A 56,514-nucleotide genomic window follows, 5' to 3' on the forward strand; every position below is an offset into this window, starting at 1 on the left:
GCGATACCGGTATCAACCGCGCGCTCGCGCGGGATGGGACCGAGCCAGCGGCAGAATTCCCGCCGGGGCACCACTGGTCCACACACCGGCGCGCAATCTACCGCCGCTCGAGCAGCGAGATAATCCGATGCACTACAGCCCGAGGGTCTGATCTGCCATGCTCTGAACATGGAGTGGGACCTGCGAACACTGCTGAACCGGCCGATCACGTCTCACGGTGCGCCGCTGGGACAAGAACGTGTGGCGGCGAGAACCACCGCGTACATCTACGGCAACATTCTTGTCCTCGCCGCACTCGTCCCGGTGACGAAATCTCAGGAATCGCTGGGCGCCGCGATTGTGGTCGGCACGGCATTGTCGACGTACATCGCCCACACATTTGCCGAGAGCGTCGGCGAGAGCATTCGCAACGACCGCCGTCTCACCACCGCGGAGAGAATCGACTCGCTGCGCGATTCTGTCCCGATCCTCACCTCCGCGGTTGTTCCTGTCGCCATTCTCGCGACGGCGTGGTTCAACTTCCTGGAACCACGGACGGCGCAGTTGATCGCGGAAATCGTCTTGATCCTGCGCATCGGATCCACCAGTTACGTGATCAGCCGTCTTCACGGCGAGAAGGTCAGCACGAACACACATCTGGCAGCCTTCGGCCTCGCTGCCGTCGCCACCCTCATAGTCGGCTTGAAGATAGTGCTCACTCATTGACGAGCCACAACTGCAAATTGCCTGGCCTGAAGGGGTACTGCCGTTACCCGGCTGAGCAGTCACTCCCACCGAACCAGTGGCCGCCGCTACCGTGGACGACATGAGCATCCCGAGCCTGAAACTGAACAACGGCGTCGACATCCCCGCGCTGGGCTTCGGCGTCTACCAGACCCCGCCGGACGAAACTCTCGCCGCAGTCGAGTCCGCGCTTTCGGTGGGTTATCGCCATATCGATACGGCTGCGGCCTACGGCAACGAGAAGGGCGTCGGCGAGGCGATCCGGCGATCCGGTCTCGATCGCGGTGAGATCTTCGTCGAAACGAAAGTCTGGATCACCGACTACGGATACGACGAGACCTTGCACGCCTTCGACAAGAGCGCAGGCAAACTCGGAGTCGAGCAACTTGACCTCCTCATCCTTCACCAGGCGTTGCCGAGCGAGTTCGAGCGCACCATCGACGCATACAAGGCCCTGGAAACACTTCTCGCAGACGGCAAGGTTCGTGCCATCGGAGTCAGTAACTTCATGCCGGATCACCTCACCCGACTATTGGACGCAACGTCCGTAGTGCCGGCGGTCAACCAGATCGAGGTCCATCCATACTTCAGGCAGTCGACCTTGCTCGAGGCCGACGCCGATCACGGCATTCTGTCTCAGGCATGGTCACCGATCGGCGGAATCACGTTCTATCGCGACGGCTCTCACGGCTCAACCCTCGAGGACGCCACCATCAGCGCTATCGCTTCCTCTCACGGCAAGTCTCCCGCACAGGTGATGCTCCGCTGGCACCTCCAGCAGGGCCGCCAGGTGATCCCCAAATCGGTGACTCCCTCGCGCATCGCGGAGAACTTCGACGTGTTCGACTTCGAACTCGCCGCCGAAGAACTCTCCGCAATCGACGCACTCGACACCGGAGTTCGCGGTGGTCCCGAACCCGAGGTCATCACTCGCGAGAAGTTCGGAATCGAGATCCCCGAAGCGTGAAAAACCCAGCAGCTCGGGTGGTCTAGCTGGCGCTCCACCCTCCGTCGATGGTGTACGACGCCCCCGTCACCATCGACGCCTCGGTCGATGCCAACCAGCCCACCAGCGATGCCACCTCCGCAGGCTCGACCATCCGTTTGATTGCGCTCTCGGTGAGCATCACCTTTTCGACAACCTCAGATTCACTGATTCCGTGAACCTTTGCCTGGTCGGAGATCTGGGATCGCACTAGTGGCGTCAGGACGTAGCCCGGATTGACGCAGTTGCTGGTGACACCGTGTGGGGCGCCTTCGAGCGCAACAACTTTCGACAGTCCTTCGAGTCCGTGCTTAGCCGTGACGTATGCACTCTTGAATGCCGAAGCGCGGAGCCCGTGGACCGAGGAAATGTTCACGATGCGACCGAAACTGTTGCGGTACATGTACGGCAGGGCGGCCCGAGCGAGGAGGAATGGCGCTTCGACCATGAGGCGCTGAATCTTCCGGAAGTCCTCGACGTCGAAATCCTCGATAGGACTGACCCGTTGAATGCCGGCGTTGTTGACGAGTATGTCCGTTTCGAGTGACAGATCCACGAGTTGGTCGGTGTCGAGGAGATCGACGGCCCACGCCGTGCCGTCGATCTCGTCGGCCAGCGACTTCGCGGCGACGTCGTCGAGATCGGCGACGGTCACGTGCGCGCCGCGGGCGGCGAGGAGTCGAGCACACGCTTCGCCGATCCCGCTGGCACCACCGGTGACCAGAGCAGACTTTCCGGTTAGCGTCATACAGACACACCGGCCCGCTCGTCGGCGAGAACACGGGCGTCAGCGGCGTCGACGGACTCGAGCGAGATTCCCTTGGTCTCCCGCGCGAAAACGACTGCAACGATGGTGACCAGGGATGCCAGCAGGAGATAGATCGCGATGGGGACCGAGGAGTCGAACTTGCTCAGCAATCCGGTCGCGATGATCGGAGCCAGTGAACCCGCCACGATCGACGTGACCTGATAACCCAGGGAGACACCGGAGTAGCGCATCCGAGTCGGGAACATCTCGGCCATGATCGCGGGTTGGCCGGCGTACATGAACGCGTGGAACACGAGCCCGATGATGATTGCCGACAAGATGACTGCATTGTGCCCGCTGTTCATCATCGGGAAGGCGAAGAATCCCCACGTTCCGGCGGTGACGGCGCCGATCATGTACACCGGGCGTCGACCGATCGTGTCGGACAGTTTGCCTACCAACGGAATCACTGCGAAGTGCACGGCATGCGCCATCAGCATCCACCAGAGGATGTGCGCCGTGTCCGCATGAACGACGACCTTGAGGTAAGTGATCGAGAAGGTCACCACGAGGTAGTACATGACGTTTTCGGCGAAACGCAGGCCCATCGCGGTCAACACTCCGCGCGGGTAACGCTTGACGACCTCGAAAACGCTGTACGAGGTTGCCTTGACCAGTTCTGCTTCCTTCTGCGCCGCAATGAAAATGGGAGCATCGGTGACCTTGGTCCGAACGTAGTACCCGACCAGAACGATCACCGCGGAGAGCCAGAAGGCAACGCGCCAGCCCCAACTCATGAAGGATTCGTCCGAGAGCGTCGACGTCAGGATCAACAGCACGACCGTCGCCACCAGGTTGCCCATCGGCACGCCGGCCTGAGGCCACGACGACCAGAATCCGCGCGATCGATTCGGGCTGTGCTCGGCGACCAGGAGTACCGCCCCACCCCATTCGCCGCCGACCGCGAATCCTTGGATGAAGCGCAGCGTGACCAGCATTGCCGGCGCCCAGTAGCCGATCTGACCGTAGGTAGGCAGGCAGCCCATCAAGAACGTTGCGGCGCCGACCAACAGCAAACTGAACTGCAGCAACTGCTTTCGGCCGAATTTGTCTCCGAAGTATCCGAAGACGATTCCGCCGAGTGGCCGCGCGGCGAATCCGACGGCGTAGGTGATGAAAGCCGCGATGATCGCATCCAGCTCGTTGCCGCCGCCGGGGAAGAAGACCTTGCTGAAGACCAGCGTGGCCGCCGTGCCGTACAGAAAGAACTCGTACCACTCGACCACGGTGCCCGCCATCGAGGCGCCGACCACCTTCTTCAGCCCCGATGGTGGGGCTTGGCTCTCGGGCTTCGGCATGTTGTCGACGCTCATCGTGGACTCCCTCGTCTTCAGTTCGCGATTCGCCTGCTCTTCACGATCAGGAATGTGACCGCTCGCACACTTTTTGTGACTCGATGAGTATCAGTGCAGATTGATGGCACGACAATGACAAATCTCGCACCATATAGGTGCAAAAATGCAGATATGACTCTCGGACTGAGCCCGGACGACCTACTGGTGCTTCTCGCGGTCGGTCGCACCGGTCGCTTCAACACCGCCGCCGACGACCTCGGCCTCAATCACACCACCATCTCGCGCCGCATTTCCTCGCTCGAGAAGTGTCTCGGCGGCCGTGTCCTGGTTCGCTCGTCCGGCGGCTGGGAGCTGACCGACCTCGGCAGACAAGCCCTCAGCGCGGCCGAGCGCATCGAGGCCGCGGTGAACGAACTGGCGCTCGACTCCACCGGTCAGCAGCAACTCGACGGCGTCGTGCGAGTCTCGGCGACCGACGGATTCAGCGCATACATCGCGGCGCCCGCCGGCGCCGCGGTTCGCAGACGCCATCCCCGCGTCAGCGTCGAGATTGTTGTCGCAACCAGAAAGGCGTCGCAGATACGCTCGGGCCTCGACATCGAGGTTGTGGTCGGCAAGCCTCACGTTCACCGCGCCGAAGCAGTCCATCTGGCCGACTACGCGCTGGGTTTGTACGCCTCCCGAGAGTATCTACGGCAGAATGCTGTTCCCGAAAATGCCGAAGATCTGGCCGAACACTCGCTCGTGTATTTCATCGACTCGATGCTGCAGGTCGACGAACTCGATCTGGCTCGCAAACTCACGGTTTCCATGCGCGAGGCCGTCACGTCCACCAACGTGTTCGTCCACATCGAGGCAACGCGCGCGGGTGCCGGCATCGGCCTTCTCCCCTGTTTCATGGCCGAGCAGCACGACGATTTGATTCGCGTTCTACCGGCTCACATCGAGGTGAGACTTTCCTATTGGTTGGTGGCCCGTTCGGAATCCTTGCGACGCCCGGAGGTCGCAGCGGTGGTGACAGCTCTTCGAGAGACGGTGGATCGCAAGCGATCTCAACTCCTCGGTTCTCCCGGGACGAACGAAGCGCTCAGTCCAGAGTCGAACGATGCTGGACGATGACCTTGCGCGCCAATTCGGCGATCTTGACGTTCATGTTTTGTGAGGTTCGCACCAGAATGTCGAAGGCCTCGTCGTCGGACACACGATGCAGTGCCATCAGCAGACCGACGGCCTGACCGATTTCGCGGCTGCTTGCCAGACCACGTCGCAGCGAGTCGGCGTCCTCGCCTCGCGTCAGCGCAGTGACGGCCACGGATGCAAATGACGCCAACATGATCGCGTGGTCGGCAACGGTTTCGGTGAAAGCCCCCGGAGTGTCCGAGAAGAGGTTGAGGGCACCGAACTTCTGACGATCTACCATCAGCCGGAACCCCATCGACCCTCGAATGGGTGTCTCTGCCACGACTTTCCGAGCGAACTCGGGCCACTGATTCGGGGTGCGAAGGTCCGACTCGAGTTGCGGAGCCTCCGTATCGAGGGCGTCGATGCACGGCCCCTCACCGGTGGCACGCTCGAGATCGTCTGCATAATCGGCGATCTCGTCGCTCGCCGCTACGGTGACGTTGGTGTTTCCACGTCGCAGCATCAGACTTGCGTGGTCGCAACCGGGAATCAACTCGACAGCCGCCGAACAGATCGCGGAGTACACCTCGGCGCTGTCTGCCGCGGAGTAGAGGATCTCCGCCAACGCCGCGAACACTGCCTTGGGTTCTGTCAGTGCTTGGTCGCGCTCAGCCATCTCCATACACCTCGGGGTCTACCGTTCATCGAATTCTTCATCGAACGGTACAAACCTTACTTACTCGACCTGATGGGGTCGCCGCCGCTCGCCGATTCCCGCCCGTCCGTCCCCTGGAAAGCCTCCGTAGCTGCGCGGTGATGCAGCGCCGTGACCGTGGTGATCTGCTTGGACACCAGGTCGTTGAGTTCGCGATACTGCTCCTCGGTCTCCCCGGCCGGAATGTCTCGCAGGACCTCCCACATCGCACTCTTGCCGCACAGCGCGGTCCGCATGATCTCGAGCGTTGCCAACTTTACGAGGCGATTACGCCAGATGGCGTCGACATGGACGAGACGTCTGATCCGATTGACCGTCGCGTCGATCTTGGAGTACCGCGGCAGGGATATGCCCTGGGTGTCCTCGATAAGTTGCAGCAGCTGCTCGATCTCGTACTCGAGCTCGCCCGGCAACGAATCCAGCTCACCGTCGGCCCAGGCGCCGTACGAGTCCGAGAGTGACCGCGAGAGTTGCAGCCCCACCATCGCCCCGCACAGGTGAGTGACCAGATAGCCGGTAGCTATGTGTTCCTCAGCAGATCGCGACCGATTACCGAACATTGAGATCCTCCTGGGTGACGCTCGACCGGTCTGTGCTGACACGGGTGGTGATTCGCCATCCGCCTACCCGCGACAGACCGAGAACAAACGACAGGCGACTCAGACCCGATCCGGCACCACGACGACGGGCTCGAGGATCTCGGCCCGCGACTCCGGCGCTGCGGCGCGCAATGCGTCCGCCGACTCGTCGTCCGGCTGGGTCTGAGACTCGATTTCCGCTTCGACACGCGCTCGGTACGTGTCGACTTCGCGTTCGACGGTGGCGGCATCCCAACCGAGAATCGGGGCAACCAATCCGGCGACCTGCTGTGCGCAGTTGACACCACGATGCGGATATTCGATTGCGATACGCGTACGGCGGGCGAGGATGTCGTCGAGGTGCAGTGCCCCTTCGGCCGCGGCGGCGTACACAGCTTCGACCTGAAGGTAATCGGGCGCGTCCGTGATGGGCTGCAACAACTCCGGTGTCTGCCGGCCGAGTTCGAGGACCTCGGTGATGAGCGAACCGTAGCGGTCGAGCAGGTGCTTGACGCGATACGGATGCAAGCCGTACTGCTCGCCCAGTTGCACGGTCTGGTTGATCAACGCGAAGTATCCGTCGGCGCCGACGAGCGGTACCTTCTCCGTGATCGACGACGCAACCCGCGCCGGAATGTCTTCTGCTGCGACGTCGACGGCGTCTTCCGCCATGACCCGATACGTCGTGTACTTTCCGCCGGCGATGGCGACCAGACCTGGAGCCACACGGGCAACGGCGTGCTCGCGCGAGAGCTTCGACGTCTCGTCGCTTTCACCGGCAAGCAGCGGGCGCAGGCCGGCGTACACACCGTCGATGTCGGCGTGCGTCAACGGCGTGACCAGGACGGAGTTCACGTGGCCGAGGATGTAGTCGATATCTGCTTTGGTTGCCGCCGGATGTGCGAGATCCAGGTTCCAGTCGGTATCAGTGGTGCCGATAATCCAGTGACTGCCCCACGGAATGACGAACAGCACCGACTTCTCGGTACGCAGGATGATGGCGGCTTCACTGACGATGCGATCGCGCGGGACGACGATGTGTACGCCCTTCGACGCTCGCACCCGGAACCGTCCGCGCTGACGTGAGAGCGCTTGGATCTCGTCCGTCCAGACACCGGTCGCATTGATGACGACGTGACCCTTGACCTCGGCGGTACGGCCGTCTTCGCAGTCCCGAACACGAACTCCCGAGACCCGATCCGCTTCCCGCAGAAAGCCGACGACCTGCGTCGACGTTCGGACGACCGCGCCGTAGTGTGCAGCGGTCCGTGCGACGGTCATGGTGTGCCGAGCGTCGTCGACGACGGTGTCGTAGTACTGGATGCCACCGGTCAGCGAACTGCGCTTGAGGCTCGGCGACATGCGTAGTGCGCCCGCCCGCGTCAAGTGCTTCTGGGAGGGGACCGACTTTGCGCCGCCCATTCGGTCGTAGAGGAAGATTCCCGCCGCCATGTACGGGCGCTCCCACACTCGGTGAGCCAGAGGGAACAGGAACTTCAGCGGCTTGACCAGGTGCGGAGCGAGCGTGGTCAGCGAGAGTTCGCGCTCACGCAATGCTTCACGAACGAGGCCGAATTCGAGTTGCTCTAGATAGCGGAGACCGCCGTGGAACATCTTCGACGAGCGACTGGACGTGCCGGATGCGTAGTCACGGGCCTCGACCAACGCAACCTTGAGTCCGCGGGTGGCCGCATCGAGCGCAGCCCCGACACCGACAACACCGCCACCGACAACGACGACGTCGAATTGCTCGGTCTGAAGCTGTTCCCAAGCAGCTTCACGCTGCTGCGGGCCGAGAAACTGCGCACCTTGCTGCTTACTCAACCCGGTCTCCTGTAAGTCGACGACGAATCCGTTTACAGGCTAGTAGCTTGATCCACATACTGCGACAGCGCACGGATAACTGCGAACGCGCCCGAACATAGGAGCACAGTGAATCAATACATCGCCGCCATCGACCAAGGCACGACGTCGAGCCGCTGCATGATCTTCGATCACGACGGCGCCGTGGTGAGCGTTGCGCAGAAAGAACACGAGCAGATTTTCCCGCGTGCCGGTTGGGTCGAGCACGACCCGGTTGCGCTGTGGATCAACACCCGGGAGGTGGTGGCCGGCGCTCTCGCGAAGGTCGACCTCACGCGGGCCGACATCGCGGCCGTCGGAATCACGAATCAGCGTGAGACGACCGTCGTTTGGGAGCGTTCGACGGGCAAGCCGATCTACAACGCGATCGTGTGGCAGGACACGCGCACGGATCAACTGTGTGTCGAACTGGGCGGCGACGAGGGTCCGGACAAGTACCGAGACAAGACCGGACTGCCGCTCTCGACCTACTTCGCCGGGCCGAAGATCCGGTGGATTCTCGACAACGTGGACGGCGCGAGAGCCAAAGCGGAGGCCGGAGAATTGTGCTTCGGCACCGTCGACACGTGGATCGTATGGAACCTGACCGACGGTGTTCACGTGACAGATGTCACCAATGCGTCACGCACGATGCTGATGGATCTCGAGACCCTTCAGTGGGACGAATCGATCTGCGCGGACTTCGGAATCCCGATGTCGATGCTCCCGGAAATCCGGAGTTCGTCCGAGGTCTACGGCACCGGCCGTCCTCGCGGCAATCTCGCCGGTGTGCCGGTCGCCGGAATCCTCGGTGACCAGCAGGCAGCCACATTCGGCCAGGCCTGCCTCTCCGAGGGTGAAGCCAAGAACACCTACGGCACCGGCAATTTCATGCTTCTCAACACCGGAACGAAGCCGGTGCACAGCAAGCACGGACTGCTGACGACCGTCTGCTACAAACTCGGCGAAGCCCCTGCCGTCTACGCACTCGAAGGTTCCGTCGCGGTGACCGGCTCCTTGGTCCAGTGGCTTCGGGACAATCTCGGAATCATTCAGAACGCCAAGGACATCGAGCCGCTCGCCGCGAGTGTCGACGACAACGGCGGCGCCTACTTCGTACCCGCGTTCTCAGGACTGTTCGCACCCCGGTGGCGACCGGATGCACGCGGCGTGATCGTCGGCCTGACGCGGTTCGTCAACAAGGGACACCTGGCTCGCGCGGCGCTCGAGGCGACGGCATACCAAACCCGTGAGGTCATCGACGCCATGCGTGCGGATTCGGGAGTCGAACTGTCCGCGCTGAAGGTCGACGGCGGCATGGTGGTCAACGAAACCCTGATGCAGTTCCAGTCGGACATCCTCGGAGTTCCCGTCATCCGTCCGGTGGTCAACGAAACGACAGCACTCGGCGCTGCGTATGCAGCGGGCCTCGCCATCGGTTACTGGGCCGACACCGAAGACATCCGCAACAACTGGGCCGTCGGCCAAACCTGGGAACCGGCGATGGACGAGTCCGAAAGGTCACGGCTGTACGCGGAGTGGAACAAGGCCGTCGAGCGGACGTACAACTGGTCCGAGTAATCACCCCGATCCTTCCATACCGGAAGAGCTGATCATGGTCGCCTATTGATACTCCTGAGGTATCAATAGGCGACCAAGTTGGTATTGGACGTGACCTACACCACTCTGCGAATCTCATTCAGGCGCGCCACGTTTCGGCGCCGCGAATGTTGCAGAGAAAGGTCGCCACGCATGAGTTCACCCACTCGCAGTTCCGAGGAGATCAACGCCAAGGCACGAAGAGCCGGTATCGCTTCATTCATCGGAACCACCATCGAGTGGTACGACTTCTATATCTACGGCACCGCGGCTGCCCTGGTATTCGGCGAGATCTTCTTCTCCGACACACTGCCGAACGGAGTCGGCACGCTCCTCGCCTTCATCACCCTGTGGGCAGGCTTCCTCGCCAGGCCGATCGGCGGGATCATCTTCGGCCATCTCGGCGACCGGATCGGGCGCAAGAACACTCTGGTCATCACCTTGATGATGATGGGCGTCGCCACTGTCGGGATCGGACTCCTCCCCACCTACGCGCAGGTCGGCATGTGGGCCCCGATCGGTCTGGTCACCCTTCGCGTGATCCAAGGAATTGCGGTCGGTGGTGAGTGGGGTGGCGCGGTACTCATCGCCAGCGAGAACGCACCGAAGGGTAAGAGCATCCTCTACTCCGCGTTCGCTCAGCAGGGCTCGCCCGCGGGAAATCTGTTGGCGACCATCGCATTCTTCCTGCTGTCCTCGATGCCGACGCCGTCATTCCTTCTCTACGGCTGGCGAATCCCTTTTCTCGTTTCGGCAGGACTGGTCATCCTCGGCATGATCATTCGCCTGAAACTCGAAGAGTCCGACGAGATGAAGGCCGTTCTCGCCCGCAAGAAGGTCGTCAAACTTCCGCTCGCCGAAGTATTGCGCAAGCATTGGGTGCTGGTTCTCCTCGGCGCCGGCGCACTCCCCCTCGCACAGGTTACCTATTTCAAGAACACCTTCGCATTGTCCTGGGCTACAAAAGAACTCGGATACGACCGCGGCACATTCCTCGCCGCTATCGCGATCGCACTTGTCGTGCAGTTCATCGTCCAACCGTTCGGGGCCGTTCTGGTTTCCAAGATAGACATGCGGAAGGCCATGTGCCTGATGGTGATACCGGAGTTCGTTCTCATGCCCGCGATGTTCTTTGCCATCAGAACCGGGAACTTCACCATCGCAGTCGTTGCGATGTGTCTCGCCACGATCCCGCACTCGATGTTCTACGGCGCCATCGCCGGCGTTCTCGCTCGCGCCTTCCCTGCGAACATCCGTTACACGGGTCTGTCGACGGCGTATCAACTGTGTTCCCTTGTCGTCGGCGGCGGAACTCCGGTACTGGCGCAGTGGATGCTCAACACGTCAGGCAACATCGTCGGGGTCGCGATCGTGTCCGGACTGTACGCACTTGTCTCGCTGATCTGCACCCTTCTCCTACTCCGACGTACCGGCTACAACGCAAGCGAACTCTCGACGGCCGAGCAAGCGGATTACGACGAGCTCGAACTCGAGAACGCTCTTGCCGATACTGCAAACTCGCCGAAGTCCGAAGCGGGTGAAATTCCTACCGGTCGGGCAACCGTCTAAGCCAGGGACGGCAGCGCCTGCTCGGACAATTTCAACACTTCGAGAAGCGCAGGTCTGTCGTCTCCATCTCGCCAGGCGATACGCAGTTGAAGGGGAGGAGGTGGATCCATGACGGGAACAAAGACAACATCAGGGTTCACGATGCTTTGGGCCACCGACGAAATAGTCAACGAGCATCCGATTTCCGCGGACACCAGCGCGATCAACGACATCGAATCCGGTGCCGTCTGCACGATTCGAGCCAGGAATCCTGCGTTCTTCGACGCAGAGAGCAGAGACTCCCGCAGAATCGAACCCGGCTCCGCCGGAAGCGTCACCCAATTCTCGGACTCCAATTCGATCAACCGAACCGATTCCCTCGACGCCATCGGATGGTCTTTCGACATGGCAACCAGAAAGTTCTCCTCGGCGATCAATCTCGACGTGATCCCGAGCGGCGGGACGGTCCACCGGACCATCCCGATGTCGAGGCGTCGATCGAGCAACATCAACAACGCCTCGTTCGCGAAAGCGGAACTGTCGAGTACAAATTCGATACCGGGATTCGTCTTTCTCACCAATTTCGCCCACCGCCCGACGAGCAGGTGCGACGAGGTTCCCGCGAAGCCCAGGCGAACGCGACCTGTCGTTCCCTGGCCTGCCGCGGATACCGCGATCTCGGCCATCCGGCACGCGTCCAGAATTTCGCGCGCCGGAAGCAGCAGTGCTTCACCGGCAGCAGTCAACCGCACAGTTCGAGTACTTCGATCGAACAACGGCGAACCGAGCTGTTTCTCGAATTGCCTGATCGTTCGACTCAGCGGCGGTTGCGCAATCCGAAGGCGCTGAGCCGCACGGCCGAAATGTAGCTCCTCAGCCACCGCGAGAAATGCGTTGATCTGATGAATTTCCACCCGACATTGTTGCGCCACACTGGCCGACCATGTCAAGTTTCCGAAACCGACCAAGTGCGCGAGAACGTAAGAAGAGGTACACACGTGGACAAGACGCTCTCGATGAAAGAGGCCATCGGTCGATACGTCGGCGACGGAATGACTGTTGCGTTGGAGGGCTTTTCGCATCTCATTCCATTTGCCGCGGCACACGAGATCATCCGGCAGGGCAGGAAGGACCTCACGCTGTGCCGGATGACGCCGGACATCGTTTCCGATCAACTCGTCGCCGCCGGCTGCGTCCGAAAGCTGGTCGCTTCGTTCTTCGCCAGCGGCTCCGCAGGTTCTCTGTACGAGTTACGCAGACGCATCGAGAACCAGGACCCGCTCCCCCTCGAAGTCGAGGAATACAGCCATTACGGCATGGTGTGCCGGTATCAGGCGGGAGCCGCCAGGCTTCCCTTCTTCCCGCTACGGTCGTACGCCGGTAGTGATCTACCCGCACTCAACCCACAACTGAGACTCGTCGAGGACCCGTACGGCGGCGGGAGCGTCTACGTTGTGCCGCCATTGAATCCGGATGTCACGATCATCGGCGCACAGCGAGCGGACACGTCCGGGAACGCGCAGATCTGGGGCATCGCCGGGGTGCAGCAAGAGGCCGTGTACGCCGCGAAGAAGGCAATCGTCGTTGTCGAAGAACTGGTCGACGACGAGGTCATCAGGTCAGACCCGAGCCGAACTCTGATTCCCTCGCATGCAGTCGACGCGGTTGTCGTCTGCCCGCGCGGCGCACACCCGTCGTACGCGCAGGGATACTACGACCGCGATTGCGGCTTCTACCGACGCTGGACCGAAATCTCCAAAGACCCTTCACAGCTGAGAAATTGGCTCGACGAATGGGTGTACGCACTCGACAGTCACGGCGAGTATCTCGCCAAACTCGGAGCCGACTACTGGTCGGATCTCGAGGTCGGACCAAAACTCTCCACACCAGTCGACTACGGGAGCAGACTATGACCACCACGATCGACACCGGTAACACCACCTCCACCGAAACGATCGTCGCCGTCGCGGCACGCGAATTGGCGGGTAAGCGCCGGGTCTTCGCCGGAGTTGGGCTACCCACGCTCGCAGTCGATCTCGCGCGGCACACGTCGAATCCGGACGTCGAGCTGATCTACGAATCCGGAGTGTGCGGTGCACATCCGTCGGCAATGGCCGAGGGTATCGCGGACTCCGTGGTTGTCTCCGGTGCCGAATCCGTGCTCAGCATGGCCGCGCTCTTCGGTTACGTCCTGCAAGGTGGCAACGTCGACGTCGGATTTCTCGGGGCCGCTCAAATCGATCGAACGGGCAGTCTGAACACAAGTTTCATCGGTGACTGGAAGAACCCGACGGTCAGACTGCCCGGAGCGGGCGGGGCCGTCGAGATCATCGCGAACGCCGCCGAGATCTTCGTCGTGATGCGTCGCCACGACCTCAGTTCCTTTCCGGCCGAGCTCGACTTCTGCACCTCACCCAGCCCCGCCCGCGCCCACGCCAGCGGTAAGGGCATCATGCCGGCAGGTGCAGGAGTGACCAAGGTATTCACCAACCTCGGCGTCCTGACACACCAGGGCCCCGGCGGCGAATTGGAGTTGACCAGCGTCCACGAGGGAATCTCGGTCGATCAGGTCAGGGAATCGACAGGATGGGACCTCGCCGTCGCCGATCACGTCACCGTCACCACCCCACCATCGAGCACGGAGATCGATCTGCTCCGCAACACTATCGACAAGGTCAGGCTGTACCTGCGGTAACACTCTTCCGGAGCCTGCCGACGGCATCGACCAGCACGCCTTCGGGATACGTCGCGAAACACAATCGAGCGCTTCGACCGAGGTCAGCTTCGACCGCGAAGGCCGAACCTGGGACAAATGCCACGCCATGCTCGAGCGCGGCACCCAGGAGTTCGGTGGTGTCGACGTCGTCGACGAAATCCATCCAACAGAACATCCCGCCGCGGACCTCGGAAAAGCGTGCACGCCCACTCAATTCCGTCTCGGCGGCCGTGACCAGCGCCTTCGCTCTGGCGCCGTAACCTTCCCGGAGCTTGTCGAGGTGCGTTTCGAACCATTCGACGTCGGAGAAGAGGTCTGCGGCGATCTGCTGGGTGAGCGAAGACCCGCACAGGTCAGCGCCTTGCTTGATCAGTTCGACCGCCTCGCAGACCTTTCGGTCGCCGTGCAGCCAGCCGACGCGCAGCGCCGGTGCCAACACTTTGGAAGCACTGGACAGCCGAATCACCCTGTCCGACAACGCCGCCAGCGGTGCGGGCGGTTTCTCGCCGAAGTACAGTTCGCCGTACGGGTCGTCCTCGAGAACCCAGAACCCGTATCGGTCCGCCAGTGCCGCCAAGTGCGCTCGCCGCTGCGCCGAAAGCACCGCGCCCCGCGGGTTGTGGAAATTGCTCACGGTGTGCACGACTTTGGGCCGAAGACCGGCGGCGAGTTTCGCCTCGAGCGCGTCGGTGTCCATTCCGTCCTCGTCCAACTGGACAGGAACGAGACGAGCCTGCGCCGTCCGAAAGACCTGCAGCGCACCGGTATATGCCGGTTCCTCCACGACCACAACGTCACCGGCGTCGAGGAGGACCTGCGCGAGCAGGCTCAAACCTTGCTGAGAACCGTGTGTGATCACAACTTCGGACACGTCGAGTGCCCGCCCGATCTTGGAGGATTCGCGCTCGGCGATCACCTCACGGAGGCGCCGCAGGCCTGACGTCTCGCCGTATTGAACGGACGAGGGGTCACCGAGTGCGTCGTGGGCTGCCTTCGAGATTCGTTCCCGCGGAATGAAATCAGGATCGGGTAGTCCGCCGGCCAAGCTGATGACGTCGGGTCGGGCAGTCAAGGTGAGCAGATCGCGAATTGCAGAACTACGGAGTCCGTCCATACGAGCGGACAGCGCGGCGTGTGTCATGTGAAGCTCCCAGGCACGCAGAATGAAGGTCAGAGGAAAACACCCTGAGCCGTCCTGGGTCAACGGGGCGGGAGAGCGCCGAGATACCGACCCTTGATTCGGTCGGTATCTCGACTATCTCACCAATACTTCAGTATGTGAAACAGACTTCTCACATTGTAAGAAGACTCTGGTCCGTTCTCAGTCCAGGTCGTCGTGACGCATGAGCTGACGAGCTGCCTCGGTGATCGATCCGGTCAACGACGGGTACACCGAGAACGTCTGAGCCAGGTCGTTGACCGTCAGGTTGTTCTGCACGGCGATCGCAATCGGCAGGATGAGTTCCGAAGCGGTGGGCGCGACCACAACACCGCCGATGACCACGCCGGTAGCCGGGCGGCAGAAGATTTTCACGAAGCCGCGGCGCAAACCGGACATCTTGGCGCGCGGGTTGGTGTTGAGCGGCAACATGACGGTGCGAGCAGGCACCTCTCCGTTGTCGATCGCGGCCTGCGAAACACCCACCGTTGCAATTTCGGGGCGCGTGAAGACGGCCGATGCGACCGTCTTCAACTTGATCGGGCTGACGCCTTCACCGAGTGCGTGGTACATCGCGATACGTCCCTGCATCGCAGCCACCGACGCGAGCGGGAGCAGTCCGGTGCAGTCACCGGCAGCGTAGATACCGGAAACCGTGGTGCGCGAGACCCGGTCGACACGCAGGTATCCACCCTTGTCCAACTCGATGCCGACCCGCTCCAGGCCGAGACCGTTGGTGTTGGGGACGGAACCGACGGTCATCAAAGCGTGACTTCCTTCGACCGTGCGGCCGTCGGAGAGCTTGACGATGATGCCCTTCTCGGTGCGCTCGACGGCGTCTGCGCGGGCGTGCTTGACGAGGGTGACACCGCGCTCGGCGAGGGCGTCCTCGAGCACGAGCGCCGCATCGGCATCCTCGCCGGGCAGAACACGGTCACGACTGGACACGAGTGTGACCTTGACGCCCATCTCGGTGTAGGCGGAGACGAACTCGGCACCGGTGACACCGGAACCGACCACGACCAGGTGCTCGGGCAGCTCGTCCAAGTCGTAGAGCTGACGCCACGTCATGATTCGCTCACCGTCGGGCTCGGCTCCCGGGATGATGCGGGGGCTGGCGCCGGTGGCGATCAACACGACGTCTGCGTCGATGGTCTTCTGCTCGCCGCTTCCGAGCGTCGCGCGAACCTGGTGTGCTGCCATACCGAGGAGCGGATCGGTCAGTTCGGCGGTGCCGGAGAGAACCTCGACGCCGACCGTCTGCAACCGTGCGCGAATGTCCGAGGACTGGGACAACGCGAGACTCTTGACTCGGGAGTGGATCTTCGGCAGTGACACCGAAGCCTGCTCCGGATCCAGAGTGATGCCGAGGTCGGATGCACGACGCATGTCGGTGCGGATTCCGGTGGACGCGATGAACGTCTTCGACGGGACACAGTCGAACAGCACACACGCGCCGCCGACGCCGTCCGAATCGACCAGGGTGACCGTGGCCCCGTGCTGCGCGGCTACCAGTGCCGCCTCGTAGCCGGCGGGTCCGCCACCGATGATCACGATCCGGGTCATGTGTCCTCCAAGTCCTCGCGTGGCCGGCAGGGGTCTCCCGTCGACCAGTGTCACGCTATTCGAGCACCACGTGTCGCGCAGTGCTTGTACCAGATTACTTGCGTCCGGCGGTCCGCTTCGCCACACCCTCGGACCACGGTTTAGGCTTGCGCCCGTGTCGATTTATGCCGCCTACGGTTCCAACATGCATCCCGAGCAGATGTTGTTGCGCTGCCCACACTCGCCCATGTCCGGGACAGGGTGGCTGCGAGGCTGGCGCCTGACCTTCAGCGGCGAGGACCTCGGCTGGGAGGGGGCTCTCGCCACCGTGGTCGAAGACCCCGATTCCAGTGTTTTCGTGGTCCTCTACGACGTCCCGGAAGAGGACGAAGTGAGTCTGGACCGCTGGGAAGGTGCCGAACTCGGTCTGCACCGCAAGATCCGCGTGCGGGTCGACACCGCAGGCGATGCGGTGCTCGCTTGGCTCTACGTCATGGATGCGTACGAAGGCGGACTGCCGTCGGCCCGCTACATCGGCGTGATGGCCGACGCCGCCGAGATTGCCGGAGCGCCGGCCGAGTACGTGCGAGAGTTGCGGACGAGAAACAGCCGCAACGTGGGTCCCGGTAACGGTGTTACCGATTAGATAGCTGTCCTGCTCAAAGCAGCAGGAAATACGCGAGCACTGCAAGTGCTGCGAGTACCACCACAATCGTCAGGCCGATGAGCACACGCTTGGAACCGCGTGACTCCGATTCGCCTGCGACAACTGCAGTTTCCGGCTCGACTGTTGCCACCCCGGTTGCAGTTTCAGCCGCCACCTTCTCACGTCCGAGAGTGTCGAACACCTCCGTCACGTCGTGTGAAGGCGGCAAACCGATCGGAACGATCGTGTGCGACGTCGAGGTGAAACCGGCAGCCAGAATTGCGGCTCCCAGCGCGGCCGACTGCTCCGGTCCGGGCCCGAGTTCACATCTGACACCGAGCTTTTCGGCGATTCCGGCCGCTATGGACATCATGGCTGCTTTGTCTGTCGCCGGTTCTCCGTCACCGGTGACGACTACGGCGTCCAGGTTCTCCGGCATCCAACCGAACGCACCCAGTGCCGTCGCGAGGCGTGAACTCGGTGAACTCCCGTCGCCGGCGAAGCCGAATGCGCGGCCGGCGGCGACGCCCGAACGCACCAGCGTGACCGCTGCCCCGGTGTCGTCGACGTGATAGATGCCGATGAGCGTGCCGGCGAGTGCCGCGATTTCCGACTCGAACCACGCCGAGACCGCCTCGGCGTCCGAGACGAGAGTGACCCGCTCGAGGCCTGCATAGACCAGTGAATCCTGCATGAGGGCCGCTGTGGACGAGTCCCAGCGCGACGGGTAGGTCGCGACGATGTCGGGCGCTCCCCCACTTCGACCACCACGATCGGGCAGCGGCTCGCATTCCTGCAACAGGCAGCGAATCGACGTCGCCACCAAATCCTCGGCGCGGTAACGGGTATCGGCCGTTCCGGAGACGCCACTCGGGTCCCCCACACGGCCGACAAAACCTGACCATGATTCCGAGAATTCACGGCCGGCACCCAATTGCTCGGTACCGCCGAGCACGGTCGTTCCGTCCTTGCGTTGATTGAGAATCGTGTCCCTGACCAACACCACCGGATCGGCCGAACCCGGATCGTTGGACGCAACTACAGCCGTCGACACCAATGTGCCGATTCGCACTCCCACACCTATGGACATGCCCGTACCTTCACTCGAACGACACGAAAAACGGTACCCCCGACGGGAACCGGAACTATCCCAGAACCAGGCTCGTCAGAACCTTCACACCGACGCCGAGTGCACGCTCGTCGAGATCGAAAGTGGGTTGGTGGATGTCGAGCTGATCGCCTTCACCCGACCACACGCCGAGCCGCGCCATGGCACCCGGCACGGTTTCGAGGTACCACGAAAAGTCTTCGCCACCACCGGATTGCGGGGTGTCCGCCAAAGCATCTTGTCCGACGGTCGCGATGGCGTCCTCGAACATCCGAGTGGACACCTCGTCGTTGACCACCGGTGGCACTCCGCGACGATAGTTGAGTTGGTAGCGAACTCCGGTGGGCGCGAGCAGTCCGTGGACGATTTCTTCCACGAGCGGTTCGAGCAACTCCCACGTGTCGTGATCGCCGGTACGTACCGTGCCCGTCATCATGCCGGTCTGCGGAATCGCGTTGGGCGCCTGACCTGCACTGACCGCACCCCACACCATCACGGTGCCGGTACGCGGATCGATACGACGGCTGAGCATTCCCGGCAGCCCGGTCACGACTGTGCCGAGTGCGTAGATGAGGTCCGTGGTCAGGTGCGGCCTCGACGTGTGCCCACCCGGAGAGTCGAGAACGACCTCGATCGTGTCTGCAGCAGAGGTGATCGCGCCCAGACGCATTCCGACCTGGCCTGCCTCGAGTCGCGGATCGCAGTGCAGAGCAAAGATTCTGGACACGCCGTCGAGCGCGCCGGCAGCGATGACGTCGAGTGCACCACCAGGCATGACTTCCTCGGCGGGCTGGAAGATCAGCCGAACCCCGACGGGAAGTTCGGGCAGGGTGGCCAGAGCCAATCCGGCGCCGAGCAGGATGGTGGTGTGGGCGTCGTGCCCGCATGCATGAGACACACCGGGGACCGTGGACGAGTACGTCGCCCCGGTCGCCTCCTGCATCGGCAAAGCGTCCATGTCGGCGCGAAGTGCGATTCGCGGCCCCTCAGGTCCGATGTCGCACGTGAGCCCGGTGCCACCGGGAAGGATCTTCGGCGACAGCCCAGCGGCGGTGAGGCGGGTCGCGACGAATTCGGTTGTCGCGTATTCGCGGCGAGCCAACTCCGGGTTGGCATGGATGTGTCGACGCCACGCGACTAGGTCGTCGGTGTGCGCGTGAATCCACGTGTCGATTGCCGCGTTCACCGGCGATCTACCCCTTCCAACAGACGGGCGCGTTGTTCTGGATCGGACGCTACCCGGAGAGCAGTGCGGGCCAACGCAATTGCACCGTCGACTACCGCTCGATCTGCGGAGGCGGTGATACACGCGGCCGCGAACTCCGGCTGATGTGTCACTGCCCCCGATGAATCCAAGCCTATGACCGGGTGAATTCCCGGAATCACATTGGTCACATTACCCATATCCGTACTACCCAGTGGACGGGAGCGCTCCCATTCCGCTGCCAGTGGCACCCGCCCGAGGTCGACGATCTGTTCACGGTACGCCGCCGCCAGCCACGGATCGGGGGTCAACTCGGTGTAAGTGGGCGATACCGTGCGGATTTCGTGGGTGCATCCGGTGCCGAGTGCGCCCGAGGCGAAGCAGGCGTCGGCACGCTCGGACAGATTGGCCAACGACGCGGCCGTCTCGGCACGCAGGTAGTACAGCAGTTCGGACCGAGCCGGAACGATGTTGGGAGCCGTGCCGCCATCACTGACGATTCCGTGAATCTGTTGCCCTGGCTGGAGGTGCTGGCGCAACAGTCCGACCGCCACCTGCGCGAGCGTCGCTGCATCAGCGGCATTGCGACCGAATTCCGGCGCAGCAGAGGCGTGCGCTTCGCGACCGTGATAGCTGACGGCGATGTCCGCCAGGGCCAGCGAGGTGGCACCGATGATGTCGATCGGTCCTGGATGAACCATCATGGCCGCGCCGACGCCGTCGAATGCACCACGCTCGAGCATCAGAACTTTGCCGCCACCGGTTTCCTCCGCGGGAGTACCGATCACTCGGACTGTGATCCCCAGTTCGTCGGCCACGGTAGCCAACGCGATGCCGGCCCCGACCGCGGCGGCGGCAATGATGTTGTGCCCACAGGCATGACCGATCTCGGGCAGCGCGTCGTACTCGGCGCAGATCGCGATGACCAACTCTCCGCTGCCGTAGGTGGCATCGAATGCCGTCGGCAGATCGACGATCCCGTGAGTGACCGCGAAACCGTGCTGCGCCAGCAGGTCCGACACTTTGGCAGCGCTGCGGAACTCCTCGAAGGCAAGTTCCGGATCGCTGTGAATCGAATGCGACAGCGCAATCAGATCGGCCTCTACGGACCTGACTGCGCTGTCGACATTCTGGTTCACGCGATCATTGTCTCACCCGAAGGAGAAGTTGCTCTTGTCAGTCACCTGAGCGAGGTCCGCAAGCGCATCGCGGTGGATGCCTGCCTTGATTCCCGCCAAGTTCTTGCCGTGAGTCGACGTCAGTGCCGATGCCTTGGCCACTGCTGCGGCGAGTACTCCGTCGCCGTCGACCGTTTCCTGCACGATGCCGGCAGCAAGCGCGTCGGCGCCGCCGAATCGACGCCCCGTCGTCATCGCGTCGACTGCCGTCTGCTTGGGCAGACGACTGTTCAACAGTGCTGACATGCCGACAGTGAACGGCATGTTCAGTCCGACCTCGGGGAGGCAGTAGAAGCCGCGGTCCGCGCGCATGATCTGGAAATCGTGTGAGGACGCGAGCATGGCGCCGGCGCCGAACGCGTGCCCCTGCACGGCCGCGACTGTGGCCATCGGGAAGGTCAACAAACGGCTGTAGATGGTGTGGACCTTGTCCAGGTAGCCGGGCAGACCGTCGAGATTGCCGAAGATCCACGTCGTGTCCAGGCCGTTCGTGTAGAACTTGCCCGTCGCGGTGGTCACCAGGGCTGCGGGCCCCTCGTGCGCTTCGACCTCGTCCAACTTGCTGTGAACAGCGTCGATCCACTCAGGGCCGAAGCGGTTCTCGTTGTCCGTTTCGCCCTCGTTGCCGAGGTACAGGATGAATACGTCGCCGTCGCGTTCGAGATAAGGCATGGATGGGAGAGTAACGCCCGCCAACTCACCCGGCGAACCGACCCGACTCCTCAGTAGGGTTGCTCACATGGGAACGATCGCCGAGGCCGCCGCCGCTGCTCTGTCCGCCATGACTGGCTCTTCGTCACCGTCAGTCGCCATCGTGCTCGGGTCGGGGTGGACCGATGCCGCAGACGTGTTCGGCGACGCCGGTGCGGACGTGACAGCCGAAGTCTCGATGGCGGATCTTCCTGGCTTCGCCCCACCGTCCGCGCTCGGTCACGCGGGCACCATTCGTTCGGTGCGCGTCGGAAACACCGAAGTCCTGCTGCTGCTCGGGCGCGCGCACGCATACGAGGGCCACGATCTCGGTACCGTCGTCCACCCGGTCCGGACAGCCATTGCTGCCGGCGCCGACACGGTCATCCTCACCAATGCGGCCGGCGGTATTCGCGAAAACTACACAGTCGGTCAACCGGTGCTGATCAGTGACCACCTGAACCTGACGGCCCGCTCTCCCCTCGTCGGCGCAGAGTTCGTCGACCTGGTCGACGCCTACTCGCCGGAACTGCGCGCGCTGGCTCGCTCGATCGACCCGGACCTTGCCGAGGGTGTTTACGCCGGGCTTCCCGGTCCGCACTACGAGACTCCGGCCGAAATTCGAATGCTTCGTACACTCGGCGCCGATCTGGTCGGCATGTCGACGGTTCACGAGACCATCGCGGCCCGCGCGCTCGGCGCCCGCGTTCTCGGCATCTCCATGGTCACCAATCTGGCCGCCGGAATCACGGGCGCCCCGCTCGACCATCAGGAAGTGCTGGCGGCAGGCAAAGCCTCGGCGGCCCGGATGGGAGTGCTGCTGCGTCAACTGGTCGAGCAGCTGTGACACCACTGAACGTCACCGAGTGGATCGACGCCGATCCGGACCCAGTTACCCGCGCAGAATTAGCAGCCCTTTCCGAACATGAACTGACCGAACGCTTTTCCGCACCACTGACGTTCGGCACTGCTGGGCTTCGCGGGCCGGTGCGCGGCGGGCCCAACGGCATGAACCTCGCGGTCGTCATCCGGACCACGGCCGGTCTGGCGGCCTGGCTGACAGCTCGCTGCCAGGGCGGGTCCCGCGTTGTGGTCGGCCGCGACGCCCGGCTCGGTTCAGAGGCATTTGCTCTCGCCGCCGCCGAGGTCATGGCAGCGGCCGGGTTCGAGGTGACCCTGCTCCCCCGCCCACTGCCGACACCGCTGGTGGCGTTCGCGGTGCGCAGGCTCGGGGCAGCGGCAGGTATCCAGATCACCGCCTCCCACAATCCTGCCGCCGACAACGGTTACAAGGTGTATCTCTCGGGCGGAGCGCAACTCGTCTCCCCCGCCGATCGTGAAATCGAGAGCGAGATCGCCCGCATCGGTGGTGCCGCCGACGTCGCCCGGGCATCGGTGATTCCGGCCGACGATTCTCTGGTCGAGGAGTACATCGCCCGCATCGCGACCCTCCCGCACGGCGACGCCCGCTCGATCCGGATTGCGCTCACGGCAATGCACGGCGTCGGCGGCGAGACTGCGACCGCGGCTCTGCGAGCAGCAGGGTTCGACGATCTGCACGTCGTGGCGGAGCAGTTCGATCCCGACCCCACGTTTCCGACCGTCGAGTTCCCCAATCCCGAAGAGCCTGGCGCCGCAGACCGCCTGCTCGCCCTTGCCCGAAGTGTCGACGCGGATCTGGCGATCGCACTCGACCCGGATGCCGACCGCTGCGCCGTCGGAGTTCGCGACGGTGATCAGTGGCGCATGTTGCGCGGCGACGAAACCGGGGTGCTCCTGGCCGACCACGTACTGCACACGGCGCCCGAAGATTCGTTGGTGGCGACGACGATCGTCTCCTCGACTCTGCTCTCGAAGTTGGCGAAAGCTCGCGGAGCCAGGTTTGCGCAGACACTCACCGGATTCAAGTGGCTCACGCGCGCCGGCGACGGACTCGTCTACGCCTACGAGGAAGCGATCGGGCACTGCGTCGATCCGGATGTGGTGCGGGACAAGGACGGAATCTCAGCTGCCGTTCTTGTGGCCGACCTGGCTGCCACCCTCGCGGGCAGCAACAGAACCCTGTTGGACGTTCTAGGCGACTATGCCGTCGAATTCGGACTGCATCGCGGGGACCAAGTATCCCGCCGCGTCGAGGATTTGAGCGACATCGCCGAAATGATGAAACGACTACGCGCCGATCCTCCTGGCCAACTCGCGGGTGAGCCGGTCACGACCGAGGACTTGTCCCTGGTTCGCGGCGGTATGCGCACCGACGCAGTTATATTCGACGGGCCGTCGATCCGCGTGGTTGTCCGGCCGTCCGGAACCGAGCCCAAGCTCAAGTGTTATCTCGAAGTTGTCGTCCCGGTGGCGAACCGCGACGACCTCGCGAACGCACTGGAGCAGGCGAAGGCCCGGCTGGCCGAACTCCGAACCTTCGCCCTTTCGCTCTAGCGGGGTCCGAACTGCCGATCGCCGGCGTCACCGAGACCGGGGACGATGAAAGCGTTCTCGTCGAGTCCGTCATCGATGCTCGCGATGACCAGACGAACCGGGTGGCCGGACGCTGCCAGCGCGTCGACGCCGGCCGGAGCGGCCACGACGCACACTGCCGTGACATCCGTCGCGCCACGCGCAACCAGCAAGTCGATGGTGTGCACCATCGAGCCACCGGTGGCGAGCATCGGATCGAGCACGAACACCGGGATCCCGGACAGATCCGCCGGCAGGGATTCGAGGTACGGAACCGGCTGATGAGTCTCTTCGTCTCGGGCCATTCCGACAAAGCCGACGCCGGCCGACGGAATCAGCGCACTCGCCTGTTCGACCATGCCCAGACCGGCCCGCAGCACTGGTACCAACAACGGCGGCTTCGCGAGCCGGATGCCCGTCGTCGCTGCTACCGGGGTGTCGACCGGAAACTCCTCGACCTCCGCGTCACGCATGGCCTCGTAGACCAGCATGTGCGTGAGCCTGCGAAGTGCGGAACGAAAAGTTGCGTTCTCACTGCGTGCATCACGCATTGTCGTCAAGAGGGCCGCCGCGAGCGGATGGTCGACTACGTGCGTTTGCATGACCATCAGAATAGTTCCTCGGGAACCGGAGCACCCCGCGCGGCGTCCAAGAAGGAGTAAGCGCAACGGGGGGAAGACAAGTTGACAAATCTGGATCTGGACACTGAAAGCATCGCGGAGTTCGCCACGCGGTTGGGCACTGTTGCCGACAACGTCGCGCAAGCTCGACAGGACGCGGCGGGTGACGATCACTTGGCTCTGTCCGCTGTGCTGGGGCTGATCGGCGGCGACTTCGTCGATGTCGCGAGCCGAGCACAGCAAGCGCACATCGACGACATCGATCGACTGTCCGCTGTGATCTCCAGCGTCCAGTCAGTCACCCGCGACGCTCACGCCGTCTATCTCGACTCCGAGGAATCGGTACGAACGACTCTCGCTGAAGCCGCACGCTCATGATCGACGTCGACGCACTCGCACGACCGATCATCGATCTGGTCGACATTGTCGGGACTGGCGTCCCCAGCGCAAGTGGACCCGACGTCGGCATCCGAATCGCTACGGACGCCCTCGAGATCGCATACCAATTGGGAAGCGCTGCTCTGAGCGAACTGGCGTCCTCTCAGAGCTCGTCCACGGCACTCACCGCTGCGGTGACCAAAACCGAGCAGACGCAGACGTCGACGCGAAACCTCGCCGATCGTGGGACCGACATCGCCGGCGTCGTGGACGAAGCAACAACGTCCGTGTACGCGGGAATGACCGAACTCGGTGAGATTCTCCAGTCGTTTCTGACACTCGCGATCAAGGCCGGGCCGACGCTCATGACACCGACGGGCCAATTGATGTTGTTGTCGGCCGCGTTGGAGCACCTCGGACGCGCGGTATCGGTTATCGAGCGGGTACGCGGTGAGCTGGCGGGGTCGACCGAAAAGATGTCCGCACTCGTCCCGTCCGTCCCGATACCCGATCCCGCACCTGGAGTCTCCGAGTCGGCGGGCGGTTCCGGTTCCGTCGGTGGTTCTGGTTCCGTCGGTGGAGTAGAGGTCGAACTTCCCGACGGCTCGATTGCCACCGCACCGAACGCCGAGGCCGCTGCTGCCGTACGCAACGCGCTTACTCAACAGGGTGTCCCGTACGCCTGGGGAGGCACGACACCCGGAGTCGGTCTGGACTGCAGTGGTCTGACGCAATGGGCGTACGGCCAGGCCGGAGTCGATATTCCGAGGTTGGCTCAGGAACAGGGAATCGGGAACCAGGTCGATCAGAACAATCTGATGCCGGGCGACCTCGCGGTCTGGGACGGCCACGTCGCGATGGTGATCGGCAGCGGCCAGATGATCGAAGCCGGCGACCCAGTCGAAATCAGCGCCACCCGAACCACGAACAGCGGCATGGGCTTTCACGGTTTCTACCGTCCGACAGAATGACAGGAAACATGAACGAGAACATGCGGGAATCACCGCCGATCATCACAGCCGTCGCCGTCAACCGCGCCGAAACCATCGCGGTCCGCGCCACGGAACACGCCATTCCCGTGGACCTGCGGATCAGCCAGGAGGAACTGCGGTACGGCGGGGAACGGTTGGCGCAACAGATACTCACGCTGTGCTCGAAAGCAGCAATCGAGGCCGGCGCCCGCCATCGTGTGGAGCTCGAAGAGACCGGAGTCCCGGCAGCGATCCTCGATCGGCTCGGTCTCGCGACCCGAGACGAACTGGCCGATGTCGACGCCGCCGAGGGCCAGAACCTTCCGTCGAGCTGGATGCGTTCGATATGAGCGAGATTGATCGAATCATGGAGCTGGCGAAACACCGGACCGGACTCTTGCAGGACGCCGTCGACGGGGTCGGCGCTCTGCGGGCGGTCGTCTCGAGCGAGGGTGGGATAGTCACGGCGACTGTCGACGGGCTGGGCGCTCTGGTCGACCTACGGATTACCGACGCAATCACCACGATGAATTCTCGCACTGTGGCCGCATTGACTGTCGCAACAATTCACCAGGCAGTTCGACAGTCCAACGACGAACGAGAGCGACTGGTCAGTGAGCTCCGAGTGGCACTGAAACAAACGTGACGAACCCCCGCTATGCCTTTCGCTCTGCGGTGGATAGGCTTCCGCCCATGGCTGGAGACATCGTCCCTATCGAAATCGGACTCACCGACGGAGACCTCGTCACTTTGTGGGCACCCCGCTGGCGCGAGGGCGACGACGAGTGGGAAGCGTTCCTCGGCCATGAGGAAGACCTGTACGGGTTCTCCTCCGTCGCAGAACTCGCGGCCTTCATCCGAACGGACTCCGACAACGACCTGGTCGAGCATCCGGCGTGGGCCGTCGTCTCCGGACTGTCGGCAGCCGAGCTCGAACCGGAGGAGAACTTCACGTTCGACTTCGTCGGCGTGCCGGAGCTGGCCGCAGGTGACCCTGAGGCACTGGCGGTCTCGGAACTCGAAGACACCTTGAACATGGCTCGCAACATCGGCGAGGTGTGCGAACTGGACGCGGTCATCCGCTTCTTCAGCGGCCATCCGGTTCTCGGCGCGCTTGCGACCGGCGCCGGCACCTTCGAAGGTCGCGAAGGCCTGGAGCTGTGGGACCAGGTCGGCGCTGCGATCGTCAAGGACTGGGACGCCGTTCTCGACGCCATCGACAAGGTGGTCACCTCCCCGAAGGTCGATGCAGCTGCCGTCGCGGTCGCCGAAGCTGAACTGCTCGCTGCCGCCGAGAACACCGTCGACGCCGACGATGTCGCTGAGGAGGGCGAGGACGAGGAATTCGACGAAGACGACCTCGACGAGGAGGAAGACGAAGTCGAGACCTTCTGGGGCGAGGTCGGTGTCGACCCGATCCGCATCATCACCTCAGCCGAGACGTTCTACACTCTGCGCTGCTACATGGGCGATCAGGCGATCTTCCTCGGCAAGGACGGACTGATCACCGTTTTCCGTAGCGAGCGCGCACTCGCTCGCTACCTCGCCGACAACCACGAACACGATCTCTCGCAGGTCAGCACGTACGGCGAAATTCAGAATGCTGCCGTCGACGGTTCACTCGAAATCGAGGTCACGGACGAGAACGTCTACGTTCTGCCCGGCATCGCCGACGACCTCGCCCAGGGCCCGGACGTCGTCGACGCCGAGCAACTGGAACTTGCCGTCGAATTGTTCACCGATGCAGCGGATTTCGCCGACGACGACTCCACCGAGGAGGCTCTGTCCGCGTCGAACGAGCTGGGTTGGTACGTCTCGTACCTCCTCAACCCCGATCCGTCGCGGATGGCTCCGAGTGCGCCGTTCACCAAGGAATCCGAGGCCTGGCGCGAACTCGAGCGTGAGTTCGAGGCCCGGCTGCGATCTGAGTAGTCGGGTGCACGTCAGCTAGCCGATGAGCACGGCGTAACCCGGCTTGATGACGTCGTCGATCAACGCGAGGCGCTCGTCGAACGGGATGAAGGCCGACTTCATCGCGTTGATGGTGAAGCGTTCCAGATCGGTCCAGCCGTAACCGAAGGTCTCGACCAACGCGGCCATTTCCCGGCTCATGCTGGTGTCGCTCATCAGCCGGTTGTCAGTGTTGACGGTCACGCGGAAGCGCAAGTCCGCCAACAGTCCGAACGGATGGTCCGCCAGGGCGGCTACCGCTCCGGTCTGCACGTTCGAACTCGGGCACAGTTCCAGGGGAATGCGCATGTCACGGACGTAGTTCGCGAGTCGACCCAGTTCTGCCCCACCTTGGCCACCTACGTCGATGTCGTCCACGATCCGCACGCCGTGGCCCAACCGATCCGCTCCACAGAAGGCGATGGCTTCGTGGATCGACGGCAACCCGAACGCCTCACCCGCGTGAATCGTGAAGTGGGCGTTCGCATCACGCATGTATTCGAAAGCGTCGAGGTGCCGGCTCGGCGGGTTACCGGCCTCGGCACCGGCGATGTCGAAACCGACGACGCCGCGGTCCCGGAATCGCACAGCGAGTTCGGCAATCTCTCGTGACCGGGCGGCATGCCTCATCGCCGTGAGAAGACACCCGATTCGGATCTCCCGTCCCGCGACCCTGGCAGCGGATTCGCCGGCCCGGAAACCTTCGAGAACGTGCTCGACGACCTCGTCCAAACTCAGGCCTTGTTCCAGGTGCTGCTCGGGCGCAAAACGGATTTCGGCATAGACGACGTTGTCGTCGGCCAGATCCTCGGCGCACTCGCGCGCGACCCGCGCGAGCCCTTCGGGAGTCTGCATCACGGCGACTGTGTGCGCGAATGTTTCAAGGTAGAGCTCGAGCGATCCGCTGTCAGCGGCAGTTCGGAACCATTGCGCCAGTTCGGATGCCGTAGTCGCCGGCAGCTCGTCGTAGCCACACTGCTCGGCCAGTTCGAGGACAGTCTCGGGTCGGAGTCCTCCGTCGAGATGATCGTGGAGAAGAACTTTGGGTGCGCTGCGGATCGTGGTCAACTCCGGTGCGTTCATTCGCCAACGCTAACGCGAATCACCCACAATTCGCTCGATGAGCAACGGTCGCGAAACGGTGTCGGAATCGGCCCCGATCGACCAGCCTCCGCCGAGGCTCCGCCGCGCAGCATCAAATCTCTCGGGAGTGTCGGTGTGCAGTGTCATCAGCTTCTGTCCGGCGCGGACCACGTCGCCGGGCTTCGCGTGCATCTCGATGCCGGCACCGGCCTGAACGGCTTCGCCCTGTCGTTCGCGTCCGGCTCCGAGCTTCCAGGCCGCGATGCCCACCGCCATGGCGTCGAGTCGGGTCAGTACGCCGTCTCGGTCCGCGGTGACGACGTCGCTGTGCCGGGCCACCGGCAGCGTCGCGTGTGGGTCCCCACCTTGTGCGGCGATCATCGCGCGCCACCGGTCCATGGCCGTGCCGTCGGCCAGTTTGTCTGCGGGGTCGATACCGTCGATCCCAGCCGCGGACAGCATCTCCCGAGCCAGGACCAGGGTCAGCTCGACGACGTCGGACGGCCCGCCGCCTGCCAGCACCTCGACGGATTCACGCACCTCGAGAGCGTTGCCAGCCGTCAATCCCAGCGGGGTGTCCATCCCGGTGATGAGAGCACTTGTACGCACGCCGGCGTCGTTGCCCAACTCGACCATCGTGCGTGCCAACTCTCGCGCGTCGCCGAGGTCCTTCATGAACGCTCCGGAACCGACTTTGACGTCGAGCACCAGGGCGCCGGTTCCCTCGGCAATCTTCTTGCTCATGATCGAACTTGCGATCAGCGGAATGGATTCCACCGTTCCGGTCACGTCGCGCAGCGCGTAGAGCTTCTTGTCGGCGGGGGCCAGGTTCGCTCCGGCAGCGCAGATCACCGCGCCGATTTTCGGGTCCGCGAGAATGTCGACCATCTCCGTCGCCGTGAGCTCGGCTCGCCAACCTGGAATGGCCTCGAGCTTGTCGAGAGTTCCGCCGGTGTGGCCGAGTCCGCGTCCCGACAACTGCGGGACTGCAAGACCACATGCCGCGACGAGGGGCGCGAGCGGAAGGGTGATCTTGTCCCCAACACCACCGGTCGAATGCTTGTCGACAGTGGGCAGCGGCAAGTCCGAAAAGTCCATCCTCCCGCCGGATTCGATCATTGCCTCGGTCCATCGGCCGGTCTCTGCTCGTGACATTCCTCGGAAATAGATCGCCATCGCGAGCGCCGACATCTGCTCGTCGCCGACGACCCCCTCAGTGAACGCCTGAACTATCCAGTCGATCTCGGTTCCCGACAACTCGCGGCCGTCACGCTTGGCGCCGATGATGGAAACTGCGTCAAACATGGCGGAGCCCCTCTGCTTGTTCCGGCCCGAAAGCATCAGGCAACAGCTCGCTCAGCGGCTTGAACCCACTGCTCGTGTCGACAAGCATCTCACCCCCGCCGTGCTCGAGAAGAAGCTGTCTGCACCTGCCGCATGGCATCAGAATCGAGCCCTTCGCGTCGCAGCACGTGAAGGCAACCAGCCGCCCGCCCCCGGTGGCGGCTAAGTTACCGACGAGTCCACATTCGGCACACAGGCTCAAACCGTATGAGACATTTTCCACATTGCATCCTGAGACGATCCGACCATCGTCTACCAGGGCAGCTGCACCCACTGCATAGCCCGAGTACGGTGCATAAGCCTGCCGCATGACCACTTGCGCGTTGTGCCGCAACAACTTCCAGTCGATGTCACCCATGGTTCGTTATCCAATCACGCCGACTGAATGGATGCAGAAACCACGCCGAAACCGGCTAGGTGAGATTGGAAAGGCAAACCTTACAAAGAGTTTGGTACGCGTACGAATCCCGCATCTGATTAGTTCCCGGTTTCACATAGGTTTAGAGTCTGAGTCAAGTCGGTTCAGGATCCCGTCGAGCCCGGGCTGAGGTACATCGAAGCTCTCTGCAGGCTCGACGCGTCCACCAATGACGTTGGAGGCACAGCACTCGATGAGTACTACGACTGAAGCCGCTCCTCAGAAGGAGCGCACGAGGTCGCTTTACCGGGGCGACCCCGGAATGTGGTCCTGGGTTCTACACCGGATCACAGGCGTCGCTACTTTCTTCTTCCTATTCGTACACGTTCTCGATACGGCACTCGTTCGGGTCAATCCCGATACGTACGACGCCGTAATCGACACGTACAAGAACCCCCTCGTCGGCCTCATGGAGATCGGCCTCGTCGGCGTAGTCCTCTACCACGCCCTCAACGGCGTGCGCGTGATGTTGGTGGACTTCTGGTCGAAGGGCCCGAAGTACCAGCGCGTCATGCTCTGGACCATTCTGACGATCTGGTTCCTGGTGATGATCCCAGGCGCCGGACGCATCCTCATCAACATGTTTGCGGAGCACTGACATGGCGACTACTCACGGACCCGAAGCCAAGAGCCTGGGCACCTCATACGACCGTCCCGCAAGCCTGGACAACCCGCGGTCCCCGCGCGCGAAGGCTCGGAACAACTTCGAGTTGTACGCATGGCTGTTCATGCGCTTCTCCGGCGTCGCCCTGATCGTTCTGGTCCTGGGCCACATGTTCATCATGCTGATGCTCGACGGTGGCGTTCACCGTCTGAACTTCGCATTCGTCGCAGGTCGCTGGTCCAGCCCGTTCTGGCAGTTCTGGGATCTGACGATGTTGTGGCTGGCACAGCTGCACGGCGGTAACGGCCTGCGCACGGTCATCGCGGACTACTCCCGCAAGGACTCCACGCGCTTCTGGCTGACCACGATCCTCGTTCTCTCGATGATCCTGATCATGGGCCTGGGCACGTACGTCATCTTCACCTTCGACCCCAATATCTCGGCGAGCTAGGGGAGCACAGACTTCATGCAGGAACATCGTTATGACGTGGTCATCGTCGGCGCCGGCGGCGCAGGCATGCGTGCGGCAATCGAAGCTGGCCCCCGTGCCCGCACGGCCGTACTGACCAAGCTCTACCCCACCCGCAGCCACACCGGCGCGGCCCAGGGCGGCATGTGTGCCGCACTGGCGAACGTGGAGGAAGACAACTGGGAGTGGCACACCTTCGACACCGTCAAGGGCGGCGACTACCTCGCCGACCAGGACGCCGTCGAGATCATGGCCAAAGAGGCCATCGACGCGGTGCTCGACCTCGAGAAGATGGGTCTGCCGTTCAACCGCACGCCCGAAGGCAAGATCGACCAGCGTCGATTCGGTGGCCACACACGTGACCACGGCAAGGCACCCGTCCGCCGTGCGTGTTACGCAGCCGACCGCACCGGTCACATGATTCTGCAGACGCTGTACCAGAACTGCGTCAAGCACGACGTCGAGTTCTTCAACGAGTTCTACGCGCTCGACATCGCCATCACCGAGACCGAGGACGGCCCGGTTGCCACCGGTGTCATCTGCTACGAGCTCTCGACCGGCGAGCTGCACATCTTCCACGCCAAGTCGATCATCTTCGCGACCGGCGGCTCGGGACGTATGTACAAGACGACGTCCAACGCGCACACCCTCACCGGTGACGGCATGGGCATCATCTTCCGCAAGGGCCTGCCCCTCGAGGACATGGAGTTCCACCAGTTCCACCCGACAGGACTCGCCGGTCTCGGCATCCTGATCTCGGAAGCCGTCCGTGGTGAAGGTGGCATTCTCCGTAATGCCGACGGCGAGCGCTTCATGGAGCGCTACGCCCCCACCATCAAGGACCTCGCTCCGCGTGACATCGTGGCCCGTTCGATGGTCCTCGAGGTTCTGGAAGGCCGCGGCGCCGGCCCGAACAAGGACTACGTCTACATCGACGTGACGCACATCCCCGAGGAAGTTCTCGACGAGAAGCTCCCCGACATCATGGAGTTCTCGCGCACCTACCTCGGCGTGGACCCCGTCAAGGAGCCCGTGCCCGTCTACCCGACGTGCCACTACGTCATGGGCGGTATCCCCACCAAGATCAACGGTGAGGTTCTGCGCAACAACGACGAGGTCGTCAAGGGCCTGTACGCCGCCGGCGAATGTGCCTGCGTTTCCGTGCACGGTGCAAACCGCCTCGGCACCAACTCGCTCCTCGACATCAACGTGTTCGGCCGCCGCGCCGGCATCGCTGCCGCCGAGTACGCGAACTCCACCGAGTTCGTCGACCTGCCGGAAACCCCGGCTGCGATGGTCGAAGACTGGGTCGGCGTCATCCTGTCCGATCACGGCCACGAGCGCGTTGCGGACATCCGCACCGAGCTGCAGCAGTCGATGGACAACAACGCCTCCGTCTTCCGCACCGAAGAGCGCCTCACCCAGGCACTCAAGGATGTGCGTGCTCTCAAGGAGCGCTACAACCACATCACGGTCCAGGACAAGGGCAAGCGCTACAACAGCGACCTGCTCGAGGCCATCGAGCTGGGCTTCCTCCTCGAAATGGCAGAGGTCACCGTCGTCGGCGCCCTCAACCGCAAGGAATCGCGCGGCGGCCACGCTCGTGAGGACTTCCCGGATCGCAACGACGCCGAGTACATGAAGCACACGATGGCGTACAAGGAGGGTGACGGCCTGCTCTCCGACATCCGTCTGGACTACAAGCCGGTGATCCAGACCCGCTACGAGCCGATGGAGCGTAAGTACTGATGTCTGCGCCTGCTGTAGATGCACCCAAACTCCCCGCTGTTCCCGAGGGGGCCGTCATGGTCACTCTCAAGATCGCGCGGATGAATCCCGAATCGGGCGAAGGCCAGCACTGGGACAGTTTCCAGGTCCCGGCACTGCCCACCGACCGTCTGCTCAACCTGCTGCTGTACGTGAAGGGTTACCTCGACGGCACCCTCACGTTCCGTCGCAGCTGCGCACACGGTGTCTGTGGATCGGACGCCATGCGGATCAACGGTGTGAACCGTCTGGCCTGCAAGCTGCTGATGAAGGACATGCTGCCCAAGGACGGCAAGCCGGTCACCATCACGGTCGAGCCCATCAAGGGCCTGCCCGTCGAGAAGGACCTGGTTGTCGACATGGAACCCTTCTTCGACGCATTCCGCGCCGTGAAGCCGTTCCTCATCACCAGTGGCAACGAGCCCACTCGTGAGCGCATCCAGAGCCAGCACGACCGTGCTCGTTTCGACGACACGACGAAGTGCATCCTCTGCGCATGCTGCACCACGTCGTGCCCCGTGTACTGGAGCGACGGCAGCTACTTCGGTCCCGCTGCCATCGTCAACGCACACCGGTTCATCTTCGACAGCCGTGACGAGGCCGCTTCCGAGCGTCTCGACATCCTGAACGACAAGGACGGCGTGTGGCGTTGCCGCACCACGTTCAACTGCACCGACGCATGCCCCCGCGGCATCCAGGTGACAAAGGCTATTCAGGAAGTCAAGCGAGCTCTGCTCTTCGCTCGATAGTCAGGCCTTCGGCCCTGTGCGCGGTTAGGGAGTCTCCGGACTCCTTAACCGCGCACAGCTATGTCGGGGGCATGTTGAGCGGTGTCACGACTTGAACCGGTGACGTCGTAAAGCCGAAGTGAGCGCCCATGGCGCCGTGTTCTTTCATGACCACCTGACAAGCAGTGCGAACATCCGCCCGCAGATCGTGGTGGAGCACCGCTGATATTCGCCTCTCCCCCAGCAACTTTCGATTGTCACCGTCGAGATCGTGAGCGATGAAGACACTGCACTCCCGGTTCAGTTCTTCGAACGCGTCGACCGTGGCCAGGTTGCCACCACCGATCGAATACACGGCACGGATCTGCGGATCGGATTCGAGTGCCGCTCGCACCAGTTTCCTACTCGTCTGATCCAGACCGTCACTGTTCGGAATGTCGATCAACCGTCGATGCGGAGCCGCGACGCGCATAGCGGAGCGAAATCCCATCTCCCGTTCTTCCTCCCCACGGAAGAATCCGCTACTTATGCTGACCAGCACGTTGCCGTCCCGATCCCCCAGCCACTGATCTATCAAGTACGCGGCGGTGGCTCCGGCGGCTCGGTTGTCGATGCCGATGTAGGCGGCTCGCCTGCTACCGGGAACATCGGTCACCAACGTGACGACCGGAATCTTTGCCGCCACCAACCGATCGATCGCCGCCACGACTTCCGGAGTGTCGGGAGCCTTGACGATGACTCCGTGGGATCCGCGTCGGCGAATCTTGTCGAGCGTCGACGTCATCGCTTCGACCGAACCGGTTTCACGAAAGTGGAACCGAGAACGAACAACAGCAGGCGCAAGGGTCGGCAGTTCGGCCTCGAGCGCGTCACGGACTGCGTCGGAAAACCTTGCGGGAGTTTGCAACACGACGTCGACGATGAACGTGCGCCCGACCAGTTTCAGTTGCGAGCGTTGACGTTCCAGGTCCGTGATCGCCTGGCGAACCTCCGATCGTGTGCCCTCCCGAACTCCAGGACGGTCGTTGAGCACCCGGTCGACGGTGGCCTCACTCAGGCCCGACTGCTGAGCGATCTCCCGTACTTTGAATCGATGCGCCACAACTACCTCACGATGATGGATATTTGATGGTTTTTCGCTGTTGCTCGAGGTCTTCGTCACAGACAGACTAAACCCATGACTTCTCCGCCGGGCGTAACCAGGCCCGCACTCCTAGCCGACACCGTCGTACTGGTCAGTGGCGGCTCGCAAGGCGTCGGCGCCGGCGTCGTTCGCGCCGCAGTCCGTGAGGGCGCTCAGGTGGCTTTCACCGGCCGACGCCCGGACGTCGGAAAGGCTCTCGAGGCAGAACTTCCGGGAACCCACTTCATCGAAGCCGATGTGGCGCAGACCGATTCCGCGCTCGCCAGCGTGGCCGAGACGATCTCACACTTCGGCCGCGTGGATGCCCTCGTCAATTCTGCCGGACTCACCTCGCGCGGCACGCTGCTCGACACCACCGAGGAACTCTTCGACCAGCACATCGCGGTGAACCTCCGCGGTCCGTTCTTCACGATGCAGGCAGCCGTCAAGGACATGCGCGAGCGTGCGGTCCCCGGGTCCATCGTCAACATCATCTCCACGTCCGAACTCGGCGGGCAACCGTATCTCGCGCCGTACGTGGCAGCGAAGGCCGGGCTGGCGGGGCTGACCCGCAACGCCGCCCATGCGCATCGCTGGGATCGTATCCGGATCAACGGTCTCGACATCGGGTGGACACAGACCGAGGGAGAAGACCTCACGCAGAGAGCTTTTCACGACGCTGGTGACGATTGGCAGGAACGTGCGGGCAGCACCCTCCCCATGGGCAAGCTCGGACAGGTCGACGAAATCGCCGACTTCGTCGTCTTCCTGCTCTCCGATCGCAGCGGAGTCGTGACAGGTTCGATCATCGACTGGGACCAGAACGTCTTCGGAGGGCTGGACTGATGGGCGCTCGTATCGGAGTCATCGGCCTCGGACGAATCGGCAGCTACCACGCCCGAAACCTGCTGACGACGGACGGCGTCGACGCACTGGTTGTCACCGACGTCGACGCACGTCGAACCTCGGACGTGGCAAGCGAACTCGACGTGGAGTCCGCTGCCGATCCCGACGCGCTTCTAGCGTCAGGCATCGACGGTGTTCTGATCGCCGCGTCGTCGAGTTCGCACGCCGACCTGATCGAAGCCGCTGTCCGACGAGACATCCCGACGTTCTGCGAAAAGCCGGTAGCCGACTCCATCGAATCCTCGGTTCGTGTACTCGCGACTGCCGAGCAGACGTCGGTACCAGTCCAGATCGGATTTCAGCGCCGATTCGACCCGTCATTTGTGGCGGCGTACGACGCAGTTCGATCTGGAGAACTCGGTTGGATCCACACTCTCCGATCGACCACCCTCGACCCCGCTCCCCCGCCGATCTCGTACATCGAACACTCCGGCGGCATCTTCCGCGACTGCTCGATCCACGATTTCGACATCGTCAGGTGGGTCAGCGGCCGCGAAGTCACCACGGTTTTTGCCACCGGCTCGAATCAGGGTGATCGCGGGATCGCCGATGCCGGTGACGTCGACACCGCCGCAACGGTTCTCACTTTCGAAGGCGGAACCATCGCGGTCGTGTCAAATACCCGCTACAACGGCCGCGGCTACGACTCCCGACTCGAGGTACTCGGCTCGGCGGACTCCGTCGTTGCCGGGCTGGACGACCGCTTGCCACTCCGCTCGCTCGACCCCGGAACATCGTTCCCCTCGCAGGAGCCGTACACGTTCTTCATGGACCGCTTCACGTCCGCCTACCGTGCGGAACTCGAAGCATTCCTCGGCGTTGTCGCCGGGCGTCGGGAATCACCGTGTACGCCCACAGATGCGGTCGAGTCGGCCTGGATCTCCGAAGCTGCAACGCACTCTCTGCGCGAGGGTCGGCCCGTCACGATCACCGAAGTCAAAGATCTGTTCCTTCACGACAAGAATGAGGCACACACATGAGCACTCCTCGCATCGCCGGCGCACCGATCTCCTGGGGCGTGTGCGAAGTCCCGGGCTGGGGCTACCAACTCGACCCTGCGCAAGTCCTCCGGGAAATGCGCGAAGTCGGTCTGGCGGCAACGGAAATCGGACCGGAGGGCTTTCTGCCGACAGCACCTGCCGAGATGGCCAAGGTGCTCGCGGATCACGACCTGAGCGCAGTCGGCGGGTTTGCACCAGTACTGCTGCACGATGACGATCATGATCCGGTGCCCGGCATCTCCCCCATCCTCGACGGTTTTGTCGCCTCAGGTGCCGAGGTTTTGGTTCTGGCCGCCGCGACGGGTTCCGACGGCTACGATTCACGCCCAGAACTGGACGAGCAGAGTTGGAAAACCCTGCTACACAATCTCGATCGCCTCACCGACGCCGCGGCCGAGCGTGGAATCAGGGCAGTTGTCCACCCTCACGTCGGAACGATGATCGAGCAGCGCGACGAGGTCCTGCGAGTGCTCGACGGCTCGGCCATCCCACTGTGCCTGGACACCGGCCACCTGTTGATCGGCGGCACCGATCCGGTCGACCTGGCGCGTCAAGCTCCCGAGCGCATCACCCACGTGCATCTCAAGGACGTCGACGATGCCCTCGCATCACGCGTTCGCAGTGGTGAGCTCACCTACACCGACGGCGTGAAGGCGGGAATGTACCGTCCGCTCGGTGGCGGCGACGTCGACATCGCCGGTGTCACAGCCATATTGCAGCGCCACGGTTTCGACGGATGGTACGTGCTCGAGCAGGACACCATTCTGACCGAGGCTCCGTCCGACGAGGGACCGGTGCGTGATGTGCGAGCGAGCGTCGAGTATCTGCGGTCGGTTCTGTGACACCTACCCCGCTGCGGATAGGCATTCTGGGAGCCTCACGCATCGCCGAGAACGCGATGATCAAACCTGCAACGGCCACCGGGCACCGTCTGGTGGCCGTTGCCGCACGCAGCCCCGAGCGGGCCAGAGCCTATGCGGCCCAGCATGGGGTCGAACGGGTGGTCGGTTCGTACGCCGAGCTGATCTCGGATCCGGAGGTGGACGTCGTCTACAACGCGCTGCCCAACAGCCTGCACGGACCGTGGAATCTCGCCGCCGTTCAGGCCGGCAAGCACGTGCTGACGGAGAAACCGTTTTCGAGCAACGCGGTGGAAGCGCGTGCTGTAGCCGAAGCAGCACGCGTGAGCGGAGTGACGCTTCTCGAGGGGTTCCACTACCTCTTTCATCCGGTGAACCGGCGCCTGCTGGATGTGGTTCGGAGCGGCACAGTCGGCGCGGTCACTCGGGTGGAAACCGTACTGCGGATGCCCAAACCATCCGAGAACGACCCGCGGTGGGAGCTCGCCTTGGCAGGCGGGTCACTGATGGACCTGGGCTGCTACGGGTTACATGCTTCCCGGATGCTGAGTGACGTCTGTGGTGGTGCGCCGGTGGTGACCGAGACCCGCCACGAGGAATACGCTCCGGGGGTCGATTCGTGGTTCGACATCGAACTCGAGTATCCCGGCGGAGCGCGGGCATCCGTTGTGACAACGATGTTGGACGAGCAGTACCACTTCACCTTCCGGGTCTTCGGAACCAACGGAGACGTCCTGGTGCACAACTTCCTCCAGCCGGACGTCGACGACCGTGTCTCCGTCACTGTCGATGGGCGCACGAGTATCGAGCATCTGGGCACGAAGTCGTCGTACACCTGGCAACTCGAAGCGTTCGCCGATCATCTGTCCGGGGTCTCGGCGCTGCCGATCGGACCGGGCGACGCGATAGCCAACATGACGATGATCGACGAGGCGTACATGCATTCCGGCCTCGGGGTTCGGCAGACGACCATCCTCTGACGAAACGACTACAGCCTCGGTTCGATTCGAACCGAGGCTGTAGTCGCGAGGTTTTGATCTAACGGCGAAGCTCGTGGGTCAGTGTCTCGAGCTCGTCACCGCCCGCCATCTCCTTGGTCAGTTCTTCGAGTGAGATGTCGTCGTACTTGGCGTCGAGCTTCTGCCTGCCTCGGTTGAGGAGCACGAAGTGATCGCCGACCATGTACGCGTGGTGCGGATTGTGCGTGATGAAGATGACGCCGAATCCCTGTTCCTTGGCAGCGGTGATGTAGCGCAACACCATTCCCGACTGCTTGACGCCGAGCGCTGCTGTCGGCTCGTCGAGAATCAGCACGCGGGCACCGAAGAAGATGGCGCGGGCGATGGCAACACACTGACGCTGACCGCCGGAGAGACTACCAATCGGTGCGTCGACGTCAGGCAGTTCGATGCCCATCTTCGACAGTTCCGAAAGAGTCGTCGCGCGCATGGCGTTGGCGTCGAGCGACTTGATCAGACCACCCTTGCGCAGTTCCTGCCCGAGGAAGAAGTTGCGCCACACCGGCATCAACGCAACAACGGCGAGGTCCTGATAGACCGTCGCGATGCCTTTGCCAAGCGCTTCTTTAGGCGAGTGGAACGTTGTCGGTTCGCCGTCGACGAGTAGTTCACCTTCGCTCTGCTGGTGCAGACCGGCGATGATCTTGATCAGCGTGGACTTGCCTGCGCCGTTGTCACCGAGCACACCGGTCACTTCACCCGCACCGACGCGCAGGTTGATTCCCTTGAGCGCGATGATGTTTCCGTATTGCTTACCGACGTCCTTGAGCTCGATCAGTGGCACGTTGCCGCCCGAGTTCGAGAGAGCGGGAACTTCAGCTGTGGTACTCATGTGTCACCTTTTCGCAGCGTAGTTGCGGAATGCGTTGTTGGCGATGACCGCGAACAGCAGCATGGCGCCGAGGAAGAACTTGAACCAGTCCGGGTTCCAGCCTGCGTAGACGATGCCCTGGTTGGTCATACCGAAGATGAATGCGCCGATCGCAGCGCCGATCGCGGTTCCGTAACCACCGGTGAGCAAACAACCGCCGATGACTGCGGCGATGATGTACAGGAACTCGTTACCGACACCCTGACCGGACTGAACGGTATTGAACGAGAACAGCAGATGCATGCCCACGAACCAGGCAGCAAAGCCGACGGTCATGAACAAACCGATCTTGACTGCGGTCACCGGCACACCGATCGCGCGGGCACTGTCCTGATTGCCGCCGACCGCGAAGATCCAGTTGCCGATCTTGGTCTTGAACAAAACAAATGTTGCAATCGCGGTGAACAGCAGCCACCACACGACCGTGATCTTGACGGACACCCCGAAGACCGAGAACGACGACGCGAATACCTTTTTCGCAGAATCGAATCCGGCCATGTCGGAGACGCTGGGTGTGGCAACCTGACCACTCACGAGCTTGGTGACGGCCAGGTTGATTCCGGTCAACATCAGGAACGAGCTCAGGGTGATGAGGAAGCTGGGAATCTTCGTCTTCATGACGAGGTAGCCGTTGAAGAATCCGACTGCGAGCGAGACGACCAGCGCCAGAATCGCACCCACCCACAGATTGAGGTGCAGGTTGTAGGCGATCATCGACGCGGCGAGCGAGGACGTGGTGACTGCGACGCCGGCGGATAGGTCGAACTCGCCGCCGATCATGAGCAGGGCGACCGCGCAAGCCATGATGCCGATCGTGGAGCTGGAGTAGAGCACTGTCGCAAGCGCTTCCGGCGTACGGAACGGTGCCGCGACGATACAGAAGAAGATGAAGATGGCGATGGCGCCGACAAGTGAACCCATCTCCGGGCGGAGCAGTAGGCGCTGAATGCGCTTTTGCTCCTTCACCCGTTCATCGGTCACGACTTTGTGGGCGGCAAGGTCGAGATCTGCCTGAGTGGACATGATTTCCCTTCCGTGCTGGACAGGCGCACGGAGGGCGGACTCTCAGCCCTCCGTGCGCCCGGATCAGCGAGTTCCGTTCTTGGCGTACTCGGCGACCGAGTCGATGTTGGTGTTGTCGATGAACGCGGGTCCGGTCAGGGTCGGCAAGCCGCCACCGATCACGTTGCCGTTGTTGAGGTAAAGCCACAGCGAATCGATGGCGAGGTAGCCCTGCAGGAAGGGTTGCTGGTCCACTGCCCACTGCACGTCACCGGATTTGATGGCGTCGACGAGCGCCGCGTTGGTGTCGAAAGTGACGACCTTCGCCTTGCTGCCCGCATTGCCGACCGACGTCACGGACGTCAAGGCAAACGGAGCACCGAGTGCGAGAACTCGATCGATTGCCGGGTCCTGTTGAAGTTTCGCGGTGATGGTCGATTCCACCGACGGCATGTCCTTGCCGTTGACGTTGAGAATCTCCGTCGTTCCCTTGAACGACTTCTTCACTCCGGCACAACGTGATTCGAGGCTCACGTTGCCCTGCTCCTGAATGACGCACAACACCTTGGTGGCACCTTCGGTGTTGAGTCGCTCGCCGGCAGCTTCACCGGCAATCGACTCGTCCTGACCGAAGTACTCCTTGACGCCCATGTCCTTCCAGGTCTCGAGGCCCGAGTTGAGGGCGACCACCGGAATGCCCGCGGCGGTGGCACTTTGGACCGCGGCAACCATGGCGTCGGGCTTCGCGAGGGTCACGGCAATCCCGTCGACCTTGCTGTCGATCGCACTCTGAACCAAGTTGGCCTGATTCGGCGCCTCGGGATCGGCGGAGTACCGAAGCTCGATGTTGTCCTTGGCCGCTGCGGTTTCGGCTCCCTTGCGCACCAGATCCCAGAACGTGTCACCGGGAACTTCGTGAGTGATCATCGCAATGGTGGCGCGGGGCGTGTCCGCCGTACCCGCGCCCATTCCGGATCCGGAAGAATCCGGCTTTCCGCCGGTGCTTGAACAGGCGGCCAGACCCAAGACCACGACTGAGGCTCCGGCCAGTACGGCAACGCTCTTGCGTCCCGTGAGAAACGACATGTGAACTCCCTCTCGACATCAACCAACGGCCCGCGAACGGATGGTGCTCGGTTGTATGTGAAAGATGTAATACCCGTCACAGTCGAATGTCAATAGTTTGTTCTGACATTAGGACTGCTTATCAAAGACCGAACAAACTGATGGAAGTCGAAACTGCAGGTCAATGCCCTGCGGGTCCAGTTGAACCTCGAACCACCAGTTGTGGCTGCGCGACAATGTCCTTGCCCAATGGCCCACTTCCGCCGTCGAGGCGTTCGGAGATCCGCTCCACCGCGGCGCCGCCCAGAAACGCCGTGTCCTGCCCGACACTGGTCAGATCGATGTGCGCCAAACCTGCCAATGCACTGTTGTCGAATCCGATCACGGAAACGTCGCCAGGCACCGAGATCCCGGCACGCAGGAAGACGTCGAGAACTCCGAGCGCGCAGCGATCGTTGAAAGCGAAGACCGCCCCGGGTAACCCACCCTCGACCATCGACCTGGCGGCAGCTGCGCCGAACTCCTCCGTGAGACCGCCGGGAAGAATTCTCGGCTCCAGACCTGCCGCTCGCATGGCCTTGCGGTAGCCCTGACGCCGTTCCTGGGCGCCCGGGCCTCGCCCGCCGTCGACGTGGGCGATCGAGCGGTGCCCGAGTTCGACAAGGTGATTCACGGCCATCACCGCGCCCGCCTCGTCATCTGTTCGGACAACATCCACGTGCACTGACGACATCTTCCGCGCGATTACGACAACGGGAACCTTGTCGGCCAGGTCGACGATCTCTGCTTCCGGCGCCTGTGAACCCAACAGCAAGATCGCCTCACACCGGTCGTCGAGCAGGGTCCGCGTTGCACGAGAATCCGGCCGTCGCTCCGAGACCGCACTGAGGACGACGTCGTAGCGCGACCGTTCGGCGGCCACATAGATTTCGTCGAGCAGCTCCGCGTGAAATGTTTGCGCCGCAACGTAACTGACACCGATCAGGCGGCTGCGATGTTGGCGCAGCAGTCGCGCCGCGTTGTCGGGTCGATAGCCGAGTTCGTCCGCGGCCGCCTTGACCCGTACCCGCGTCGCATCGCTGGCACCTGGGACATCACGAATGACGATGGACACCAGAGCGCGTGACACACCGGCCAGGTCTGCTACATCTTGCAAGGTGGGGCGTCGACTGTTCACCTCCACAGACTAGATCGTTCCAGCGAATAAGCACCGAAGCATTGACGCGCGCCGCATCCGGCGCTTTACTGGCATGGACTAGAACGATCTAGTTCCTCATTCTCACTCCGAACGGAGCCCCCATGTCTGCCTCTGTTGCAGTCGGTCTCATCGGCGCCGGATGGATCGGCCGCTTCCACGGCGAGTCCGTCGCGCTGCGTATCTCCGGCACCCGTCTCGTCGCCGTCGCCGATCCTGCGCCCGGCGCTGCGGCGTCGTTGATCGAACGTGTCAGTCCCGACGCCCGCGCGTACACCGACGCCCTTGAGCTGATTGCCGATCCGACCGTCGAAGCGGTGCTCATCAGTACGCCCGCATCAACTCACACCGATCTCGTGGTGGCCGCCGCGGAGGCCGGCAAACATGTCTTTTGCGAAAAGCCGATGGCCTTGACACTCGAGGACGCCGATCGCGCGATCGGCGCGTGTGACGCGAACAACGTTGCGCTGCAAGTCGGTTTCAACCGGCGCTTCGCCGCCGACTTCACCGCGGCGCACGACGTGATCACCGCCGGCGGGATCGGAACCCCACAGCTACTTCGTTCTCTGACTCGCGACCCAGGAATCACCGCCGACGTCGCCTCCCGAGTCAAGCCGTGGACGATCTTCAACGAGACACTGATTCACGACTTCGACGCTCTGCTCTGGCTCAACCCCGGGGCACGCGTCGTCGAGGTGTTCGCGCAGGCCGATGCTCTCATCCATCCGCAGTACAAGGAGCAGGGGTACCTCGACACGTCGATGGTTCAGTTGCGCTTCGACAACGGCGCCCTCGCGTCGGCCGAGGCCAACTTCCAAGCCACCTACGGTTACGACGTGCGCGGCGAAGTTTTCGGTTCCGGTGGAATGGTGAGTGCAGGCGAGGTCACGCGGACCGCGATGCGTCATTACAGCTCACCGGGCGTTCTGGCCGACACACCTCGGGTGAACATCGAACTGTTTCACGACGCCTATGTCGCCCAGCTGGTGCACTTCGCAGACTGCATCCGCTCCGGCAGTGCGCCGTCGGTCGACGGTCTCGATGCTCGCAACGCCCTGGAAATCGCACTGGCCGCAAAAGAATCCGTGGAAACCGGACTGCCCGTCTCGTTGCTGGCGGTGCCGCAGTGAGCCCCTTCGACTTGGCGGTCTCCGCCGAGATGACGTTCACCGAACTCCCTGTCGTCGAGCGTGTTCGGCGGATCTCGGAGGCGGGATTCGCAACTGAGATCTGGAGTTGGCAAGACAAGGACCTCGATGCTCTGGTCGCCACCGGGGCTCGCTTCTCCTCGATGACCGGCTACCTCCACGGCGATTTGTTCGACGAAGCCGGCAGCGCCGAACTGGTACGCACAGCGGCGCTATGCCTCGCTCCGGCAGCGAAACTCGGCGTTCCCCGGCTGAACTTCCATACCGGCGAGCTGATCGACGGACAGGCTGCGCGCCCGCAGTATCGAACTACGGGAGCGATGTGGCTGACCGCCCAACGCGCTCTCGAGAAGATCGCGAGACTGGGCGAAGAAGCCGGAGTCGTCTTCTGCCTCGAGAATCTCAATACGATCGTCGATCACCCCGGCGTACCGATGGCCCGCGCCAAAGACACTCTGGCACTGGTGGAATCCGTCTCACACCCCAACTTCAAGATGATGCTCGACCTCTACCACGCACAGGTCGGCGAAGGAAACCTCATCGAACTCGTGCGGCGTTGTGGTGACAACATCGGCGAGATTCAGGTGGCCGACGTACCCGGCCGATGCGAACCCGGAACCGGCGAGATCAACTACCCCGCCATCGCACGCGTGCTCGCCGACCAGGGTTACACCGGCACGATCGGTTTGGAGGGCTGGGCATCCGGAGACAGTGACACCGCACTCACTGCTTTCCGGAAGGCCTTTACGCTCTAGCCCTCACCCGGGAACGTGATCCCCACCTGACGGCGGATCTCGTCGAGGATGTCGAGCGTCGCAATGGCCGCGTCGAGCGGATGGACCGGCGACTCGATATCCCCGGCGGTGATCCGCCGCGCCGCCTCGGCCGCCTCGAACGCGAGACCTCCGACGTATCCGTCGACCGGATCGTCGTAGCGCGCAGATCTTCCGTCACCTAGCCGGACAGTGAAGGCCCCGGGCCGGTAGAACGTCGAGTCCAGAACGATCATCCCCTTGTCGCCGCAGATCGAGGCCGTGTTGGGCGTGTCAGCAAGGATCGTGGTGTTCAGACTGGCCTGAGCAATGCCTGCCCAGGACAGAACCGCTGAGATCTGGCCGTTCACCATGTCATTCGCCGGCTCGCCCAGGGCAGCAACCGCAGTAGGAACACCCAATACCCGATACGCGAGACTGACCGGATAGGTCCCGAGGTCGAGAAGTGGCCCACCCGCAAGCGCTGGATCGTAGATACGATGATCGGTCTCGAACCGTTCGCCGTGATCGGCCAGAACCGTACGTATGGTTCCCAGCAGCCCCGCCTCGAGGATCTGGTCGATCACGTCGAACTTGGGCAGAAACGACGTCCACATCGCCTCCATGCAAAACAGTCCGAGCGCAGCCGTCCGCTCCTGAATCGCCCGTCCCTGCGCTGCGTTCAAAGCCAGCGGCTTTTCGACCACGACATGCTTGCCGTGATCCAATGCCGCTATCGCGCAATCGAAATGGGCAGTGTGCGGTGTTGCGACATAGACGACGTCCACATCCTCGGAGGCAAGCAAAGCGTCGTAGCTACCGTGAGCGCGTCCGATCCCCCAATTGTCCGCGAAGGCCTGAGCGCGGGTGAGTCCGCGCGAAGCGACGGCCGTGACTTCCTGCGCTGTATTTCTCTGCAGTGACTCCACGAAGCGTTGTGCAATCCAGCCAGGCCCGAGGATCCCCCAGCGCAAAGTCGGAGCGTCGACCGGATCGGGGACCCGGGTGCGAGGGAGTTCCAGAACTGTAGAAGAAGTCATGCCTCGAACTGTAGAGTCGAATCTCGAAATATGTAAGGACATTAGGTTGTCCGTTTCAATCCTCTGGAAGTAGGAACCTCATGTCGATTCGTGTCGGTGTGATCGGAACCGGCGTCATGGGCGCCGACCACGTCCGCAATCTCCACTCCACGGTCTCCGGGGCAACGGTCTCTGTGGTTGCAGACCTCGATCAAGAGCGAGCAAAGTCCGTAGCGTCCGCAGTCGGCGCACGGTGGGTGACCGATCCGTTGAAACTGATCAACGACGCCGGTGTGGACGCCGTAGTCATCGCTTCCCATGATTCAACGCATGCCGACCTCACGCTTGCTGCTGTCGAAGCCGGAAAACCGGTTCTGTGTGAAAAGCCCCTCGCAGTGACAGCAGAGGACTGCCGACGCGTCGCTGCGGCCGAGAACCCCGAAAGCCCCCTTGTGAGCGTCGGATTCATGCGCCGCTTCGATCCGGGATACGTGGCGCTGAAGGCCGAAACACATTCCGGCCGTATCGGTGACCCACTGATCGTGCACTGCTCGAGTCGCACTGTCAGCGCCTACCCGGGTGGCAGCTCGGAATCCACGGTGACCAACTCCGCGATTCACGAACTCGACATCGTGCCGTGGATCTTGAACTCCCCCGTCGTCGCAGCCAGCTGGCACTGCGGGCGCTCGAGTTCGCTGGTGAACGATCGCCAGGATCCGCAGATAATCATGCTGCGCACCGCCGACGGCGTTCTCACCACGGTCGAGGTCTTTCTCAACGCGCGGTACGGCTACGACACTCGGTGCGAGGTCGTGGGCGAAATCGGCGCCGCTCGTCTCGCCGAACCGGTGGTCATCCACACCGACGCGGATCGATCCCACTCGTACGGCTATGCGGCGGATTGGATTCCGCGTTTTGCCGAGTCGTATCGGCGCCAATTTCAAGAGTGGATCGACGCATTGAGCACCGGAAGACCGTCGACCTTGGCCACAGCCGCGGACGGCCTGCGGGCAAATCTCGTGGCAGCTGCCGTGATCAAGTCGATGCACTCCGCGGGGACAACTGTCTCGGTCGAGCCCGTGGGGGAAAGTTTCTGAGGTCTTTTTGATGGATTTCAGGGGTAGTTTCGATGGGTTCTCCTTGGCAGTCTTTGAGGTACAGCGCATCTTGAACACCGCAGGAAAGGCCCCGAATGACTCCATCACTGACCAACCACACCGTGCCGTCCGCAGGTAGGTTGCACCGAGAAGACTGCAACATCGACGACTTCGCCGCTTTGGTCGCGCACGACACCGACCTTGCCGATTACCCGTACGCCGATTCAGTGGCCGACGGGGTTCTTCTGTACCGCTCCGAAGCATTGGTAGAGCAATCGTCGAATCCTGAAACCCGGGCCGAGATCCAAGACGAGATCGCCCGGGCGTTACTCACCGGCCCCGGCATCACAGTCTTTCAAGGCGCGTTCGACGCGGAGATACTGGATCGCGCCAGCGCGGTCTTCCGTGAACTCATTGCACGCCAACACGAATCCGGTGCAGCGTCCGGAGATCACTTCGCCAAACCTGGTGCCAATGACCGAATCTGGGGCGCACAACTGAAGTTGGCGCTCGAAGATCCCAAGGCTTACGTCGACTACTACGCAAACAGCATTGTCGCTTTGGCTTCGGAAGCGTGGCTCGGCCCCATGTATCAGGTGACGTCGGACGTCAACGTCGTCAATCCCGGTGGCGCCGCACAGAATCCACATCGCGACTACCACCTCGGTTTCATGTCGAGCGACGTAGCCGCGAAGTTTCGGGCGCATGTTCACCGCTTGACCCCTGCCCTCACCTTGCAAGGTGCAGTCGCCCACGTGGATATGCCGGCCGAGACGGGGCCGACGAAGTATCTGCCGTACTCGCAGCAATTCGAATCCGGATACCTCGCGTTCGAGCGTCCCGAGTTCAAGGAGTTCTTCGAAGCCAACTACGTCCAATTACCTTTGAAGAAGGGAGATGCCGTCTTCTTCAACCCAGCCCTGTTCCACGCGGCAGGCCACAACAAGTCCGCCGACGTCCTGCGTATGGCAAATCTCCTACAGGTGTCGTCGGCCTTCGGTCGAGCCCTCGGAACCATCGACCGGGAGGCACTCGTCAACGCGATCTATCCGGCACTGCTCGCTCTCAGCGAGGCGGGGTCCGACGAGGCAGTTCGGTGTGCCGTCGCCGCCTCGGCCGAGGGCTACGCCTTCCCGACCAATCTGGACCGAGACCAACCGATCGACGGCCTCGCGCCTCAGACGCAGGCCGAACTCGTGACGGAGGCGGTTCGCGAGCGGATCTCACCTGGTCGACTGGCCGATCTACTGAAGGCACAGTCCGAGAGACGAATGAGCTGAGGGACGGCAGCACTGAAGAGACTTGGGCCGCTTAATGCCGATCGGTCGGTACGCTCGAAGCATGGGGTGGGACTTGTTAGTGCTGTTCGCCATGATCGGCCCGTTGGCAGTGTTCGGGTGGGCGGCTGTTCGGGCGAAGCGCCGCGGACTCGGTGGCTCGTTCGTCGGGCCGTTTCAGGAAATGTTCGATCCCGGTGCGGCGCGAGCACGGACGGTCATCGAACAGATCGCGGAACTGCCGGATCCTGCGGACTCCGGCGACCCGGACAACGATGACGATGTGCCGTACACAGTCACCTATGAGGGTGTTCGGCTCCACATCAATCCCGGTAGGGCTCGACAGCGTGGAGGCGAAGGGACCGCCAAGCACGCTGACTGAAAGTTGCACCAGATCCAATGTTCAGACAGCGGTCCGCGCGACGAGGGAGAGTAAACCGGCGCTGCACGGCGGTGAGGAACGTAGCGGGCGAACGCGAACACTCTCGTTGCGTTGGGCAGGAGCAGAGCGGAACATGAACCTCATGCCTGTCTCCGAACTTCTCCGCCTAGGTACCGCGCAACCGATCATTCGCTGGGGCACCCCTGTCCTTCATGCGCCAGCTCGGCCAGTGACTGAATTCGGCAGCGATCTCCAAGATCTGCTGGCAGACATGTTCGCTACCAACACCGCCGCACACGGCGCAGGACTCGCTGCTCAACAGATCGGCGTCGACCTCGCGGTGTTCATCTACGACTGCACCGACGAGGTAGGGACGCAACGCACCGGCGTCGTCTGCAATCCGGTCGTTGACCTTCCTGAAGCAGTCGACCGGCAGCTAGTCGACGACTGCGAAGGCTGTCTGTCCCTACCCGGTGCCTACACAGACCTCGCGCGACCCGACTTCTCCACCTGTCGCGGAAACGATCAATACGGCAACCCGATCGAAATCACTGCAGGTGGCACCCTCGGGCGCTGCTTCCAACACGAGACCGACCACATCAACGGCATTGTCTTCGGCGACCGACTTCCAACGCGCAAACGCAAACAGCTCTATCGCGACCACGACGAAGTATCGGATCAATACACAGCCCATTGGCCGGCGTGTTAAGCGGCCAGTCGGCTTAGAGGTGGAACCAGATAGCCCTACGCCGTTGGCCGACCAAACCACTTAGACAGCTGAGTATCCAACTCCGCCTGTGTATCCCCGACCCATGCCACATGACCGTCCGGCCGAAGCAGGACAGCCGGAGCGTCCAATTCAGTGCTTGTGTCAACGATATGGTCGGCGCGATCGCTCCAACCATCGACGGACAGTTGGCCACCCTGGTCGAGAAGAAGTCCGCGGCCGGATCGCATCAGGTCGTACAGGTTGCCGCGCGTCAACGCGATGTTCCGCAGCCTCCGACCGAGTAGGTCGTCGCCTTCGCCGAAGTCGTAGCGAATCGAGATCGCAGTGATCTTCTCGGTCAAATAGCGCTTGACGTCTTCGAATTCCATCAGCTCGGAGATCAAGCGCCGCACCGCTTGTGGTCCGGCAGCGGTGGAGATCAACTCGGCCTGGGCGCGCGTGTTGTCCAGCACGTCGGCAGCCACCGGACGCCGTTCCGATTCGTACGTGTCGAGCAGGCCCTCCGGTGCCCAGCCGTTGATCTCGGCGGCGAGCTTCCAGCCGAGGTTGAAGGCGTCCTGCACACCGAGATTGAGACCTTGACCGCCCATCGGTGGGTGGATGTGTGCGGCGTCGCCGGCGAGAAACACCCGGTCGCGCCGGTAGTGCTCTGCCAGACGGGTGGCGTCGCCGAAGCGCGAGAGCCACCGCGGCGAGTGCACACCGAAGTCGGTACCGGCAATGGCCAGTAGCTGTTGTTTGATGTCGTCGAGGGTGGTCGGTGTTGCGCGACCGTCGGCAACTTCGGCTGCAGGGACCACGACACGAAAAGCACCATTGCCGGCGGGACCGACTCCGAATCGTTTGTGCGTTTCCCGGATTTCGGCGACAACGGCGGCCAGTTCATCAGCCGGCATGGTCACGGCCATTTCGCCGATCAACGTGTCGGCGCTCGACGGCTCGCCGGGAAACCCGACGTCGATCAGCTTCCGAACAGTGCTGCGGCCGCCGTCGCAGCCCACGAGGTAACGCGCGTGAAGTGTTGTGCCGTCGGATAATTCCGCTGTGACCTTGTCGGCGTCTTGACGGATTGCGACGACACGCTTCCCTCGCTGAATTTCCGCGCCGACTTCGGTGGCATGTTCGGCAAGAATCCTGTCGATCTCGGGCTGAGGTATTCCCAGTACGTACCCGTGCGCAGTATCAAGGTGCGCGGGTGCCGGCTTGCTGATCCCCGCGAAGAATCCACCGAGCGGATACTTGCGGCCGTGCGCGAGGAACTTGTCCAGCAACCCGCGCTGCTCCATGATTTCGATGCTGCGCACATGGATGCCGAGGGCACGGACGAACTGAGTCGGCTCCTCGTCCTTGTCCACGACGACGACATCGACGCCCTGTAGCCGGAGCTCACCTGCCAGCATCAATCCAGTTGGTCCAGCACCGACAATGATGACGTCACTCATGCGATCCCCTCCTTCGGGCAAGGCTTTTGCTTGCTCGCAGCAGACGAGTGTGCACCATCACCGGGGCCTTGCCGCAAGCCCCGGGTCCCGCGTTATGATGAAGGTGGCGGAAGACGCTTCATTATCGGCGCACCAACACCACAGCACCTGTATCGCGTGGGAGCCGCCAACTCTCGATCACCGTCGGCACCAGCATGGCCCCGAGAACACCCAGCGTCAGAGAAAACGGCACTCCGCCGCTCAGATCCTCCGACTCCGCCAACGGTGTGCAGAGCGTGATCACCAACGCGGACAGTGCAATACCCAGACCGGATGCCAACTCTTGCAGCGTTGCATGCAGAGTATTTGCATCGGTCAGCTCACCCGAGTCGACGTCGGCGAACGCCAAGCTGTTGTACGCGGTGAACCCGATGGATCGCAACGCGCCACTGACAAACAGTGCAACAGCGATAACGACGTCCGGTGTCGTCGACGAGATCAGTACCAGCGCACCGAAGCACACCACCGACAGAACTCCGTTTCCCACCAGAACTCGTCTGATCCCGAATCTACGCATGAGCGGAGTGGTGAGCGGTTTGATCGCGATATTCCCCGCGAACAGAACCATCACCAGCAGACCGGCCTTGAACGCCGACATTCCGAATCCCACTTGGAACAACAACGGCAGCACAAACGGCACGCCCATGATCACGAGCCGGTACAGCGAGCCGCTCGACGCGACGAGCCGAAACGATCGAAGTCGGAGGACGCGGAGCGCGATGAGCGGGTGATCCGACCGGATGAGGTGAATGACGGCCAAGCTCAACAAGATCAGAGCCGCAATGATCCCGAGGCCCACTCGTAGCCAGTCGGTTCCGGCACTGTGCACGCTGTCGAGCGCCACGACAAGCACTGCGACGCCTGCTCCGATCACCACCAATCCCAGCCAGTCGAGGCTCCGTTTCTGTGTTTGCCGAATGTCGGGCACCATGCGCAATGCCAGCAGAAACCCGACGATCCCGATCGGAACGTTGATCAGAAAGATCCAGCGCCACGAAGCGATCGACACGATGGCTCCACCCACAGCGGGCGCAAGAACCGGCGCTGTGAGCGCCGGCCACGTCAAGTAAGCGATAGCCCGTACGAGTTCCGCCTTCGACGTCACCCGCAATACTGCGAGCCGCCCTACCGGCACCATCATGGCGCCGCCTACCCCTTGTAGTGCGCGCATTCCCACCAGCATCGGGAGGGACGTGCTCAGTGCACATCCCACCGACGCCACCGTGAAAACGGCTATGGCAGAGATGAAGACACGTCGCGTTCCGAACCTGTCGGCCATCCATCCGCTCGCCGGGATCAGGACGGCCAACACCAGGAGATACGAAGAAACGGCGACATTGACGTCGACGGCGTCAACTCCGAAGGATTGGGCGATCGACGGCAGTGCGGTTGCGAGAATCGTCGCATCGAGCATCTCCATGAACAGCGCTGCTGCCACCAGCAACGCCAGTCCGCGGGGAAATGTCACTGCGCCAGAGCCTTTCGGAGCAATTCTCGATCAGCCGAGAGAAATCCAGCCACCGGAGGAGACCGAGGCAACCATCGCGTCCAGAGCCTGCGCCGACGCGACAGCATCAGCGATGGTCGCGCCCTGCGGCGCTCCGTCCACGATCGAGGAGACGAAATTGCGAGCCTCGATGACCTTCAGGTCGTCATAACCCATGGCGTTGGCCGCGCCTGGTTGGAAGCGGCCGAACTCTCCCGACTCGGGGCCGACCAAAACCGTCGTGACGGATTGGTCCTGATACTTCGAGCCGAGGCTGGTGCCCAGTTCACCCATCCGGCGGTAGTCCCAGAACACGGCACCCTTCGTACCGTGAATCTCGAATCCGTAGTTGTTCTGCTCGCCCACGGCGACGCGGCACGCTTCGAGTGTGCAGCGGCCGCCCGAGCCGAGCCGCAGCAGTGCGCTGACGAAGTCTTCGTTCTCGACAGCTCCCATCTCCCCGCCGCTGGCTCGGGCATGTCCACTGGTAGCGGCGGACGAACGCGCACGCTCCGGGATGAAGATCGCAGTATCAGCAACGAGAGCGTCGACGTCACCGAGAAGATGACGAATCAGATCGATGCCGTGCGAAGCCAAGTCGCCCAGGACGCCGGCGCCGCCGCGCTCACGCTCGTATCGCCAACTCAAAGCGCCTTCAGGGTGGGCCGCATAGTCGCTGAGGAAACGAAATCGCGAGTGCGTGATCGTGCCCAACTCCCCTGAGTCGATCAGGCTTTTTGCCAGGGCCACAGCCGGCGCGTTTCGGTAGTTGAAGCCGACGGTCGACTGCACACCGGCCTTCGAGACCGCTGCGGCAACAGCTTTGGCGTCTTCCGTGGACAACCCGACGGGCTTCTCGATCCAGATGTGTTTGCCGGCTTCTGCCATTGCGACGCCGATTTCACGGTGCAAGAAGTTCGGGGCCGTGATGCTCACCGCGTCGATGGCCGGATCGGCTGCGATATCGCGCCAGTCCTGGGTGAAAGCTTCGAAACCGAATTGGTCCGCTGCTTCCTCCCCTCTGCCAGGCACCTCGTCGGCGACGGCGGCCAGGCGGATCACGGGAAGCTGGGGATAGTGTTGCCGCAGACGCAGATACGCCTGCGTGTGTACGCGGCCCATCCATCCGAATCCGGCAACTGCTACTGAAATGCCTGTCATGAGGCTCCGTTCGGGTCAAATGATCGAAGGATCGCAGAAATGCTGGGATCACAAATCACCCCCACTGACTCGGTCAGGCGGGTACTCGTGTCACCGGGATCGAGGTCTAGCGGTCGACCACGGTGGTGTCGAAGTAGTAACGCGACGCTCGGTAGCAGTGGCTGCCGTACTCGACGGCACTACCTGAATCGTCAAATGCAGTGCGGCTCATGGTCAAGAGGGCAGCACCCACTTTCTCGTCGAGCAATCCTGCCTCTTCGCGAGTCGCCGCCCGAGCGCCGATTCGCTGCCGCGCCACACGGATGTGAACGCCGCGAGTTCGCAAGGTTTGGTACAGCCCTTGCGTCTCCAACTCCTCGGGATCGGGTGCGATGTCCACCGGAATGTAGTTGGTCATCACTGCAAGCGGTTCGCCGTTGGTGCTTCGCAGACGCCTGATGGTGGCCACTTCGGCGTCAGGTTCGAGGTTGAGTTCCGCGGCAACGTCCTCGGCGGGAACTCCCACCGTGAACTCGAGCAGCTTGGTCGTCGGCGCCTGGCCGGCCCTCGCAAGGTCGTCGAACAGGCTGGTGAGCTCGACCGGGCGGTGCACCGGACTTTGCACCACCTGAGTTCCGACTCCCCGCTTACGAACAAGTAGGCCCTTGTCCACCAGTTCCTGGATCGCACGTCGAGTGGTCGGACGTGAGAGATTGAGCCGTTTGGCCAACGCCAGTTCGTTCTCGAAGCGATCACCTGGGGCAAGTTCGCCGCCGAGAATAGCGCCCTCGATTGCCTGGGCCAGCTGAAAATACAGCGGCACCGGGCTCGAGCGGTCCAACTCGACGGCGAGTGCTGCGACCACGGTCAACTCCGATCTGTCTTGGGAAGGCGCCGTATCGACGCTACTTCTCTCGGCAGTGTATGCGAACACTAACATTCACTTGACCGCAAGTCATAATGTCCAGACAAACTATTGACAATCGCTGTGTCGCGGCGCACAGTTTCAGTCATACAACGGTGCCCTGCGCGGGCAGCCCACCACGAACTCTCGGGAGTCAGTCTTGACAAGCATCAACACTCACCAGAGCGGGTCACACATCCCTGACGCACCATTCGACGTGCTTGCCATCGGCCGATCGGGGGTGGACATCTACCCACTTCAAACCGGTGTCGGACTCGAAGACGTCGAGACCTTCGGCAAGTTTCTCGGCGGCAGCGCGGCAAACGTCTCGGTGGCGGCTGCACGCCTCGGCCGGCGAGCAGCACTGATCTCCGGCGTAGGCAGCGATCCCTTCGGAAAGTTCGTCACACGCGAGTTGGCACGTCTGGGCGTCGACAACAGGTTTGTGGTCACCAATTCCGAGTACCCGACACCGGTGACGTTCTGCGAGATCTTCCCCCCTGACGACTTCCCGCTGTACTTCTACCGCAAGCCGCATGCGCCCGATCTTCGGATCACCCCGGAAGACATCGACCTCGACGCCGTTCGAACAGCGTCCCTCTACTGGTCGACTGTGACAGGGCTGTCCGAAGAACCGAGTCGCAGTGCACACTTCGCTGCTTGGGAAGCCCGCGAACGACGCCCGCTGACGGTCCTCGATCTGGACTACCGCCCGATGTTCTGGTCGACACCCCATGAAGCGACCACTCAGGTGCAGCGCGCTCTCGCGCACGTGACGGTAGCCGTCGGAAACCGCGAAGAGTGCGAGATCGCGGTCGGTGAGACCAATCCGAACAAGGCCGCCGACGCGCTTCTCGACCTCGGAGTCGAACTGGCGATCGTGAAGCAGGGCCCGAAGGGTGTTCTCGGCAAAACACGAAAGCAATCGATCACCGTGCCGCCCAATGCCGTCGACGTGGTCAACGGGCTGGGTGCCGGCGACAGCTTCGGCGGATCACTGTGCCACGGACTGTTGGCCGGGTGGCCACTGGAGAAGGTACTGCGCTATGCCAACGCGGCCGGTGCGATAGTCGCATCTCGGCTCGAATGCTCCACTGCGATGCCAACCGCTGAAGAAGTCCACGATCTCGCCGAAGCCACAGCCACGGAGGCAGTCAATGTCTGACAAGCTCGCCGCCCGCCCCCTCGCCACCACCTACGCCGACGTGACGGACCTGCGTGCGAGCGATCCGCAGATCATCGAAAAGTACTGGGCAGCAAGAACTCCTCGTGCCACCGTTCGAGGCAACGGACGACTGATGATCGTCGCTGCCGATCATCCAGCGCGTGGGGCATTGTCTGTCGGCGGCAAGCCGACAGCGATGAACAGTCGTACCGATCTGCTCGACAGATTACGCACGGCGCTCGACAATCCCGGAGTCGACGGCGTTCTCGGTACCGCGGACATTCTCGACGATCTGCTCCTCCTCGGGGCCCTCGAGGACAAGGTCGTCTTCTCGTCGATGAACCGCGGCGGCCTGGCGGGCGCGAGCTTCGAACTCGACGACCGCATGACCGGATATACCGCGGCGGGCACCGCGAAGTTCGGAATGAACGGCGGAAAGATGCTGCTGCGCATCGCCCTCGACGACGCGGGCACCCTGCCCACCATGACGGCATGTGCCGAAGCCGTTGACGAACTGGCCGCGGCCGGACTGATCGCGATGCTCGAGCCGTTTCTCTCCAGCCGCGTCAACGGCAAGGTCGTCAACGATCTCAGCCCCGACGCCGTCATCAAGTCCATCCACATCTCCCAAGGTCTCGGCTCCA

58 protein-coding genes (2 of these 58 running past the window's edge) are annotated in these 56,514 nt (G+C 62.6%); 32 read left to right on the forward strand and 26 right to left on the reverse strand.

The features are described from left to right. The 3 genes from ABX74_RS28620 to ABX74_RS28630 form a co-directional block, all read left to right on the forward strand. Positions 1 to 151: the final stretch of an oxygenase MpaB family protein gene (locus ABX74_RS28620; RefSeq protein ID WP_019747720.1), read on the forward strand. It extends 791 nt beyond the left edge of the window; only the last 151 of its 942 coding nucleotides appear in the window; its start codon lies beyond the left edge, outside the window; it ends in the stop codon at positions 149 to 151. 17 nt (positions 152 to 168) lie between these two features. Next, positions 169 to 705, forward strand: coding sequence for a hypothetical protein (locus ABX74_RS28625; RefSeq protein WP_019747719.1), 537 nt, complete (start codon positions 169 to 171; stop codon positions 703 to 705). 100 nt (positions 706 to 805) lie between these two features. Beyond that, on the forward strand, positions 806 to 1,690 hold the full coding sequence (locus ABX74_RS28630) for an aldo/keto reductase (protein WP_047890288.1): 885 nt from the start codon (positions 806 to 808) through the stop codon (positions 1,688 to 1,690). 22 nt (positions 1,691 to 1,712) lie between these two features. On the opposite strand, the gene ABX74_RS28635 is transcribed toward ABX74_RS28630, so the two are convergent. Both ABX74_RS28635 and ABX74_RS28640 read right to left on the reverse strand, forming a co-directional pair. Then, entirely contained in the window at positions 1,713 to 2,456 is a 744-nt protein-coding gene (locus ABX74_RS28635; protein ID WP_029255017.1) for a 3-hydroxybutyrate dehydrogenase, read from the reverse strand. After that, complete coding sequence (locus ABX74_RS28640) at positions 2,453 to 3,829, reverse strand: MFS transporter (protein WP_041815787.1); 1,377 nt, start codon at positions 3,827 to 3,829, stop codon at positions 2,453 to 2,455. The genes ABX74_RS28635 and ABX74_RS28640 overlap by 4 nt, the downstream gene beginning before the upstream one ends. A 153-nt stretch (positions 3,830 to 3,982) precedes the next feature. Between ABX74_RS28640 and ABX74_RS28645 the strand changes: the two genes are divergently transcribed. Further along, on the forward strand, positions 3,983 to 4,930 hold the full coding sequence (locus ABX74_RS28645; protein ID WP_047890263.1) for a LysR family transcriptional regulator: 948 nt from the start codon (positions 3,983 to 3,985) through the stop codon (positions 4,928 to 4,930). Here ABX74_RS28645 and ABX74_RS28650 read toward each other — a convergent pair. The 3 genes from ABX74_RS28650 to ABX74_RS28660 all read right to left on the reverse strand — a co-directional run bounded on the left by ABX74_RS28650 (position 4,899) and on the right by ABX74_RS28660 (position 8,050). Then, complete coding sequence (locus ABX74_RS28650) at positions 4,899 to 5,615, reverse strand: GAF and ANTAR domain-containing protein (RefSeq protein ID WP_019747714.1); 717 nt, start codon at positions 5,613 to 5,615, stop codon at positions 4,899 to 4,901. The two genes, ABX74_RS28645 and ABX74_RS28650, sit on opposite strands and share 32 nt — an antisense overlap. 50 nt (positions 5,616 to 5,665) lie before the next feature. Next, positions 5,666 to 6,208, reverse strand: coding sequence for a hypothetical protein (locus ABX74_RS28655; RefSeq protein ID WP_041814839.1), 543 nt, complete (start codon positions 6,206 to 6,208; stop codon positions 5,666 to 5,668). Positions 6,209 to 6,307: 99 nt separating this feature from the next. Further along, positions 6,308 to 8,050 carry a glycerol-3-phosphate dehydrogenase/oxidase gene (locus ABX74_RS28660; protein ID WP_047890264.1) on the reverse strand — a complete coding sequence of 581 codons (1,743 nt, stop codon included), beginning with the start codon at positions 8,048 to 8,050 and terminating at the stop codon, positions 6,308 to 6,310. A 108-nt stretch (positions 8,051 to 8,158) separates the two neighbouring features. On the opposite strand from ABX74_RS28660, the gene glpK reads away from it, so the two are divergent. Further along, on the forward strand, positions 8,159 to 9,649 hold the full coding sequence (gene glpK / locus ABX74_RS28665) for a glycerol kinase GlpK (protein ID WP_019747711.1): 1,491 nt from the start codon (positions 8,159 to 8,161) through the stop codon (positions 9,647 to 9,649). Between the two features lie 171 nt (positions 9,650 to 9,820). Continuing rightward, positions 9,821 to 11,236, forward strand: a complete 1,416-nt coding sequence (locus tag ABX74_RS28670; RefSeq protein WP_019747710.1) for an MFS transporter — start codon at positions 9,821 to 9,823, stop codon at positions 11,234 to 11,236. Here the strand turns inward: ABX74_RS28670 and ABX74_RS28675 are convergent. Next, positions 11,233 to 12,129: a LysR substrate-binding domain-containing protein gene (locus tag ABX74_RS28675; RefSeq protein WP_047890289.1), complete on the reverse strand. Its 897-nt coding sequence runs from the start codon at positions 12,127 to 12,129 to the stop codon at positions 11,233 to 11,235. The two genes, ABX74_RS28670 and ABX74_RS28675, sit on opposite strands and share 4 nt — an antisense overlap. Before the next feature lie 84 nt (positions 12,130 to 12,213). Here ABX74_RS28675 and ABX74_RS28680 point away from each other — a divergent pair, with 84 nt between their 5' ends. Together ABX74_RS28680 and ABX74_RS28685 are read left to right on the forward strand one after the other, a co-directional pair. After that, positions 12,214 to 13,128, forward strand: coding sequence for a CoA transferase subunit A (locus ABX74_RS28680; protein WP_080945652.1), 915 nt, complete (start codon positions 12,214 to 12,216; stop codon positions 13,126 to 13,128). Continuing rightward, positions 13,125 to 13,910, forward strand: coding sequence for a 3-oxoadipate--succinyl-CoA transferase (locus ABX74_RS28685; protein ID WP_046378312.1), 786 nt, complete (start codon positions 13,125 to 13,127; stop codon positions 13,908 to 13,910). The genes ABX74_RS28680 and ABX74_RS28685 overlap by 4 nt, the downstream gene beginning before the upstream one ends. On the opposite strand, the gene ABX74_RS28690 is transcribed toward ABX74_RS28685, so the two are convergent. Next, a complete protein-coding gene (locus ABX74_RS28690; RefSeq protein WP_047890265.1) occupies positions 13,891 to 15,072 on the reverse strand; it encodes a PLP-dependent aminotransferase family protein in 1,182 nt (393 codons plus the stop codon). The genes ABX74_RS28685 and ABX74_RS28690 overlap by 20 nt on opposite strands. Positions 15,073 to 15,252: 180 nt before the next feature. After that, positions 15,253 to 16,656 (reverse strand): NAD(P)H-quinone dehydrogenase, encoded by a 1,404-nt coding sequence (locus tag ABX74_RS28695; RefSeq protein ID WP_020969166.1) that lies wholly within the window; start codon positions 16,654 to 16,656, stop codon positions 15,253 to 15,255. Positions 16,657 to 16,810: 154 nt separating this feature from the next. Between ABX74_RS28695 and ABX74_RS28700 the strand changes: the two genes are divergently transcribed. Continuing rightward, the gene (locus ABX74_RS28700) at positions 16,811 to 17,281 is read left to right on the forward strand and encodes a gamma-glutamylcyclotransferase (RefSeq protein ID WP_003940753.1); all 471 of its coding nucleotides are present in this window, start codon (positions 16,811 to 16,813) and stop codon (positions 17,279 to 17,281) included. A gap of 13 nt (positions 17,282 to 17,294) precedes the next feature. Here ABX74_RS28700 and ABX74_RS28705 read toward each other — a convergent pair whose 3' ends face one another. The 4 genes from ABX74_RS28705 to ABX74_RS28720 are packed head-to-tail and all read right to left on the reverse strand — an operon-like array spanning position 17,295 to position 21,443. Further along, positions 17,295 to 18,371: a hypothetical protein gene (locus tag ABX74_RS28705; RefSeq protein ID WP_019747704.1), complete on the reverse strand. Its 1,077-nt coding sequence runs from the start codon at positions 18,369 to 18,371 to the stop codon at positions 17,295 to 17,297. Positions 18,372 to 18,426: 55 nt separating this feature from the next. After that, positions 18,427 to 19,575, reverse strand: coding sequence for a M20 family metallopeptidase (locus ABX74_RS28710; protein WP_003940741.1), 1,149 nt, complete (start codon positions 19,573 to 19,575; stop codon positions 18,427 to 18,429). Continuing rightward, positions 19,572 to 20,732, reverse strand: coding sequence for a M20 family metallopeptidase (locus ABX74_RS28715; RefSeq protein ID WP_047890266.1), 1,161 nt, complete (start codon positions 20,730 to 20,732; stop codon positions 19,572 to 19,574). Before ABX74_RS28715 ends, ABX74_RS28710 begins: the two co-directional genes overlap by 4 nt. A 12-nt stretch (positions 20,733 to 20,744) precedes the next feature. Next, a complete protein-coding gene (locus ABX74_RS28720; protein WP_003940710.1) occupies positions 20,745 to 21,443 on the reverse strand; it encodes an enoyl-CoA hydratase-related protein in 699 nt (232 codons plus the stop codon). A gap of 67 nt (positions 21,444 to 21,510) precedes the next feature. Here ABX74_RS28720 and ABX74_RS28725 point away from each other — a divergent pair, with 67 nt between their 5' ends. Then, positions 21,511 to 22,308, forward strand: coding sequence for a purine-nucleoside phosphorylase (locus ABX74_RS28725; RefSeq protein WP_020907041.1), 798 nt, complete (start codon positions 21,511 to 21,513; stop codon positions 22,306 to 22,308). Continuing rightward, on the forward strand, positions 22,305 to 23,897 hold the full coding sequence (locus ABX74_RS28730) for a phospho-sugar mutase (protein WP_047890267.1): 1,593 nt from the start codon (positions 22,305 to 22,307) through the stop codon (positions 23,895 to 23,897). The genes ABX74_RS28725 and ABX74_RS28730 overlap by 4 nt, the downstream gene beginning before the upstream one ends. On the opposite strand, the gene upp is transcribed toward ABX74_RS28730, so the two are convergent. Beyond that, complete coding sequence (gene upp / locus ABX74_RS28735; RefSeq protein ID WP_007727319.1) at positions 23,894 to 24,517, reverse strand: uracil phosphoribosyltransferase; 624 nt, start codon at positions 24,515 to 24,517, stop codon at positions 23,894 to 23,896. The genes ABX74_RS28730 and upp overlap by 4 nt on opposite strands. A gap of 81 nt (positions 24,518 to 24,598) precedes the next feature. Between upp and ABX74_RS28740 the strand changes: the two genes are divergently transcribed. From ABX74_RS28740 to ABX74_RS28760, 5 genes are read left to right on the forward strand one after another with little or no spacing between them, the layout of a single operon-like run. Continuing rightward, on the forward strand, positions 24,599 to 24,913 hold the full coding sequence (locus ABX74_RS28740; protein ID WP_047890268.1) for a type VII secretion target: 315 nt from the start codon (positions 24,599 to 24,601) through the stop codon (positions 24,911 to 24,913). Beyond that, a complete protein-coding gene (locus tag ABX74_RS28745) occupies positions 24,910 to 25,884 on the forward strand; it encodes a C40 family peptidase (protein ID WP_047890269.1) in 975 nt (324 codons plus the stop codon). The genes ABX74_RS28740 and ABX74_RS28745 overlap by 4 nt, the downstream gene beginning before the upstream one ends. Before the next feature lie 8 nt (positions 25,885 to 25,892). After that, positions 25,893 to 26,234 (forward strand): hypothetical protein, encoded by a 342-nt coding sequence (locus tag ABX74_RS28750; protein WP_024487457.1) that lies wholly within the window; start codon positions 25,893 to 25,895, stop codon positions 26,232 to 26,234. After that, positions 26,231 to 26,530, forward strand: coding sequence for a YbaB/EbfC family nucleoid-associated protein (locus tag ABX74_RS28755; RefSeq protein WP_021332523.1), 300 nt, complete (start codon positions 26,231 to 26,233; stop codon positions 26,528 to 26,530). The genes ABX74_RS28750 and ABX74_RS28755 overlap by 4 nt, the downstream gene beginning before the upstream one ends. A gap of 47 nt (positions 26,531 to 26,577) precedes the next feature. Continuing rightward, positions 26,578 to 27,816: a hypothetical protein gene (locus ABX74_RS28760; protein WP_020969158.1), complete on the forward strand. Its 1,239-nt coding sequence runs from the start codon at positions 26,578 to 26,580 to the stop codon at positions 27,814 to 27,816. A 15-nt stretch (positions 27,817 to 27,831) separates the two neighbouring features. On the opposite strand, the gene ABX74_RS28765 is transcribed toward ABX74_RS28760, so the two are convergent. Genes ABX74_RS28765 through ABX74_RS28775 form a run of 3 tightly spaced genes read right to left on the reverse strand, consistent with a single transcriptional unit; the run spans position 27,832 to position 30,619 of the window. After that, positions 27,832 to 28,917 carry an adenosine deaminase gene (locus ABX74_RS28765; RefSeq protein ID WP_042951360.1) on the reverse strand — a complete coding sequence of 362 codons (1,086 nt, stop codon included), beginning with the start codon at positions 28,915 to 28,917 and terminating at the stop codon, positions 27,832 to 27,834. A 9-nt stretch (positions 28,918 to 28,926) separates the two neighbouring features. Next, positions 28,927 to 30,222: a thymidine phosphorylase gene (locus ABX74_RS28770; RefSeq protein WP_021332521.1), complete on the reverse strand. Its 1,296-nt coding sequence runs from the start codon at positions 30,220 to 30,222 to the stop codon at positions 28,927 to 28,929. Beyond that, positions 30,215 to 30,619 carry a cytidine deaminase gene (locus ABX74_RS28775; RefSeq protein WP_019747693.1) on the reverse strand — a complete coding sequence of 135 codons (405 nt, stop codon included), beginning with the start codon at positions 30,617 to 30,619 and terminating at the stop codon, positions 30,215 to 30,217. The genes ABX74_RS28770 and ABX74_RS28775 overlap by 8 nt, the downstream gene beginning before the upstream one ends. A gap of 253 nt (positions 30,620 to 30,872) precedes the next feature. Here ABX74_RS28775 and sdhC point away from each other — a divergent pair, with 253 nt between their 5' ends. From sdhC to ABX74_RS28795, 4 genes are read left to right on the forward strand one after another with little or no spacing between them, the layout of a single operon-like run. Further along, on the forward strand, positions 30,873 to 31,277 hold the full coding sequence (gene sdhC, locus ABX74_RS28780; RefSeq protein WP_020969155.1) for a succinate dehydrogenase, cytochrome b556 subunit: 405 nt from the start codon (positions 30,873 to 30,875) through the stop codon (positions 31,275 to 31,277). Position 31,278: 1 nt separating this feature from the next. Beyond that, positions 31,279 to 31,734, forward strand: a complete 456-nt coding sequence (locus ABX74_RS28785; RefSeq protein WP_003940699.1) for a succinate dehydrogenase hydrophobic membrane anchor subunit — start codon at positions 31,279 to 31,281, stop codon at positions 31,732 to 31,734. Between the two features lie 15 nt (positions 31,735 to 31,749). Further along, complete coding sequence (gene sdhA / locus ABX74_RS28790) at positions 31,750 to 33,501, forward strand: succinate dehydrogenase flavoprotein subunit (protein WP_019747692.1); 1,752 nt, start codon at positions 31,750 to 31,752, stop codon at positions 33,499 to 33,501. Next, the gene (locus ABX74_RS28795; protein WP_003940925.1) at positions 33,501 to 34,268 is read left to right on the forward strand and encodes a succinate dehydrogenase iron-sulfur subunit; all 768 of its coding nucleotides are present in this window, start codon (positions 33,501 to 33,503) and stop codon (positions 34,266 to 34,268) included. The genes sdhA and ABX74_RS28795 overlap by 1 nt, the downstream gene beginning before the upstream one ends. 58 nt (positions 34,269 to 34,326) lie before the next feature. Here the strand turns inward: ABX74_RS28795 and ABX74_RS28800 are convergent, their stop codons facing one another. Next, on the reverse strand, positions 34,327 to 35,349 hold the full coding sequence (locus ABX74_RS28800; protein ID WP_047890270.1) for a LacI family DNA-binding transcriptional regulator: 1,023 nt from the start codon (positions 35,347 to 35,349) through the stop codon (positions 34,327 to 34,329). 75 nt (positions 35,350 to 35,424) lie between these two features. Here ABX74_RS28800 and ABX74_RS28805 point away from each other — a divergent pair, with 75 nt between their 5' ends. The 4 genes from ABX74_RS28805 to ABX74_RS28820 are packed head-to-tail and all read left to right on the forward strand — an operon-like array spanning position 35,425 to position 39,117. Further along, complete coding sequence (locus ABX74_RS28805) at positions 35,425 to 36,216, forward strand: SDR family oxidoreductase (RefSeq protein ID WP_047890271.1); 792 nt, start codon at positions 35,425 to 35,427, stop codon at positions 36,214 to 36,216. Continuing rightward, a complete protein-coding gene (locus ABX74_RS28810) occupies positions 36,216 to 37,256 on the forward strand; it encodes a Gfo/Idh/MocA family oxidoreductase (protein ID WP_047890272.1) in 1,041 nt (346 codons plus the stop codon). Before ABX74_RS28805 ends, ABX74_RS28810 begins: the two co-directional genes overlap by 1 nt. After that, a complete protein-coding gene (locus tag ABX74_RS28815; RefSeq protein WP_029254998.1) occupies positions 37,253 to 38,119 on the forward strand; it encodes a TIM barrel protein in 867 nt (288 codons plus the stop codon). The genes ABX74_RS28810 and ABX74_RS28815 overlap by 4 nt, the downstream gene beginning before the upstream one ends. After that, positions 38,116 to 39,117, forward strand: coding sequence for a Gfo/Idh/MocA family protein (locus tag ABX74_RS28820; RefSeq protein ID WP_082148579.1), 1,002 nt, complete (start codon positions 38,116 to 38,118; stop codon positions 39,115 to 39,117). The genes ABX74_RS28815 and ABX74_RS28820 overlap by 4 nt, the downstream gene beginning before the upstream one ends. Before the next feature lie 58 nt (positions 39,118 to 39,175). On the opposite strand, the gene ABX74_RS28825 is transcribed toward ABX74_RS28820, so the two are convergent. From ABX74_RS28825 to ABX74_RS28840, 4 genes are all read right to left on the reverse strand, one after another. Further along, entirely contained in the window at positions 39,176 to 39,988 is an 813-nt protein-coding gene (locus ABX74_RS28825) for an ATP-binding cassette domain-containing protein (protein WP_007727336.1), read from the reverse strand. 3 nt (positions 39,989 to 39,991) lie between these two features. Beyond that, the gene (locus ABX74_RS28830; RefSeq protein WP_003940759.1) at positions 39,992 to 41,050 is read right to left on the reverse strand and encodes an ABC transporter permease; all 1,059 of its coding nucleotides are present in this window, start codon (positions 41,048 to 41,050) and stop codon (positions 39,992 to 39,994) included. A gap of 63 nt (positions 41,051 to 41,113) precedes the next feature. After that, a complete protein-coding gene (locus ABX74_RS28835) occupies positions 41,114 to 42,115 on the reverse strand; it encodes a substrate-binding domain-containing protein (RefSeq protein ID WP_007727338.1) in 1,002 nt (333 codons plus the stop codon). Between the two features lie 160 nt (positions 42,116 to 42,275). Further along, on the reverse strand, positions 42,276 to 43,277 hold the full coding sequence (locus tag ABX74_RS28840) for a LacI family DNA-binding transcriptional regulator (protein ID WP_019747686.1): 1,002 nt from the start codon (positions 43,275 to 43,277) through the stop codon (positions 42,276 to 42,278). Positions 43,278 to 43,393: 116 nt separating this feature from the next. Between ABX74_RS28840 and ABX74_RS28845 the strand changes: the two genes are divergently transcribed. Beyond that, positions 43,394 to 44,419 carry a Gfo/Idh/MocA family oxidoreductase gene (locus tag ABX74_RS28845; protein ID WP_047890273.1) on the forward strand — a complete coding sequence of 342 codons (1,026 nt, stop codon included), beginning with the start codon at positions 43,394 to 43,396 and terminating at the stop codon, positions 44,417 to 44,419. Next, entirely contained in the window at positions 44,416 to 45,192 is a 777-nt protein-coding gene (locus ABX74_RS28850; protein ID WP_082148580.1) for a TIM barrel protein, read from the forward strand. The genes ABX74_RS28845 and ABX74_RS28850 overlap by 4 nt, the downstream gene beginning before the upstream one ends. Here the strand turns inward: ABX74_RS28850 and ABX74_RS28855 are convergent. Continuing rightward, positions 45,189 to 46,229, reverse strand: coding sequence for a Gfo/Idh/MocA family protein (locus ABX74_RS28855; RefSeq protein ID WP_047890274.1), 1,041 nt, complete (start codon positions 46,227 to 46,229; stop codon positions 45,189 to 45,191). The genes ABX74_RS28850 and ABX74_RS28855 overlap by 4 nt on opposite strands. Before the next feature lie 80 nt (positions 46,230 to 46,309). On the opposite strand from ABX74_RS28855, the gene ABX74_RS28860 reads away from it, so the two are divergent. The 4 genes from ABX74_RS28860 to ABX74_RS28875 all read left to right on the forward strand — a co-directional run bounded on the left by ABX74_RS28860 (position 46,310) and on the right by ABX74_RS28875 (position 49,673). Further along, positions 46,310 to 47,305 (forward strand): Gfo/Idh/MocA family oxidoreductase, encoded by a 996-nt coding sequence (locus ABX74_RS28860; protein WP_020969146.1) that lies wholly within the window; start codon positions 46,310 to 46,312, stop codon positions 47,303 to 47,305. Between the two features lie 95 nt (positions 47,306 to 47,400). After that, positions 47,401 to 48,585 (forward strand): phytanoyl-CoA dioxygenase family protein, encoded by a 1,185-nt coding sequence (locus ABX74_RS28865; RefSeq protein ID WP_020969145.1) that lies wholly within the window; start codon positions 47,401 to 47,403, stop codon positions 48,583 to 48,585. A 61-nt stretch (positions 48,586 to 48,646) separates the two neighbouring features. Beyond that, positions 48,647 to 48,964 (forward strand): hypothetical protein, encoded by a 318-nt coding sequence (locus ABX74_RS28870; protein WP_223258045.1) that lies wholly within the window; start codon positions 48,647 to 48,649, stop codon positions 48,962 to 48,964. Positions 48,965 to 49,193: 229 nt separating this feature from the next. Continuing rightward, positions 49,194 to 49,673: a peptide deformylase gene (locus ABX74_RS28875; RefSeq protein ID WP_257207939.1), complete on the forward strand. Its 480-nt coding sequence runs from the start codon at positions 49,194 to 49,196 to the stop codon at positions 49,671 to 49,673. A gap of 35 nt (positions 49,674 to 49,708) precedes the next feature. Here the strand turns inward: ABX74_RS28875 and iri are convergent, their stop codons facing one another. From iri to ABX74_RS28895, 4 genes are all read right to left on the reverse strand, one after another. Beyond that, positions 49,709 to 51,136, reverse strand: a complete 1,428-nt coding sequence (gene iri, locus ABX74_RS28880) for a rifampin monooxygenase Iri (protein ID WP_047890276.1) — start codon at positions 51,134 to 51,136, stop codon at positions 49,709 to 49,711. A 121-nt stretch (positions 51,137 to 51,257) separates the two neighbouring features. After that, a complete protein-coding gene (locus ABX74_RS28885) occupies positions 51,258 to 52,643 on the reverse strand; it encodes an MFS transporter (RefSeq protein ID WP_080909710.1) in 1,386 nt (461 codons plus the stop codon). A 30-nt stretch (positions 52,644 to 52,673) separates the two neighbouring features. Beyond that, on the reverse strand, positions 52,674 to 53,822 hold the full coding sequence (locus tag ABX74_RS28890) for a Gfo/Idh/MocA family protein (RefSeq protein ID WP_047890277.1): 1,149 nt from the start codon (positions 53,820 to 53,822) through the stop codon (positions 52,674 to 52,676). Between the two features lie 106 nt (positions 53,823 to 53,928). Beyond that, positions 53,929 to 54,666: a GntR family transcriptional regulator gene (locus tag ABX74_RS28895; RefSeq protein WP_003941006.1), complete on the reverse strand. Its 738-nt coding sequence runs from the start codon at positions 54,664 to 54,666 to the stop codon at positions 53,929 to 53,931. A 199-nt stretch (positions 54,667 to 54,865) separates the two neighbouring features. Between ABX74_RS28895 and iolC the strand changes: the two genes are divergently transcribed. Further along, a complete protein-coding gene (iolC, locus tag ABX74_RS28900; protein ID WP_189637360.1) occupies positions 54,866 to 55,870 on the forward strand; it encodes a 5-dehydro-2-deoxygluconokinase in 1,005 nt (334 codons plus the stop codon). Beyond that, positions 55,863 to 56,514, forward strand: the 5' portion of a protein-coding gene (locus ABX74_RS28905; RefSeq protein WP_047890278.1) for a hypothetical protein. It continues 248 nt past the right edge of the window; only the first 652 of its 900 coding nucleotides appear in the window; it begins with the start codon at positions 55,863 to 55,865; the stop codon falls past the right edge of the window. The genes iolC and ABX74_RS28905 overlap by 8 nt, the downstream gene beginning before the upstream one ends.

It is taken from the genome of Rhodococcus sp. ARP2 (genome assembly GCF_001029585.1).
GTDB classification, from domain to species: domain Bacteria; phylum Actinomycetota; class Actinomycetes; order Mycobacteriales; family Mycobacteriaceae; genus Rhodococcus_F; species Rhodococcus_F erythropolis.

Excerpts from the sequence above, each read along its gene's own strand:
- ABX74_RS28625 (WP_019747719.1), top strand. The coding sequence starts at position 169 with ATGGAGTGGGACCTGCGAACACTGCTGAACCGGCCGATCACGTCTCAC.
- ABX74_RS28630 (WP_047890288.1), top strand. The coding sequence starts at position 806 with ATGAGCATCCCGAGCCTGAAACTGAACAACGGCGTCGACATCCCCGCG.
- ABX74_RS28635 (WP_029255017.1), bottom strand. The coding sequence starts at position 2,456 with ATGACGCTAACCGGAAAGTCTGCTCTGGTCACCGGTGGTGCCAGCGGG.
- ABX74_RS28640 (WP_041815787.1), bottom strand. The coding sequence starts at position 3,829 with ATGAGCGTCGACAACATGCCGAAGCCCGAGAGCCAAGCCCCACCATCG.
- ABX74_RS28645 (WP_047890263.1), top strand. The coding sequence starts at position 3,983 with ATGACTCTCGGACTGAGCCCGGACGACCTACTGGTGCTTCTCGCGGTC.
- ABX74_RS28650 (WP_019747714.1), bottom strand. The coding sequence starts at position 5,615 with ATGGAGATGGCTGAGCGCGACCAAGCACTGACAGAACCCAAGGCAGTG.
- ABX74_RS28655 (WP_041814839.1), bottom strand. The coding sequence starts at position 6,208 with ATGTTCGGTAATCGGTCGCGATCTGCTGAGGAACACATAGCTACCGGC.
- ABX74_RS28670 (WP_019747710.1), top strand. The coding sequence starts at position 9,821 with ATGAGTTCACCCACTCGCAGTTCCGAGGAGATCAACGCCAAGGCACGA.
- ABX74_RS28685 (WP_046378312.1), top strand. The coding sequence starts at position 13,125 with ATGACCACCACGATCGACACCGGTAACACCACCTCCACCGAAACGATC.
- ABX74_RS28690 (WP_047890265.1), bottom strand. The coding sequence starts at position 15,072 with ATGACACACGCCGCGCTGTCCGCTCGTATGGACGGACTCCGTAGTTCT.
- ABX74_RS28695 (WP_020969166.1), bottom strand. The coding sequence starts at position 16,656 with ATGACCCGGATCGTGATCATCGGTGGCGGACCCGCCGGCTACGAGGCG.
- ABX74_RS28705 (WP_019747704.1), bottom strand. The coding sequence starts at position 18,371 with ATGTCCATAGGTGTGGGAGTGCGAATCGGCACATTGGTGTCGACGGCT.
- ABX74_RS28720 (WP_003940710.1), bottom strand. The coding sequence starts at position 21,443 with ATGCCTTATCTCGAACGCGACGGCGACGTATTCATCCTGTACCTCGGC.
- ABX74_RS28725 (WP_020907041.1), top strand. The coding sequence starts at position 21,511 with ATGGGAACGATCGCCGAGGCCGCCGCCGCTGCTCTGTCCGCCATGACT.
- upp (WP_007727319.1), bottom strand. The coding sequence starts at position 24,517 with ATGCAAACGCACGTAGTCGACCATCCGCTCGCGGCGGCCCTCTTGACG.
- ABX74_RS28745 (WP_047890269.1), top strand. The coding sequence starts at position 24,910 with ATGATCGACGTCGACGCACTCGCACGACCGATCATCGATCTGGTCGAC.
- ABX74_RS28750 (WP_024487457.1), top strand. The coding sequence starts at position 25,893 with ATGAACGAGAACATGCGGGAATCACCGCCGATCATCACAGCCGTCGCC.
- ABX74_RS28755 (WP_021332523.1), top strand. The coding sequence starts at position 26,231 with ATGAGCGAGATTGATCGAATCATGGAGCTGGCGAAACACCGGACCGGA.
- ABX74_RS28760 (WP_020969158.1), top strand. The coding sequence starts at position 26,578 with ATGGCTGGAGACATCGTCCCTATCGAAATCGGACTCACCGACGGAGAC.
- ABX74_RS28765 (WP_042951360.1), bottom strand. The coding sequence starts at position 28,917 with ATGAACGCACCGGAGTTGACCACGATCCGCAGCGCACCCAAAGTTCTT.
- ABX74_RS28770 (WP_021332521.1), bottom strand. The coding sequence starts at position 30,222 with ATGTTTGACGCAGTTTCCATCATCGGCGCCAAGCGTGACGGCCGCGAG.
- ABX74_RS28775 (WP_019747693.1), bottom strand. The coding sequence starts at position 30,619 with ATGGGTGACATCGACTGGAAGTTGTTGCGGCACAACGCGCAAGTGGTC.
- sdhC (WP_020969155.1), top strand. The coding sequence starts at position 30,873 with ATGAGTACTACGACTGAAGCCGCTCCTCAGAAGGAGCGCACGAGGTCG.
- ABX74_RS28785 (WP_003940699.1), top strand. The coding sequence starts at position 31,279 with ATGGCGACTACTCACGGACCCGAAGCCAAGAGCCTGGGCACCTCATAC.
- sdhA (WP_019747692.1), top strand. The coding sequence starts at position 31,750 with ATGCAGGAACATCGTTATGACGTGGTCATCGTCGGCGCCGGCGGCGCA.
- ABX74_RS28795 (WP_003940925.1), top strand. The coding sequence starts at position 33,501 with ATGTCTGCGCCTGCTGTAGATGCACCCAAACTCCCCGCTGTTCCCGAG.
- ABX74_RS28805 (WP_047890271.1), top strand. The coding sequence starts at position 35,425 with ATGACTTCTCCGCCGGGCGTAACCAGGCCCGCACTCCTAGCCGACACC.
- ABX74_RS28810 (WP_047890272.1), top strand. The coding sequence starts at position 36,216 with ATGGGCGCTCGTATCGGAGTCATCGGCCTCGGACGAATCGGCAGCTAC.
- ABX74_RS28815 (WP_029254998.1), top strand. The coding sequence starts at position 37,253 with ATGAGCACTCCTCGCATCGCCGGCGCACCGATCTCCTGGGGCGTGTGC.
- ABX74_RS28825 (WP_007727336.1), bottom strand. The coding sequence starts at position 39,988 with ATGAGTACCACAGCTGAAGTTCCCGCTCTCTCGAACTCGGGCGGCAAC.
- ABX74_RS28830 (WP_003940759.1), bottom strand. The coding sequence starts at position 41,050 with ATGTCCACTCAGGCAGATCTCGACCTTGCCGCCCACAAAGTCGTGACC.
- ABX74_RS28835 (WP_007727338.1), bottom strand. The coding sequence starts at position 42,115 with ATGTCGTTTCTCACGGGACGCAAGAGCGTTGCCGTACTGGCCGGAGCC.
- ABX74_RS28845 (WP_047890273.1), top strand. The coding sequence starts at position 43,394 with ATGTCTGCCTCTGTTGCAGTCGGTCTCATCGGCGCCGGATGGATCGGC.
- ABX74_RS28855 (WP_047890274.1), bottom strand. The coding sequence starts at position 46,229 with ATGACTTCTTCTACAGTTCTGGAACTCCCTCGCACCCGGGTCCCCGAT.
- ABX74_RS28860 (WP_020969146.1), top strand. The coding sequence starts at position 46,310 with ATGTCGATTCGTGTCGGTGTGATCGGAACCGGCGTCATGGGCGCCGAC.
- ABX74_RS28865 (WP_020969145.1), top strand. The coding sequence starts at position 47,401 with ATGACTCCATCACTGACCAACCACACCGTGCCGTCCGCAGGTAGGTTG.
- ABX74_RS28870 (WP_223258045.1), top strand. The coding sequence starts at position 48,647 with ATGGGGTGGGACTTGTTAGTGCTGTTCGCCATGATCGGCCCGTTGGCA.
- iri (WP_047890276.1), bottom strand. The coding sequence starts at position 51,136 with ATGAGTGACGTCATCATTGTCGGTGCTGGACCAACTGGATTGATGCTG.
- ABX74_RS28890 (WP_047890277.1), bottom strand. The coding sequence starts at position 53,822 with ATGACAGGCATTTCAGTAGCAGTTGCCGGATTCGGATGGATGGGCCGC.